Source organism: Bradyrhizobium huanghuaihaiense, assembly GCF_025200885.1.
In the GTDB taxonomy this organism is placed as follows: Bacteria; Pseudomonadota; Alphaproteobacteria; order Rhizobiales; family Xanthobacteraceae; genus Bradyrhizobium; species Bradyrhizobium huanghuaihaiense.
This window is the reverse complement of the sequence record NZ_CP104172.1, coordinates 679,881-734,262: the sequence shown is the minus strand read 5'-3', so window position 1 is coordinate 734,262 and position 54,382 is coordinate 679,881. Positions and strand designations below refer to the sequence as shown.

The 54,382-nt window shown below is 65.1% G+C and carries 59 protein-coding genes and 1 tRNA gene (2 of these 60 only partly in view); 26 read left to right on the top strand and 34 right to left on the bottom strand.

Annotated elements, in window-relative coordinates:
- Together N2603_RS03445 and N2603_RS03440 are read right to left on the bottom strand one after the other, a co-directional pair.
- Positions 1–191 carry the 5' portion of a hypothetical protein gene (locus tag N2603_RS03445; RefSeq protein ID WP_260387698.1) on the bottom strand. 118 nt of this gene lie to the left of the window's left edge, so the window shows 191 of its 309 coding nt (coding positions 1–191); the start codon lies at positions 189–191; the stop codon falls past the left edge of the window.
- A gap of 114 nt (positions 192–305) precedes the next feature.
- Positions 306–683 carry a hypothetical protein gene (locus N2603_RS03440; RefSeq protein ID WP_260387697.1) on the bottom strand — a complete coding sequence of 126 codons (378 nt, stop codon included), beginning with the start codon at positions 681–683 and terminating at the stop codon, positions 306–308.
- Between the two features lie 240 nt (positions 684–923).
- Here N2603_RS03440 and N2603_RS03435 point away from each other — a divergent pair, with 240 nt between their 5' ends.
- Positions 924–2,315, top strand: a complete 1,392-nt coding sequence (locus N2603_RS03435; RefSeq protein ID WP_260387696.1) for a peptidoglycan-binding protein — start codon at positions 924–926, stop codon at positions 2,313–2,315.
- Positions 2,316–2,560: 245 nt separating this feature from the next.
- Here the strand turns inward: N2603_RS03435 and N2603_RS03430 are convergent, their stop codons facing one another.
- From N2603_RS03430 to N2603_RS03410, 5 genes are read right to left on the bottom strand one after another with little or no spacing between them, the layout of a single operon-like run.
- Complete coding sequence (locus N2603_RS03430) at positions 2,561–3,268, bottom strand: protease inhibitor Inh/omp19 family protein (protein WP_260387695.1); 708 nt, start codon at positions 3,266–3,268, stop codon at positions 2,561–2,563.
- Positions 3,268–4,257, bottom strand: coding sequence for a 2-hydroxyacid dehydrogenase (locus N2603_RS03425; RefSeq protein WP_260387694.1), 990 nt, complete (start codon positions 4,255–4,257; stop codon positions 3,268–3,270). The genes N2603_RS03430 and N2603_RS03425 overlap by 1 nt, the downstream gene beginning before the upstream one ends.
- On the bottom strand, positions 4,257–5,075 hold the full coding sequence (locus N2603_RS03420; protein WP_260387693.1) for an ABC transporter permease: 819 nt from the start codon (positions 5,073–5,075) through the stop codon (positions 4,257–4,259). Before N2603_RS03420 ends, N2603_RS03425 begins: the two co-directional genes overlap by 1 nt.
- Positions 5,072–5,887: an ABC transporter ATP-binding protein gene (locus N2603_RS03415; protein ID WP_260387692.1), complete on the bottom strand. Its 816-nt coding sequence runs from the start codon at positions 5,885–5,887 to the stop codon at positions 5,072–5,074. Before N2603_RS03415 ends, N2603_RS03420 begins: the two co-directional genes overlap by 4 nt.
- 10 nt (positions 5,888–5,897) lie before the next feature.
- A complete protein-coding gene (locus N2603_RS03410) occupies positions 5,898–6,920 on the bottom strand; it encodes an ABC transporter substrate-binding protein (protein WP_018644087.1) in 1,023 nt (340 codons plus the stop codon).
- Between the two features lie 137 nt (positions 6,921–7,057).
- Between N2603_RS03410 and N2603_RS03405 the strand changes: the two genes are divergently transcribed.
- The 3 genes from N2603_RS03405 to N2603_RS03395 all read left to right on the top strand — a co-directional run bounded on the left by N2603_RS03405 (position 7,058) and on the right by N2603_RS03395 (position 10,638).
- Positions 7,058–7,864, top strand: coding sequence for a creatininase family protein (locus N2603_RS03405; RefSeq protein ID WP_260387691.1), 807 nt, complete (start codon positions 7,058–7,060; stop codon positions 7,862–7,864).
- A 139-nt stretch (positions 7,865–8,003) separates the two neighbouring features.
- Positions 8,004–8,267 carry a hypothetical protein gene (locus tag N2603_RS03400; RefSeq protein WP_036045494.1) on the top strand — a complete coding sequence of 88 codons (264 nt, stop codon included), beginning with the start codon at positions 8,004–8,006 and terminating at the stop codon, positions 8,265–8,267.
- A gap of 433 nt (positions 8,268–8,700) precedes the next feature.
- Entirely contained in the window at positions 8,701–10,638 is a 1,938-nt protein-coding gene (locus N2603_RS03395; RefSeq protein WP_260387690.1) for a carbohydrate porin, read from the top strand.
- A gap of 8 nt (positions 10,639–10,646) precedes the next feature.
- On the opposite strand, the gene N2603_RS03390 is transcribed toward N2603_RS03395, so the two are convergent.
- Positions 10,647–11,378, bottom strand: coding sequence for a sulfite exporter TauE/SafE family protein (locus N2603_RS03390; protein WP_018644091.1), 732 nt, complete (start codon positions 11,376–11,378; stop codon positions 10,647–10,649).
- Between the two features lie 116 nt (positions 11,379–11,494).
- Entirely contained in the window at positions 11,495–13,570 is a 2,076-nt protein-coding gene (locus N2603_RS03385; protein ID WP_260387689.1) for a methyl-accepting chemotaxis protein, read from the bottom strand.
- A gap of 243 nt (positions 13,571–13,813) precedes the next feature.
- On the opposite strand from N2603_RS03385, the gene N2603_RS03380 reads away from it, so the two are divergent.
- Positions 13,814–15,109: a hemolysin family protein gene (locus N2603_RS03380; protein WP_260387688.1), complete on the top strand. Its 1,296-nt coding sequence runs from the start codon at positions 13,814–13,816 to the stop codon at positions 15,107–15,109.
- A gap of 196 nt (positions 15,110–15,305) precedes the next feature.
- On the opposite strand, the gene N2603_RS03375 is transcribed toward N2603_RS03380, so the two are convergent.
- The 3 genes from N2603_RS03375 to N2603_RS03365 form a co-directional block, all read right to left on the bottom strand.
- Positions 15,306–15,545, bottom strand: coding sequence for a PilZ domain-containing protein (locus tag N2603_RS03375; protein ID WP_018644094.1), 240 nt, complete (start codon positions 15,543–15,545; stop codon positions 15,306–15,308).
- Between the two features lie 61 nt (positions 15,546–15,606).
- Positions 15,607–17,331, bottom strand: coding sequence for an FMN-binding glutamate synthase family protein (locus tag N2603_RS03370; RefSeq protein WP_425248973.1), 1,725 nt, complete (start codon positions 17,329–17,331; stop codon positions 15,607–15,609).
- Positions 17,332–17,711: 380 nt separating this feature from the next.
- On the bottom strand, positions 17,712–18,485 hold the full coding sequence (locus N2603_RS03365) for a ferredoxin--NADP reductase (protein WP_026312162.1): 774 nt from the start codon (positions 18,483–18,485) through the stop codon (positions 17,712–17,714).
- On the opposite strand from N2603_RS03365, the gene N2603_RS03360 reads away from it, so the two are divergent.
- Together N2603_RS03360 and N2603_RS03355 are read left to right on the top strand one after the other, a co-directional pair.
- A complete protein-coding gene (locus N2603_RS03360) occupies positions 18,484–18,636 on the top strand; it encodes a hypothetical protein (RefSeq protein WP_156528319.1) in 153 nt (50 codons plus the stop codon). The two genes, N2603_RS03365 and N2603_RS03360, sit on opposite strands and share 2 nt — an antisense overlap.
- 248 nt (positions 18,637–18,884) lie before the next feature.
- On the top strand, positions 18,885–19,685 hold the full coding sequence (locus N2603_RS03355; protein ID WP_260424442.1) for an ATP-grasp domain-containing protein: 801 nt from the start codon (positions 18,885–18,887) through the stop codon (positions 19,683–19,685).
- A 188-nt stretch (positions 19,686–19,873) separates the two neighbouring features.
- Here N2603_RS03355 and N2603_RS03350 read toward each other — a convergent pair whose 3' ends face one another.
- Positions 19,874–20,794, bottom strand: a complete 921-nt coding sequence (locus N2603_RS03350; protein WP_260387687.1) for an amino acid ABC transporter substrate-binding protein — start codon at positions 20,792–20,794, stop codon at positions 19,874–19,876.
- A gap of 12 nt (positions 20,795–20,806) precedes the next feature.
- Positions 20,807–22,102 (bottom strand): dicarboxylate/amino acid:cation symporter, encoded by a 1,296-nt coding sequence (locus N2603_RS03345; protein WP_018644099.1) that lies wholly within the window; start codon positions 22,100–22,102, stop codon positions 20,807–20,809.
- 213 nt (positions 22,103–22,315) lie between these two features.
- Between N2603_RS03345 and N2603_RS03340 the strand changes: the two genes are divergently transcribed.
- The 5 genes from N2603_RS03340 (at position 22,316) to N2603_RS03320 (ending at position 27,607) form a co-directional block, all read left to right on the top strand.
- Positions 22,316–23,323 carry an NADP-dependent oxidoreductase gene (locus N2603_RS03340; protein WP_260387686.1) on the top strand — a complete coding sequence of 336 codons (1,008 nt, stop codon included), beginning with the start codon at positions 22,316–22,318 and terminating at the stop codon, positions 23,321–23,323.
- 148 nt (positions 23,324–23,471) lie between these two features.
- Positions 23,472–24,296, top strand: coding sequence for a cysteine rich repeat-containing protein (locus tag N2603_RS03335; protein ID WP_260387685.1), 825 nt, complete (start codon positions 23,472–23,474; stop codon positions 24,294–24,296).
- Between the two features lie 129 nt (positions 24,297–24,425).
- Positions 24,426–24,641 carry a hypothetical protein gene (locus N2603_RS03330; protein ID WP_008132706.1) on the top strand — a complete coding sequence of 72 codons (216 nt, stop codon included), beginning with the start codon at positions 24,426–24,428 and terminating at the stop codon, positions 24,639–24,641.
- A 189-nt stretch (positions 24,642–24,830) separates the two neighbouring features.
- Positions 24,831–25,997 (top strand): FAD-dependent monooxygenase, encoded by a 1,167-nt coding sequence (locus N2603_RS03325; protein WP_018644102.1) that lies wholly within the window; start codon positions 24,831–24,833, stop codon positions 25,995–25,997.
- Positions 25,994–27,607, top strand: coding sequence for a benzoate-CoA ligase family protein (locus N2603_RS03320; RefSeq protein WP_260387683.1), 1,614 nt, complete (start codon positions 25,994–25,996; stop codon positions 27,605–27,607). The genes N2603_RS03325 and N2603_RS03320 overlap by 4 nt, the downstream gene beginning before the upstream one ends.
- 193 nt (positions 27,608–27,800) lie before the next feature.
- Here the strand turns inward: N2603_RS03320 and N2603_RS03315 are convergent, their stop codons facing one another.
- Positions 27,801–28,313, bottom strand: coding sequence for a MarR family winged helix-turn-helix transcriptional regulator (locus N2603_RS03315; protein ID WP_260387682.1), 513 nt, complete (start codon positions 28,311–28,313; stop codon positions 27,801–27,803).
- Positions 28,303–28,935, bottom strand: a complete 633-nt coding sequence (gene maiA, locus N2603_RS03310; RefSeq protein WP_260387681.1) for a maleylacetoacetate isomerase — start codon at positions 28,933–28,935, stop codon at positions 28,303–28,305. Before maiA ends, N2603_RS03315 begins: the two co-directional genes overlap by 11 nt.
- A 180-nt stretch (positions 28,936–29,115) precedes the next feature.
- On the opposite strand from maiA, the gene gtdA reads away from it, so the two are divergent.
- Positions 29,116–30,156: a gentisate 1,2-dioxygenase gene (gene gtdA / locus N2603_RS03305; RefSeq protein ID WP_260387680.1), complete on the top strand. Its 1,041-nt coding sequence runs from the start codon at positions 29,116–29,118 to the stop codon at positions 30,154–30,156.
- Between the two features lie 242 nt (positions 30,157–30,398).
- Here the strand turns inward: gtdA and N2603_RS03300 are convergent, their stop codons facing one another.
- The 4 genes from N2603_RS03300 to N2603_RS03285 form a co-directional block, all read right to left on the bottom strand.
- Positions 30,399–31,223, bottom strand: a complete 825-nt coding sequence (locus N2603_RS03300; RefSeq protein WP_260387679.1) for an ABC transporter permease — start codon at positions 31,221–31,223, stop codon at positions 30,399–30,401.
- Positions 31,216–31,989 (bottom strand): ABC transporter ATP-binding protein, encoded by a 774-nt coding sequence (locus tag N2603_RS03295; protein ID WP_260387678.1) that lies wholly within the window; start codon positions 31,987–31,989, stop codon positions 31,216–31,218. The genes N2603_RS03300 and N2603_RS03295 overlap by 8 nt, the downstream gene beginning before the upstream one ends.
- Positions 31,990–32,146: 157 nt before the next feature.
- Positions 32,147–33,151, bottom strand: a complete 1,005-nt coding sequence (locus N2603_RS03290; protein ID WP_260387677.1) for an ABC transporter substrate-binding protein — start codon at positions 33,149–33,151, stop codon at positions 32,147–32,149.
- A gap of 33 nt (positions 33,152–33,184) precedes the next feature.
- Positions 33,185–34,552, bottom strand: a complete 1,368-nt coding sequence (locus N2603_RS03285) for an FAD-dependent oxidoreductase (RefSeq protein ID WP_260387676.1) — start codon at positions 34,550–34,552, stop codon at positions 33,185–33,187.
- A 111-nt stretch (positions 34,553–34,663) separates the two neighbouring features.
- On the opposite strand from N2603_RS03285, the gene N2603_RS03280 reads away from it, so the two are divergent.
- Both N2603_RS03280 and N2603_RS03275 read left to right on the top strand, forming a co-directional pair.
- Positions 34,664–35,548 carry a LysR family transcriptional regulator gene (locus N2603_RS03280; RefSeq protein WP_260387675.1) on the top strand — a complete coding sequence of 295 codons (885 nt, stop codon included), beginning with the start codon at positions 34,664–34,666 and terminating at the stop codon, positions 35,546–35,548.
- 167 nt (positions 35,549–35,715) lie between these two features.
- A complete protein-coding gene (locus N2603_RS03275) occupies positions 35,716–35,988 on the top strand; it encodes a hypothetical protein (RefSeq protein WP_260387674.1) in 273 nt (90 codons plus the stop codon).
- A 3-nt stretch (positions 35,989–35,991) separates the two neighbouring features.
- Here N2603_RS03275 and N2603_RS03270 read toward each other — a convergent pair whose 3' ends face one another.
- Entirely contained in the window at positions 35,992–36,795 is an 804-nt protein-coding gene (locus N2603_RS03270; protein WP_260387673.1) for an enoyl-CoA hydratase-related protein, read from the bottom strand.
- A 151-nt stretch (positions 36,796–36,946) separates the two neighbouring features.
- Between N2603_RS03270 and N2603_RS03265 the strand changes: the two genes are divergently transcribed.
- Entirely contained in the window at positions 36,947–37,921 is a 975-nt protein-coding gene (locus N2603_RS03265; protein WP_260387672.1) for a ketopantoate reductase family protein, read from the top strand.
- Positions 37,922–37,924: 3 nt separating this feature from the next.
- Here the strand turns inward: N2603_RS03265 and N2603_RS03260 are convergent, their stop codons facing one another.
- Positions 37,925–38,602 (bottom strand): alpha/beta hydrolase family protein, encoded by a 678-nt coding sequence (locus tag N2603_RS03260; RefSeq protein ID WP_260387671.1) that lies wholly within the window; start codon positions 38,600–38,602, stop codon positions 37,925–37,927.
- 126 nt (positions 38,603–38,728) lie between these two features.
- On the opposite strand from N2603_RS03260, the gene N2603_RS03255 reads away from it, so the two are divergent.
- Entirely contained in the window at positions 38,729–39,874 is a 1,146-nt protein-coding gene (locus N2603_RS03255) for an acyl-CoA dehydrogenase family protein (protein ID WP_018644116.1), read from the top strand.
- Between the two features lie 113 nt (positions 39,875–39,987).
- On the opposite strand, the gene N2603_RS03250 is transcribed toward N2603_RS03255, so the two are convergent.
- On the bottom strand, positions 39,988–40,962 hold the full coding sequence (locus tag N2603_RS03250; RefSeq protein ID WP_260387670.1) for a helix-turn-helix domain-containing protein: 975 nt from the start codon (positions 40,960–40,962) through the stop codon (positions 39,988–39,990).
- 120 nt (positions 40,963–41,082) lie between these two features.
- On the opposite strand from N2603_RS03250, the gene N2603_RS03245 reads away from it, so the two are divergent.
- Positions 41,083–41,808 carry an alpha/beta hydrolase gene (locus N2603_RS03245; protein WP_260387669.1) on the top strand — a complete coding sequence of 242 codons (726 nt, stop codon included), beginning with the start codon at positions 41,083–41,085 and terminating at the stop codon, positions 41,806–41,808.
- Between the two features lie 38 nt (positions 41,809–41,846).
- Here N2603_RS03245 and N2603_RS03240 read toward each other — a convergent pair whose 3' ends face one another.
- Positions 41,847–42,731 carry a LysR family transcriptional regulator gene (locus N2603_RS03240; RefSeq protein WP_260387668.1) on the bottom strand — a complete coding sequence of 295 codons (885 nt, stop codon included), beginning with the start codon at positions 42,729–42,731 and terminating at the stop codon, positions 41,847–41,849.
- 103 nt (positions 42,732–42,834) lie between these two features.
- Here N2603_RS03240 and N2603_RS03235 point away from each other — a divergent pair, with 103 nt between their 5' ends.
- From N2603_RS03235 to N2603_RS03225, 3 genes are read left to right on the top strand one after another with little or no spacing between them, the layout of a single operon-like run.
- Positions 42,835–43,263 (top strand): DoxX family protein, encoded by a 429-nt coding sequence (locus N2603_RS03235; RefSeq protein WP_260387667.1) that lies wholly within the window; start codon positions 42,835–42,837, stop codon positions 43,261–43,263.
- Positions 43,264–43,283: 20 nt separating this feature from the next.
- Positions 43,284–43,745, top strand: coding sequence for a DsrE family protein (locus N2603_RS03230; RefSeq protein ID WP_260387666.1), 462 nt, complete (start codon positions 43,284–43,286; stop codon positions 43,743–43,745).
- Entirely contained in the window at positions 43,738–44,334 is a 597-nt protein-coding gene (locus N2603_RS03225; protein WP_260387665.1) for a TlpA family protein disulfide reductase, read from the top strand. The genes N2603_RS03230 and N2603_RS03225 overlap by 8 nt, the downstream gene beginning before the upstream one ends.
- A 7-nt stretch (positions 44,335–44,341) precedes the next feature.
- Here N2603_RS03225 and N2603_RS03220 read toward each other — a convergent pair whose 3' ends face one another.
- From N2603_RS03220 to N2603_RS03210, 3 genes are all read right to left on the bottom strand, one after another.
- On the bottom strand, positions 44,342–45,481 hold the full coding sequence (locus N2603_RS03220) for an amidohydrolase/deacetylase family metallohydrolase (protein ID WP_018644123.1): 1,140 nt from the start codon (positions 45,479–45,481) through the stop codon (positions 44,342–44,344).
- A 150-nt stretch (positions 45,482–45,631) separates the two neighbouring features.
- A complete protein-coding gene (locus N2603_RS03215) occupies positions 45,632–46,354 on the bottom strand; it encodes a DUF2569 family protein (RefSeq protein WP_260387664.1) in 723 nt (240 codons plus the stop codon).
- Between the two features lie 118 nt (positions 46,355–46,472).
- Positions 46,473–46,549 (bottom strand) — tRNA-Arg (locus tag N2603_RS03210).
- Positions 46,550–46,692: 143 nt separating this feature from the next.
- Between N2603_RS03210 and N2603_RS03205 the strand changes: the two genes are divergently transcribed.
- Together N2603_RS03205 and N2603_RS03200 are read left to right on the top strand one after the other, a co-directional pair.
- Positions 46,693–47,046 (top strand): VOC family protein, encoded by a 354-nt coding sequence (locus tag N2603_RS03205; RefSeq protein ID WP_260387663.1) that lies wholly within the window; start codon positions 46,693–46,695, stop codon positions 47,044–47,046.
- Positions 47,047–47,152: 106 nt separating this feature from the next.
- Positions 47,153–47,446, top strand: a complete 294-nt coding sequence (locus N2603_RS03200; protein WP_014490344.1) for a GYD domain-containing protein — start codon at positions 47,153–47,155, stop codon at positions 47,444–47,446.
- Between the two features lie 57 nt (positions 47,447–47,503).
- Here the strand turns inward: N2603_RS03200 and N2603_RS03195 are convergent, their stop codons facing one another.
- The 4 genes from N2603_RS03195 to N2603_RS03180 form a co-directional block, all read right to left on the bottom strand.
- A complete protein-coding gene (locus tag N2603_RS03195; RefSeq protein ID WP_260387662.1) occupies positions 47,504–48,460 on the bottom strand; it encodes a tripartite tricarboxylate transporter substrate-binding protein in 957 nt (318 codons plus the stop codon).
- A gap of 49 nt (positions 48,461–48,509) precedes the next feature.
- Positions 48,510–48,881, bottom strand: coding sequence for a dimethylsulfonioproprionate lyase family protein (locus N2603_RS03190; RefSeq protein ID WP_260387661.1), 372 nt, complete (start codon positions 48,879–48,881; stop codon positions 48,510–48,512).
- 27 nt (positions 48,882–48,908) lie between these two features.
- Positions 48,909–49,547: an RraA family protein gene (locus N2603_RS03185; RefSeq protein WP_260387660.1), complete on the bottom strand. Its 639-nt coding sequence runs from the start codon at positions 49,545–49,547 to the stop codon at positions 48,909–48,911.
- A gap of 186 nt (positions 49,548–49,733) precedes the next feature.
- Positions 49,734–50,759 (bottom strand): alpha/beta hydrolase, encoded by a 1,026-nt coding sequence (locus tag N2603_RS03180; RefSeq protein ID WP_260387659.1) that lies wholly within the window; start codon positions 50,757–50,759, stop codon positions 49,734–49,736.
- Positions 50,760–50,968: 209 nt separating this feature from the next.
- On the opposite strand from N2603_RS03180, the gene N2603_RS03175 reads away from it, so the two are divergent.
- Positions 50,969–51,589 carry a hypothetical protein gene (locus N2603_RS03175; protein ID WP_018644130.1) on the top strand — a complete coding sequence of 207 codons (621 nt, stop codon included), beginning with the start codon at positions 50,969–50,971 and terminating at the stop codon, positions 51,587–51,589.
- Between the two features lie 117 nt (positions 51,590–51,706).
- Here the strand turns inward: N2603_RS03175 and N2603_RS03170 are convergent, their stop codons facing one another.
- Both N2603_RS03170 and N2603_RS03165 read right to left on the bottom strand, forming a co-directional pair.
- Entirely contained in the window at positions 51,707–51,916 is a 210-nt protein-coding gene (locus N2603_RS03170) for a hypothetical protein (protein ID WP_260387658.1), read from the bottom strand.
- Positions 51,917–51,933: 17 nt separating this feature from the next.
- On the bottom strand, positions 51,934–52,941 hold the full coding sequence (locus N2603_RS03165) for a 2-dehydropantoate 2-reductase (RefSeq protein ID WP_260387657.1): 1,008 nt from the start codon (positions 52,939–52,941) through the stop codon (positions 51,934–51,936).
- Positions 52,942–53,103: 162 nt separating this feature from the next.
- Between N2603_RS03165 and N2603_RS03160 the strand changes: the two genes are divergently transcribed.
- Both N2603_RS03160 and N2603_RS03155 read left to right on the top strand, forming a co-directional pair.
- Positions 53,104–53,697, top strand: coding sequence for a YidB family protein (locus N2603_RS03160; protein WP_260387656.1), 594 nt, complete (start codon positions 53,104–53,106; stop codon positions 53,695–53,697).
- 100 nt (positions 53,698–53,797) lie between these two features.
- Positions 53,798–54,070, top strand: a complete 273-nt coding sequence (locus N2603_RS03155; protein WP_018644134.1) for a GlsB/YeaQ/YmgE family stress response membrane protein — start codon at positions 53,798–53,800, stop codon at positions 54,068–54,070.
- A gap of 128 nt (positions 54,071–54,198) precedes the next feature.
- Here the strand turns inward: N2603_RS03155 and N2603_RS03150 are convergent, their stop codons facing one another.
- Positions 54,199–54,382 carry the end of an SDR family NAD(P)-dependent oxidoreductase gene (locus tag N2603_RS03150; protein WP_018644135.1) on the bottom strand. 602 nt of this gene lie beyond the right edge of the window, so the window shows 184 of its 786 coding nt (coding positions 603–786); its start codon lies off the right edge, out of view — the gene reads right to left on this strand; its stop codon occupies positions 54,199–54,201.

Sequence of the window (54,382 nt, the reverse complement as noted above, 5' to 3'; positions counted from 1 at the left end):
GGGAATTGAACCGTCACCAACACCAGCCTCCCGTTGTGCCAATTGAAGCCGACCGCCGGCTTGACGCCGGTCGATTGCTCGAGGTCCGTCTCCACGGCTTTCGACTGCTTGAATCCCTCCGTCACCGTGCTGACGGCATCGCAGCCCGCAAGGATCGTTGCGCAGACGAGCAGCAGCAAAAATCTGGACATCGGGATTCCCACCAGTGATGACTGCGAACATGATTGGTCATAAAGCTCGCATCGTCAACGGATGGTTGTGCCGATGAATTGACACTCGCCGCCTTCAAACCGGCCGCGAGCCGGTCATCCTGGTTCGATCCAGCGCTGCACGGCTTCGGCGGTGTCGGCCGGGGTGGAGTTGAAGCAGATCGCAGCCTCCGGCGCGAGGCGGTGGACGAGGTTGAGCACCTTCTCGAACAGCAGCAGGCGTTCCTTGGGCTCGCGCAGACCGGCGCCGATCACGATGCATTCGAAGCGCTCCTCGCGCAGCGCCGCCGCGACGCCGGCTTCGGCGGCCGCGTCGAGATCGATCAGGCAGCTCGTGACCTCGAAGCCGCGATCGCGCAGGCGCAACAGCTGCGCCTCGATATAGTTGCGCACGAGATCCGGCGTGAGCTGCGGGAATGTGCTGTAATCCGCAACGCCGGGTTCGATGCCGATCGCGAGGACACGCTTGGTCATGCAGGCCTCCTTGCCGGATCCTGTCCGATTGCTAACGGGCGGACGGTCCTGCGGGTTCCCGTGGGCCCTCCACACTGTGCCGCCAATTTTCCCGCAAAAGCTGTAACCCAGTTCACATGCGCAAGACCGACAACCTGCCAGATTTGCGGCAATCACGCTGGTCTCACGCGCCGATCACGGCGCCCGGTTCATTTTGTTTGTCCGGAGATTCGTTCATTCATTAATTTGCGGGAGCGGAAAATGGTGTCCTTCGAGAGTTTGAAGAGCGAATACGAGCGCAATTGGGCCAATCTCGAGATCCGGCCCGGACGCCACTCCGACGCGAATGCGGTTGCACGCAAGGCAATCAACGGCAAGGCGACCTATCAGCAGATCGAGCGGCTGACCGGCGTTCCCTGGTATTTCACGGCGCTCTGCCACTACCGCGAATCCAATTTCGATTTCGACACCTATCTCGGCAACGGCGAAACGCTTCATCGCACGACGACCATCGTGCCGAAAGGACGCGGCCCGTTTGCCACCTTCGTGGACGGCGCCGTGGACGCGTTCAGGATCGAGAATTTCATCGGCGCGCAGGACTGGAGCATCGCACGGATGCTGTTCCGGCTCGAGGCGTTCAACGGTTTCGGCTACCACGCCAAGGGCGTGAATTCGCCCTATCTCTACGGCGGCTCGAACCTGTACGGCCCGCCCGAGGCAAGGGCCGGCAAATTCGTCCGCGATCACGTGTTCGACCCGAACCACGTCGATTCCCAGCTCGGCACGGCCGCGATCCTGCATGCGATGCTGGCGCTGGATTCCTCAATCACGCTCGACGGCAGCCCGCAATTCGCAGGCCGCATCGAGCCGGAGGATGATGCGGCTTCGACGGTCGTGCTGATGCAGCAGGCGCTCAACAGGCTCGGCGCCAATCCGCCGCTCGCCGAGGACGGCATCAGCGGGCCCAAGACCAGGGCCGCGGTCTCGCAGTTTCAGCAGCAGAACGGGCTCAGGGATACCGGCCTCCTCGACGGGGCCACGGTCGCCGCCATCACGCGCGCGACGCAGCCGGGAGGGGTCATGCAGGGCGGCGATCTGTCCCAGGTCCTGACGCGGCTGGAAGACCTCGCGCAGGTGCTGCGGCCATCGGCCGGCGGAACGCTTCCGGCACCGACGATGCCAGGCAACACGCTGCCCGCCACCAACGATCCGATCAGCCTGTTCGAACGGCTGTTCTCCCTCATCAACAACAAGACGACGCCGATGCCAGGACCGGTCACGCCGACGAACCCCGCTCCCGTCGATCAGCTGAAGCAGGTCGTCGACCTGCTCAGCACATTGCTCAACAAGAACGGCAAGCCCGTGCTGGGCCAGGTCAATGGCGCGCTGGGCGAGACCATCGGCAAGCTGCTCGACGGCAAGAAGACCGCGCTCGGCATCGGCGGCTCGCTCATCACCGCGCTGCTCTCTTCGGTGACGGCGAGCCCCAGTGCAGGCGGTCTTGCCGGGCTGCTCGGCACGATCGTCTCGGCGGTGCCGGGCCTCGGCCAGTTCGCGATGCCGATCTCGCTCGCGCTCACCGCGTGGGGCGTGCTCGGCAAGCTGGAGAAGTGGGCACAAGGCACCGCGCCGCCGCCGAAGGTGACGGCGTAGTCGCGTTGGATGAAGGCCGAGTGTTTCGCCACAGAACAGGCGCACTCCCTCTCCCGCTTGCGGGAGAGGGTTGGGAAGAGGGTGTCTCGGCAATCGAGAACCCCCACGAGGAGAAAGCCCTCACCCGGCGCTACGCGCCGACCTCTCCCGCAAGCGGGAGAGGTTGCACCGAGCCTGCGGCGCCCCCGATTCAACCAAAGCCATTCTGCTCGAGTGCATGATGACTCGCGCACCTGGCGGCGCGCTTACTGACGCAGCATGATCAGGGGATCGGCGGTGTCGGGGACGCGCCGCCACTGCGCGTTGTCGTCGGCCTCGAACTGCCAGACATCGCCTGATTTCGACATCAGGATGATCTGACCGCGCTCGAGCCGCCATTGCGTCGGGTTGAACTGCGCGATGGCGGGATCGCATTTCGGCTTGAGGAAGACCTGGAAATTGTCCTGGCTTGCTTCGGTGTTGGTCAGCGTCAATCCGCACACCGGCTGGCCGTTGCCGCGCACCATCGACCAGTCGCCGATCATCTGGTCCATCGACTTGGCCATCGAGCGGGCGGCGGCGAGGTCCTGCAGAATGTAGACGCCCTCGCCCTGGCGCAGGCCCTCGAAGATGCCGGCCTCGACCTCGGTGAAGTCGATCACGGCTTCACCGGTCGCATCCTGCAGGCGCACGATGTCGAGGCCCTTCACGCTCCAGGCGACGATGTCCTTGGTGAAGGGCAGCGCGGCCTTGCAGGCCGGCTCCAGCTCCAGCTTGTAGCCGTGACCCGCCGCGTCGGCCTTGAGGGTGACGACGCAGGTCTTGCTGCGCTCGGTGGTCGAGAGCTCCCACTGCCCGGGCATCGTCTTCTTCAGGGTCGTCGCATCCTGCGCACGCGCAGAACTCATCTGAGCAATGCCCATCGCGGCAGCACATGCCGCGATGGCGAATGCGAGGACCCGAAGACCGACCATCAGCGCCCCTTGAACGGCGTTTCCGCAACCGGCGTCAGCGGCGCCTTGCCTGAGAACCAGGACTTGAGGTTGTCGACGACGAGTTGGTCCATCGCGTTGCGCGTCACCACCGAGGCCGAGCCGATGTGCGGCAGCAGCACCACATTCTGCATGGTCTTGAGCTCATCAGGCACGTTCGGCTCGGCCGCGAACACGTCGAGGCCGGCGGCGAGGATGGTGCCGGATTTCAGCGCCTGGACCAGCGCGGGCTCGTCGACCACGGAGCCGCGCGCGACGTTGATCAGCACACCGCGCGGGCCGAGCGCCTTGAGCACCTCGGCGTTGATCATCTTGTTGGTCGAGGCGCCGCCCGGCACGATCACCATGAGCGTGTCCACGGCCTTCGCCATCTCGATCAGATCAGGATAGTGCTTGTAGGAGACGTCCTTGGACGGATTGCGCGAGTGATAGACCACCGGCACCAGCGAGGCGTCGAGCCGGCGCGCGATGGCCTGGCCGATCCGGCCCATGCCGACGATGCCGACCTTGCGATCGCGCAGCGAGCCGACGCTGAGCGGATAGTTCTGCGTCTGCCAGAGCCCGGAGCGGACATAGCGGTCGGCCTTGATGAACTCGCGCAGGGTCGAGATCAGAAGGCCCATCGCGACGTCGGCGACCTCCTCGGTCAGCACGTCGGGCGTGTTGGTGACGATGATGTTGTGCTCGGCGGCGTATTTGGCATCAATGTGGTCGTAGCCGACGCCGAAACTCGCCACCATCTCGATCTTGGGCAGCTGCGACAGCGAATCCTTGTCGGCCCGGACGGTGTGATAGGTCACCGCCACGCCGCGGATTTTTTCGCGGATCGCGGGCGTCAGACGCTCGAGGTCGCCACGCGTCTCGGCCTTGTGCACGACGAAATGATCGGAAAACCCGCTTTCGAGGATCGGCCGCACCGGTCCATAAATCAAAAGATCGATCTTTTCGGACGAAATCGAACCGGTAGACATCAGCTTTCCTTTCCAAGCGCGCTTTCGTGCCAGCGCCGTAAAACGAGGTGGGAAACTAGCGCCAGCACCCCATAGATGACAATCCCGGCCAGCGACAACAAAAGCAGCGCGGCGAACATGCGGGGTATGTTCAAGCGGTAGCCCGACTCGGCGATCCGGTAGGCGAGCCCGGAGCCGGCGCCGGCCGTTCCGGCCGCAATCTCGGCCACGACCGCGCCGATCAGCGACAGGCCGCCGGCGATACGCAATCCGCCGAGGATATAGGGCAGCGCCGCGGGCAGCTTCAGGAAGCGCAGGGTCTGAGGCGGTGAGGCGCCATAAAGCTGGAACAGCCCGGCGAGATTGCGGTCGACCGAGTTCAGCCCCAGCGTGGTGTTCGACAGCACCGGGAAAAAAGCGACGATGAAGGCGCAGACGACGACCGCGGTCTGCTGCTCCAGATAGATCAGGAGCAGCGGTGCGATCGCGATCACGGGCGTCACCTGGAGCACGACGGCGTAAGGGAACAGCGAATATTCGACCCATTTCGACTGGTTGAACAGCAGCGCCAGCGCGATGCCGCCGATGCTGGCGGCGATGAAACCTTCGAGCGTCGTCAGCAGCGTGGTCGCGAGCGATTGTGACAGCACCGCCCAGTCCTTGATCAGTGTCAGGACGATGACGGACGGCGCCGGCAGCACGTAAGGCGGGATGTCCTTGATTCGGACGACGAGTTCCCAGGCGAGGAGCCCGGCCGCGAACACGATGACGGGCAGCACGAAGCGCATCGCGCGTTGCGCGGGTGACGGTTTTGCGATGACGGGGGCTTGCGCGTTCATAGCGTCGATTGCCCCGAATAGGACGGCGCCAGCGCGGCCGACACGCGCCGGCAATAATCGGAATAGGCAGCGGAGGTACGAAACTCCTCGCCGCGCGGTTCGACCGTCTCGATGCGGATGTCGGCCTGGATGCGGCCGGGCCGCGCCGTCATGACCACGACGCGCTGTGACAGATAGACGGACTCGAACACCGAATGCGTGACGAAGATGACGGTCTTGCCAAGGCTGCGCCACAGCGCGAGCAGGTCGTTGTTGAGGCGGAAGCGCGTGATCTCGTCGAGGGCTGCGAACGGCTCGTCCATCAGGAGGATGTCGGGGTCGGTGACGAGCGCGCGCGCCAGCGACACCCGCATCTTCATGCCGCCGGAAAGCTCGCGTGGGAATGCGTCGGCGAAATCGGCGAGCCCGACGCTGGCCAGCGCCTGATCGGCCCGCGCGCGCCCTTCCGCCTTCGGGACGCCGCCAAGCTTCAGCGGCAGCCGCACGTTCTCGCGCACGCTGGTCCAGGGCATCAGGGTCGGCTCCTGGAACACGAAGCCGATGCCATGACCCGGCTGCGCGGGGCCCTCGTGATGCGCCACCCGCACGGTGCCCGACGACGGCGCGCTGAGCCCCGCGATCAGCCGCAGCGCCGTCGACTTGCCGCAGCCGGACGGGCCGAGCAGCGCGATGAACTCGCCCTTGCGCACCGCGAGGTCGAGCGGCCCCAGCGCCATGACGCCGTTGTCGTACGTCTTCGTCACGCCGCGCAGGCTGACGGCGAGAGCCGTCAGGCTGGCCTCGACGGCGGACGAGGTTGGGGCAGCGGACATTGGCCGCGCGTTACGGCTTGTTCGGACGCAGCTCGACGCCGACGCCCTTGTTGACGAAGCGCAGCGTGTAGGATTTGCGGAAGTCGAGATCCGCCTTCACGACGCCCGCCTTCACCATCTTGTTGAAGAAGGAGGTGTAGCGCTCGTCGCTCATCGCGCCGATGCCGTTCTTCAGGCTGTCGCCGGAATCGACGATGCCGTATTCCTTCATCTTGGCGACGGAATAGGCGAGCAGATCGTCGGTCATCTCCGGATTGAGCTTCTTGATCAGGGCATTGCCGGCGGAATTGTCGCGATAGATGTAATTGTACCAGCCGATCATGGAGGCATCGACGAAGCGCTGCACGAGGTCAGGCTTCTTCTCGACGACGTCGCGGCGGGTCTCGATCAGGGTCGAATAGGTGTTGAAGCCGTAATCGGCGAGCAGCAGCACGTTCGGCTTGAAGCCGGCGGCCTTCTCCACCGCGAACGGCTCGGAGGTGACATAGCCCTGCATCGCGCTCTTGGGGTTGGCGATGAAGGGCTGCGGATTGAAATTGTAGGGGCGGACGTTCTTCTCGTTGAAACCATATTCGGACTTCAGCCACTGGAAGTAGCTGGTCATGCCCTCCTTGGAGACGAACAGCGTCAGCGGCTTGAGGTCTTCGATCTTGGCGACCTTGGCATCGGGTTGCGTCAGCATCACCTGCGGATCCTTCTGGAACACCGCGGCGATGGTGACGACCGGGACGTTATTGGCCACCGCGTCGAACGACATCAGCGTGTTCGCGGCCATGAAGAAATCGATCTTGCCGGCGATCAGCAGCATCCGGTTGTTCTCGTTGGGACCGCCGGGGACGATGGTGACGTCGAGCCCGTACTTCTTGTAGGTGCCGTCGGCCACCGCCTGGAAGAAGCCGCCGTGCTCGGCCTCGGCGACCCAGTTGGTGCCGAAGGTGACCTTGTCGAGCGTCTCGGCACGCGCCGGCAGGATCGAGACCAAAGCGGCCATCAGGCCTGCCGTTAACGCTCGCCGCAGATGAGAGGGGCTCATGAGTGCACTCCGTCGATCGCTTCTAGCCGATACCAAGCCAACGCGATAAAACCGCATGACATTGGGGACGCGAGCCGGTCGGGCCCGCGTCCCCTCATAACCCAAATTACGTGACAAATTCGGGCAAAGAAACCTTGATGACGCCATCCCGTGCCTGGACCGAGATCCGCTGGGCCGATGCGCCCCCTGCGGATGTGTCGCGCTGGATCGCGGTGCTGCCGTTGGCGGCGACCGAGCAGCACGGCCCGCATCTGCCGCTCGAGACGGACGTGCTGATCGCGGACGCCTATCTCGCGCGCGTGCGCGAGGTGCTGCCCGAGAACATTCCGGCCAGCTTTCTCCCCGTCGAACCGGTCGGCATTTCCACCGAGCATATCGACTATCCGGGGACGCAGACGTTGCCGACCGACGCGGCGCTGAAGAGGTGGACGGGAATCGGCGAGGACATCGCGCGTCGCGGCGTGAGGAAGCTCGTCATCATCACCAGCCATGGCGGCAACAGCGCGGCGATGATGCTGGTGGCGCAGGATCTGCGCGCGCATCACAAACTCTTTGTGGTGACGACGTCATGGTCGCGGCTCTCGGGTGCGGACAAATTGTTCCCCGCCGATGAAGTGCGCCACGGCATCCACGGCGGCGCGGTCGAGACCTCGATCATGCTGGCGCGCTATCCGGGTCAGGTGCGCAAGGATGCGATCGCGGATTTTCCAGCGAGCAGCGTGGCGCTGGAAAAGCAGTATCGCTGGCTGTCGACGCAGCGCCCCGCGCCATTCGCCTGGCAGGCGCAGGATCTCAACGCCAGCGGCGCCGTCGGCGATGCGACATTGGCCGTCGCCGAGAAGGGCGAGCAGCTGATCGATCAGGGTGCGCGCGCCTTTTGCGAGCTGCTGGCCGAGGTCGATAACTTCGACGTGAACAGGCTCGCCAAGGGACCCCTCGGCTAGCCCATATCCAACTGAAATTATTCGGGAAATGACCGGCTTTCGGAGGCGCCAGGTGCGCTTTCGAACCTGACGCGGCATGCCTCCGTCCAACTGGGCACGCGGACCACAACGGACCGCCTCAACCCGGATGGAGTTTCACATGTCGATCAAGACCAAGATTGCCGCCGCAGCCCTCGCTGCCCTCGCCGTCACCGGCAGCATCGCGTCCACCACCACCTCGGCCGAAGCCAAGCAGCCCGGCTGGGTCTGGGGTGTCGGTGCCGGCATCGCCACCGCCGCCGTCGTCGGCTCCGCGATCGCTGCCAGCAACGATCCCTACTACCACGGCTATCACCGCTGCGGCTGGGTCGCCCAGTACAACGCCTTCGGCCAGTACGTCGGCCGCGTTCGTACCTGCTACTGATCTGAGTACCTGAGGCCGATCTCCCACGTGGATCCTGCGTCCGACACGGGCGCCTCATCCACCCCGTGTCGTGCCCCCGACCCGCCCGGCTGTCCCCCCGGGCGGGTCACCCATTTTTGGGGCCGGTATTTTGTTGCAGTCCTGTCACACAGCGGTGCGAACCATTTTCCGCGGCAACTCGCGCCAGTTGCTATTGCGAATTAATCGCAATAAGGTTCGCAACAGGCGCAGGAACTTGGGACGAAGCCGGATCGAATCGAGGTCATCTCGGCCGATCGCGGCGGCAACCGAAGCCTGATGACAGAGTGGCCGCGAATCGGCAGGGATATCGCGGCGCGTGGGACACATTCGCGTTTGGGGGCGTTTCGTTTTGACGTTGAGAGGTCACCGTTACAGGTACTTGCGGACGGCCGCGGCGATTGCCACGGGCGTGATGGCGTTCCCCGCTGACGGCCGCGCGGCCGATCTGCCGCTGAAGGCCCCGGCGCTGAGAGCGGTCTATGACTGGACCGGTCTCTATATCGGCGCGCATGCGGGCTACAGCCGGGGCTCGTCGCGCTTCGCACTTAACGACGGCACCGCCATCAGCGACAGCGGCGTCTTCAGCGGCACGATCGGCGGCGTGCAGGCGGGCTACAATTACCGGCTCAATTCCGGCTGGCTGGTCGGCGTCGAAGGCGATTTCTCGTTTCCCAACTACATCACCTCGAACTCGATCGTCTCCTTCCTGGCGACACCGGCCAACACCGTCACGCAGCAATGGGACTACACCGCGAGCCTGCGCGGCCGCGTCGGCTACACCAGCGGTCCGTGGCTCGTCTACGCCACCGGCGGCTTTGCGTGGATGGGCGAACGCTATTTCGACGCGCCGGCCTCCGGCGAAGCCGTCCCGAAGATCCTGAACACGCGGCCCGGCTGGATCGCGGGCGCCGGCATCGAATACGGCTTCGCGCCGCATTGGAGCGCGCGGCTCGAATATCTCTACAGCCGCTTCGACAGCGCCAACGTCGCGTTTTCGACGGGCGCGCAATACACCTCTTCCGCGCTCGACTTCCAGACCATCAGGCTCGGCCTCAACCGCAAGGTCGATTGGCCGGGCGTGCCGGGCTACAACCCGAACAGCTCGCTGATCGACACGGAGTCGGATCGCTGGGAGATCCACGGCCAGAGCACCTATCTGCCGCAAGGCTATCCGTCGTTCCCCGCCCTCTACAGCGGACCGAACTCGCTCTCGCCGTCGCGGCAGGCCAAGGCGACGTGGAGCAACAGCCTGTTCCTGAACGCGCGGCTGTGGGATGGCGGCGAGGTCTATTACAATCCCGAGCTGCTCCAGGGTTTTGGACTGAACGACACGGTCGGCGCGGCCGGCTTCCCCAACGGCGAGGCGCAGAAGTCGAACTTCCCCTACCCGCACTACAACACCTCGCGCCTGTTCGTGCGCCAGACCTTCGGCTTCGGCGGCGAGCAGGAAGAGCTCGCGAGCGGCCAGTTGCAGCTCGGACAAAAGGTCGACGTATCTCGTCTCACCGTTCAGGCCGGCAAGTTCGCGGTGGTCGACGTGTTCGACGGCAACGCCTATGCCAAGGACACCCGCAAGGACTTCATGAACTGGTCGATTTGGGCGCCGGGCGCCTTCGACTATTCCGCCGACAAAGTCGGCCTCACCTATGGCGTCACGGCCGAGCTCAACCAGAAGCAATGGGCGCTGCGCGGCGGCTATTTCCTGATGGTCGCGGAGTCCAATTCAAACCATTTCGACACCAGGGTCGGTGAGCGCGGCCAGTATGTGCTCGAGCTCGAGACGCGCTACTCGCTGCTCGGCCTGCCCGGCAAGCTCCGCACCATGGGCTGGGTCGACAGCGCCAACATGGGCAGCTTCCGCGAGACGCTGGACAATCCCGCGCTCAATCTCGACATCGCGCAGACCCGGCGCGGCCGTCTCAAGGTCGGCTATGTCGTCAACCTCGAGCAGGCGATCACCGAGGATCTCGGCCTGTTCGGCCGCTGGAGCTGGAACGACGGCAAGAGCGAAACGCTGGCGTTCACCGACATCAACCGCAGCCTGTCCGGCGGCCTGTCGATCAAGGGCACGAAATGGGGCCGCCCCGACGACGTCGTCGGCATCGGCGGCGCCGTCAACGCGCTGTCGCAGGACTATCGCGACTTCCTCGCCGCCGGCGGCCTCGGCGTTCTCATCGGCGACGGCGCGCTCAACTACCGCAAGGAGCGCATCCTCGAAACCTATTATGCCTATGCGCTGAACAAGAACGTCACGCTCACTGCCGACTACCAGCTCATCGTCAATCCCGCCTACAACGCGGATCGTGGCCCGGTGTCGGTATTCTCGGGGCGGCTGCACGGCGAGTTCTGAGCTGCGGCTCAGAACAGCAGCGCAACACCCGAGACGAACAGCAGCGCCAGCACGATCTTGCGGAACGCGGCCTCGTCGATCCGGCCGAACAGTTTTAGGCCGAGCCAGGTGCCGGCGAACAGGAACGGCAGGCCGAGCGCGAACAGCTTCGCCGTGTCTGATGTGAGCGATCCCTTGGCACCGAGCCACAGCGCCGCCATGGCGAACACCACGACCGCGACCGGCTGAAACGTGGCACGCTGCGCGTCCTTGGGCAGGCCGCGCAGATTGCACCAGATGGTGACGACGATGCCGGCAAGGCCGGTCAGCCCGCCGAGCAGCCCGTTGACGAAGCCGACCGTGATGTCGGCGACCGGCGGTACGTCGGTGGCGAGCTTGAGCTGCGGCCGGAAGAATGCATAGAGGCTGTAGGCGATCAGAATGGCTCCAACCGCGATGCGGACACTCTTCGGATCAGCCCAGGTCAGAAGCGACACCCCGGCCGGCACGCCGATGACTGCACCGACGATGAACGGCCACAGCCGGCGCCAGTCGAGCGCAGCGCGCAGCTTCCAGACCGAGTAACCCTGCACTAGAAGGCCGAAGCCGACGATCAGGCTGGCGCTCTGAATCGGCGTCAGCACGTAGAGCCACAGCGATGCCGCGACGAGGCCGAAGGCGAAGCCGGAGAGGCCGGCGACGAACGCGCCGGCGAAGGTGGCCAACAAAAAAAGCGGAAGCTCGATCGCGATCCCGTCCATTGCTCGCTCCATAGAACAGCGAGCAGCGCTTGCGTGGGATCACCACTTCACGGGGAGGCTGCGACATCCCCGGATTGCAAGTCTAGGTGAAGCCTCTTCCCTGCACAATGACCTTGTTACGCCGCCCGGATCGCGTCCAGGAATTTTCCGACCTCGGTCTTGAGACGGGTGCTCTCGCCGGACAGCGATCTGGCGGCGGTAAGCACGTTGGCGGAGGCCGATCCGGTCTGGCTCGCGCCGTGCTGCACGTCGACGATGCTGGCGGAGACCTGCTGGGTACCGCGCGCCGCCTGCTGCACGTTGCGGGAAATCTCGCGCGTCGCCGCGCCCTGCTCCTCGACCGCCGAGGCGATCGCAGAAGCAATCTCGGACATCCTCGTGATGGTGTCGCCGATCGCCTTGATGGCGCCGACGGAATCCTCGGTCGCGGCCTGGATCCCCGAGATCTGCTGGCTGATCTCGCCGGTCGCCTTGGCGGTCTGCTCGGCCAGCGCCTTGACCTCGGAGGCGACGACCGCGAAGCCGCGCCCGGCCTCGCCGGCCCGCGCCGCCTCGATGGTGGCGTTCAGCGCCAGGAGATTGGTCTGGCCCGCGATCTGGCTGATGAGCTCGACGACGTCGCCGATCCGCCCGGCGGCCTTGGCGAGCTCGCCGACATGATCGTTGGTCCGCTCGGCCTGCTGCACGGCTTCACCGGCAACGCGCGCGGAGTCCTGGACCTGCCGGCTGATCTCATCGACTGATGACGCCATCTCCTCTGCCGCCGCGGCAACGGTCTGCACGTTGGTGGAGGCCTGTTCGGAAGCAGCTGCGACGGTCGCGGTGACCTGCTCGGATTGTTCGGCCGTGCTCGTCAGCGTTCCCGCCGAGACCTCCAGCTCCGAGGATGCCGACGCCACGGTGTTGATGACATCGCCGATCATGGCCTCGAAGTCGCGCGCGATCTGGTCCATGCGCTGGCTGCGCTTGAGCTTGGCCTCGGCCTCGATCGCGGCCGCCTCGTCGGCGGCCTTCTGGGCGAGCAGCGAATCCTTGAAGTGCTGGAGCGAGCCCGCGACCTGGCCGATCTCGTCATTGCGACCCGTTGCCGGAATCTCGACGTCGTGCCGTCCGGCGGCGAGCGTTCCGATCACCTCGGCGAGCCGGCTGAGCGGCGTCACCACGCGGCTGCGCAGCATCATGGTGACGCCAGCGAGCGTACCGAGCAGCGCCAGCACCGCAACACCCGCAAGCGCGAGCATCGCCAGTGCGCCATCGCGCGCAGCCGTGGCGCGCTCGGCGGCTTCCGCCAGCGCAGCGTCGCGCACGCCATAGAACATCTGGATCGCCGGCACGATCACGCTAGCGAGCTCCTCGGCGTTGACGCCGTACTTGCCGTCGCCCCTCGCCGCGGGCATCTCCTTGTCCACGACGGCCGCTGCCTTTCCAAAATAGGATTCGGTCGCCGCCTTCTGCGCCGCGGCGATGCGGGGCGGGCTTCCAAGCTGATCGATGCCGGCCTCGATGCGTTCGCGATCGGCCTCGACACGCCCCTGCATGCGATCCATCAGCGTTATCTCGGCGGCCGTCAGCGGCCGGCGTGCGCTCAGTGCCGGCGACAGCGTGGCGGCGCGGCTGCCGGCCGAGACGCGCAGATCCTGCGCCGTCCGCGCCAGGCTCAGCAGCGCCGCAAGTGAGGAATCGGCGTTGACGACCTGTCCTTCGAGCTGATTCATGATCGGCTCGATGTTGCCGATGACCTCGGCCACGCCGGGCAGGAAGCCCTTGATCACGGCACCGTCGCGCTGCGCCAGGGGAACGCTCATCGCGCGATCTGCCGCCGTGGTGACCTCCTTGAGCCGCCGCGCGGTACGGTCGAGCTTTTCGATCATCGGTCCGGCGTCATTCAGCGCCAGGAAAGTCGGCCTTGCCCGCTCGAATGCCGCATCGGCCGCCTTTGCAGCCTTTGCGGCCCCGTCGATCTGGGCCTGCGTCGCAGCGCCTTCCTGGAAGATCGGTCCGATGTAGGGGGCACGAAGGCCGGCGACCTGCTGGCTGATCATCAGGGTCGCGCCAAAGGCGTCGACCGTCCTGATCGCGTCGGAACGGTTCGTGAAGATGCGCGTCTGCGGTATGAGCACCTCGGCGCCGAGGATGACTGCAAACACCGTCACCGTCAGCATCGACAGCGCGAAAAGCTTCCCGATCCGCATCCCCGGTCCCCCAAATGCATTTACAAATGCGGAGAACCTAGTTGGCGGCCACTAAGACCCCGTTAAGCACATGCCCGTAGTTCCGCGGGTGTCACGTCGTCGCAGACCGCTCGGAACACGGTCCACCGCGCGGTTCCCTCGCGGCGACGGATGCGACAGAATTGCCAGCAATTCCGCTCTGAATACCTATATCAATGCGTGTGCCGGCAGCCGCCTGCCATACTTGCTTACCTCGGAACGTCAATGCTCTCCGTCGAACTCGTCATCGTCGTCGTCCTGATCGTCATCAACGGCCTCTTGTCCATGTCGGAGCTGGCCGTGGTCTCGTCTCGCCCGGCCCGCTTGTCGCTGCTCGCCGCCAAGGGCGTGCGCGGCGCCGAGCGGGCGTTGACGCTGGCGTCCGATCCCGGAAAATTCCTCTCGACGGTGCAGATCGGCATCACGCTGGTCGGCGTGCTCTCGGGCGCGTTCTCCGGCGCGACGCTCGGGCAGCGGCTGACGCAATGGCTGGTCGAGCTCGGCCTGTCCTCTGGCATCGCCGACATCGTCGGCGTCGGCCTCGTCGTCACCCTCATCACCTACGCAACACTGATCGTCGGCGAGCTGGTGCCGAAGCAGGTGGCGCTGCGCGACCCCGAAAGCATCGCGGTCAGGGTCGCGCCCGCGATGCACGTGCTCGCGAAGATATCGCTGCCGCTCGTGTTCCTGCTCGACGTCTCCGGCAAGCTGATCCTCGCGCTGCTCGGTCATGGCGGCAAGTCCGAGGAGAAGGTCTCGGAGGACGAGATCCATCATCTTGTCACCGAGGCCGAAAACGCCGGCGTGCTCGAGCCCGGCGAGAGGGAGATGATCGCCGGCGTGATGCGGCTCGGCGACCGGCCGGTCGGCGCCGTCATGACGCCGCGCACGGAGGTCGACGAGATCGATTTGAACGACGCGCCGGAGGCCATTCAGGAGATCATCAAAAAGAGCCCGCATTCGCGCTTTCCGGCGTCCGACGGCGATCGCGACAAGCCGATCGGCGTGCTCCAGGCCAAGGATCTGCTGGTCGCCTACATGACCGAACGCGCACCCGACCTGCGGGCTCTGGTCCGCGAAGCACCGAGCATTCCGGCGTCAGCGGATGCCCGCGATGTGCTCACGATCCTGAAGGCCGCTCCGGTTCATGTCGGCTTCGTCTACGACGAGTACGGCGCTTTCGAAGGCGTGGTCACCGCCGCCGACATCCTGGAATCGATCGTCGGCGCGTTCCATTCCGAGGAGGGCCCGCCGGAGCCGGCTTACGTCAAGCGCGCGGATGAATCGCTGCTGGTCGCCGGCTGGATGCCGGTTGATGAATTCGGCGAGCTGCTCGGCATCGAGCTGCCGCCGCATCGCTTCAACACGGTGGCGGGCCTCGTGCTGCAGCAATTCAACGTGCTGCCCAATGTCGGCGACGCCTTCGACCTCGGCGGCTGGCATATCGAGGTGGTCGATCTCGACGGCCGGCGGATCGATAAGATCCTGGCGAGCCGGAGAGGGGAGCAAGCGGCGGCGTGAGGTGAGCGCGTGAAACTTTCCACGTGTCGTCCCGGCGAAGGCCGGGACCCATAACCACAGGATTGAGTTTGGCGATGACTGGCAATTTGCACGGTACTGCTACCTGCACATTGCCGATAAATCACGCGGTATGGGTCCCGGCCTTCGCCGGGACGACAGCGGAGATTGCAGCGCCCGCTCAGGCCGAACGCAAAACCTACCCGAACCTCACCCCGATCCGCTTTTCCTTGCGCCAGACCACGGTGCAGGGCAGATGCGTTCCGTCGGCCTGGATGAACAGGGTGAAGTGTTCGGGGATGCCGACCGGGCTGGTGACGTCGAGCGCGGCGCCGGTGTCCGAGAAATTGCGAACGGTGCAGTCGATCGCGCCGCCGCCGAACTCGATCGTTCCGGCCTTCAGCACCCGATGCCTGGCTTTGTTGCGGCGCTCGTCCATCGGGTGAATTTACACCCAAAGTTGAACCAAATGCCAATTGCCAGCCCCGCCCGCGGTGAATTTAAACGAACGGGCCCAACGTGGCCGCGGGCGGAGCGATCAGCGCCGGCTGAAACGTCTCCGCCCGCGCCATCCGCCAGGCGTCGGCGAACCGCGGGTCTTCGGTGCCTTCGAGCAGCTCGCCGGGACGCAGCGCCGGATAGAGCTGTGCAAACGACTTCACCTGGGTCGTCGAGGTCCGCTGGTTGAAATGGATCGGGCGCAGCTGCTGCGGATGCTCGAGGCCGGCCGCGGCGATCAGCTCGGTCAGCGAGTGCAGCGTGGCATGGTGATAGTTGTGCACGCGGTCGATCTTGAGCGGCACGTAGAGCGCGCGCGCCCGGGTCGGATCCTGCGTCGCGACGCCGGTCGGGCAGCGGTCGGTGTGGCAGCTCAGCGACTGGATGCAGCCGAGCGAGAACATGAAGCCGCGCGCCGAATTGCACCAGTCGGCGCCGATCGCCATCGCGCGCGCCATGTCGAAGGCGGTGGCGATCTTGCCGGAGGCGCCGATCTTGATGCGGTCGCGCGCATTGATGCCGACCAGCGCGTTGTGGACGAAATTGACGCCTTCGCGCATCGGCATGCCGAGATGGTCCATGAACTCCAGCGGCGCCGCGCCGGTGCCGCCCTCGTTGCCGTCGACGACGATGAAGTCAGGATAGATGCCGGTTTCCAGCATCGCCTTGCAGATCGCCAAAAACTCCCAGGGATGGCCGATGCACAGCTTGAAGCCGGCCGGCTTGCCGCCGGACAGGCGGCGCATCTCCGCGATGAACTGCATCATGCCAACAGGCGTGGAGAAGGCGCGGTGCGAGGCCGGCGAGATGCAGTCCTCGCCCATGGCGACGCCGCGGATTTTTGAAATCTCCTCCGAGACCTTTGCCGCCGGCAGCACGCCGCCATGGCCGGGCTTGGCGCCCTGGCTGATCTTGAGCTCGACCATCTTGATCTGGTCCTGGCCGGCGACGCGGGCGAACGCTTCGGGGTCGAACGACCCGTCGAGATGGCGGCAGCCGAAATAGCCGGAGCCGATCTCCCAGATGATGTCGCCGCCCATCTCTGCGTGATAAGGGCTGAAGCCGCCCTCGCCGGTGTCGTGCGCGAAGCCGCCCTTCCTGGCGCCGGCATTGAGCGCCCGCACCGCGTTCGGGCTCAGCGCGCCAAAGCTCATCGCGGAGACGTTGAACACCGAAGCCGAATAGGGCTTCTTGCAGTCGGGCCCGCCGATGGTGATGCGGAATTTCTCCTCGGCATGGGTCTTCGGCGAGACCGAGTGATGCATCCACTCATAGCCCTCGCGGTAGACGTCTTCCTGCGTGCCAAACGGACGCTTGTCGAGCTGCATCTTGGCGCGCTGATAGACCAACGACCGGGTGTCGCGCGAGAACGGCATGCCGTCCTTCTCGCTCTCGAAGAAATACTGCCGCATCTCGGGGCGTATCTCTTCGAGCAGGAAGCGCATATGCGCCGAGATCGGGTAGTTGCGCAGCACCGCGTGCCCCTTCTGCAAGAGGTCGCGGACGCCGAGCAGCGTCAGGGCGCCGAAGATCAGGATCGGGATCAGCAGGATGTCCGAGATCTTGCGGTCGGCGATGCCGATGCCGATCAGCAGCGCCGTGACGACCGCACAGATCGTCAGCACGATGAAGCGCGGCGAGAATGGCAGCAGCAGGGTCTCCATGAGCCCCTCCTCCGCCAGTGCCAGACGTTTGGGCGATTCCTGCTTTTTGTTGTCGTCGGCCACGATCCCATCCTCTCGCCGGCATGAGGCGGTACGATACGCCCGCCCCTGTCATACGGATATGACGCGGCCCTTGTTTCAGGCTAGCGAAATCGGCCGCGGCAGATCAATCCGCCGGGAGGATGGGTTTTTGCAGCGCAGCAGAGGGAGTGGGGATGGGACGAGGCCCTAGTCGCTGTCATCCCGGGCAAGCGTAACCGCAGACCCGGGATCCATAACCACAGAATTTCGTGGCTGAGAGAGCTGTCACTCCGAGTCGTCGCATAACCACGGCCTGTGGTTATGGGTCCCGGATCGGCGCGCGCCTTGGGCGCGCTTGTCCGGGACGACGGCGGAGTTCAAAGGCTGGCAGCCCGGCACGACACCGGGGTGACGAGCGCCGCTTAGCGCTCGACGAAGGCCTTCTCGATCACGAAATGGCCAGGCTTGTTGCCGCTGCCTTCGATGAAGTCACGGCTTTCGAACATCACCTTGAGCTCTTCCAGCATCGCCGGGCTGCCGCACATCATGATGCGGTCGGTCGCGATGTCGAGCGGCGACTGCCCGATGTCGTTGAAGATCTGCTCGGAGTTGATGAGGTCGGTGATGCGGCCGCGGTTCTTGAAGGGCTCGCGGGTCACGGTCGGATAGTAGATCAGCTTGTCCGCGAGCAGCTCGCCGAACAGCTCGTCCTCGCGCAGGGTCGCGACCAGCTTCTCGCCATAGGCGAGCTCGGAGACCTGGCGGCAGCCATGCACCAGCACGATGGACTCGAACTGGTCGTAGACCTCGGGGTCCTTGATCAGGCTGGCGAAGGGCGCAAGGCCGGTGCCGGTCGAGAGCAGCATCAGCCGCTTGCCGGGGATGAGGTTATCGGTGATCAGCGTGCCGGTCGCCTTGCGGCCGACCAGGATGGTGTCGCCTTCCTTGATCTTCTGGAGACGCGAGGTAAGCGGGCCGTCCTGCACCTTGATCGAGAAGAACTCGAGCTCTTCCTCGTGGTTGGCGCTCGCCATGCTGTAGGCGCGCAGCAGCGGGCGGCCGTCGACCTCGAGGCCGATCATGGCGAACTGGCCGTTCTGGAACCGGAAGCCGGTATCGCGCGTGGCGCGGAAGCTGAACAGCGTGTCGGTCCAGTGCTGGACGGAAAGAACCTTCTCTCGGTAAAACGCGCTCATGATTTTCGATATTCCGAATATTTGCGGTTTTAGGGCAAAAGCGTTGCCCGGCCCTGAAATCGGGGCGGTCACCATTGCCATGGCGGAGGATTTCGCATGTGTGATCTACGCCATTGAGACCAATAATCAACCTCGTTTCGGATGCAATTGATGCCGATCAAACCGGCATTTGCGGCAGAACTGGCCGCATCATTAATGAATCTGCTGCCGGGCGCGCGAAGTGGGTAATTTCTTTCCCCTTCGAGGCTTGATTGCAGCACTTAATTTCCGGCGCGCTCGCGAGAATTTCATTAAGAATAGCTCTGATTTTCACCCGGCATGGCGCCGTTTCCCGCATTTTTGCGGCTTTTGGCGCCAGGAATGACTGACAAGAACGACCGACACAAGCGACTGAGGCAGATGGCGGGCAGCGAGCGGGTCTTCGTCCAGGCGATCAGGCGCTATTGCGCCCGCCACGGCATCGCGGTCGATGTCCGCGCCGGCGGCTGGCTGATCGCGATGCACCTCGGCGAGACGCGCCGCTTCGCCTTCGGCTACGACATCGGCCTCAACAGCGCGATCGCGCATCGCCTCGCCAACGACAAATCGGCGACTGCCGAGGCGCTGACGCTGGCGCAAGTGCCGTGCATTCCGCATCAGCTCTTCCTCAACCCGAGGCTGGGCGTTCACGTCGCCGGCCCGGGCTGGCATCAAGCGATTCTGGCGCTGCTCGCGCAGAATCCGCAAGGCATCGTGGTGAAGCCGAACGAGGGTACGTCGGGCCGCGCGGTGTTCAAGGTGACGACGGAGGCGGAGCTCGACCACGCGGTTCGCGAAGTCTTTTCGATGAGCACGGGGCTCGTGATCTCGCCCTATGTTGCGATCGAGGAAGAGGTCCGCGTGGTGCTGCTCGATGACGTCCCCTTCGTCGTCTACAGCAAGCACCGTGGCTCGGATTGGCGGCACAATCTCGATGCCGGCGCAAAGCCGGTGCTGCTGGCGGACGGCGAGGTCAGCGCGGCTTGCGTGAAGCTCGCGATCGATGCCGCGCGCGCCATCGGCATCGTCTTCGCGTCCATCGACGTGGTCCGCGTTGACGGTGCCTGGCGCGTACTCGAGATCAACTCCGGCGTGATGATGGAAGCGCTGGCGAAGCTGCATCCGGAGCTGGTGCAGGCGGCGTATGACGCGGCGCTGGACCGGGTGTTTGGGAAGAGATAGCAGCCACAACGCAAGTGCCCACCCTCCCCTGGAGGGGGAGGGTCGGCTCGCAACGCGTCAGCGATGCGAGACGGGGTGGGGTGAAGGTCTCTCCACCGAAGCGGTGCCCGTGCGGAGAGATCACCCCACCCCGCTCGCGCTTCGCGCGATCGACCCTCCCCCTCCAGGGGAGGGTAAGAAAGAAGCCGCTAATTATTCGCGCTGGCGGAATCGTCCATGGCCTTGAAGGCTTCTTCCAGTTGCAATGAGATCGGCACGTTGAGCCGCTCGCCGGTCGGCAGCCGCGACACGAACCATTTGTTGTAGAGCGGGACGAGGTCGCGGTTGGAGCCGAGCTTGCGGAAGGCGCGCTCGACCACGGCGGAGAGCTGCGGCTCACCTTTCTTGAACATGATGCCGTAGGGATCGTAGGACAGATAATCGCCGGTGACGCGGAACTTGTCCTGCGCCTTGTGGCGCGCGATCAGGCCGAACAGCAGGATGTCGTCGGTCGCGAACGCATCGGCCTTGCCGTCGACGAGGATCTGATACGACTGCTCGTGGTCCGGCGAGGTGACGATGTTGAGGCCGAGCGAGAACTTCTTGTCGGCCGCCTGGATCGCCTGCTCGTTGGTGGTGCCTTTCGTCACCACGATGGACTTGCCCTTCAGATCGGTCAGCGACTGGACATTCGACGCTTTCGGCACCATCAGCTTGGTGCCGGCGACGAACATCAGCGGCGAGAAGGCAACGCGCTTGCCACGCTCGGCATTGGCCGTGGTCGAGCCGCATTCCAGGTCGATCTTGTTCTGGAGCACGGCGTCGATGCGGTCGTCCGAGGTGACCTTGACGTAATCGATCCTGAGATTGGGATCGTCGACCTCGACGCCGATCTCCTCGACGATGGCCTCGCACAGCTCGAGGCTGTAGCCGATCGGACGACCCGACTGGTCGAGGAAGGAGAACGGCGGCGAGCTCTCGCGATAGCCCAGTCGCACGGTATGCGCCTTCTTGATCGCCGACAGCGTCGGGCTAAGCCCTTCGCTGCCGCCGGTCTGCGCCGAGGCCCCGGTTGCCAGCAGACACGCTGCCAGCAACAGGCTGCACGATATCGCCAATGAGCGGCGCATGATGCACCTCCGTCAATGACCGGCCATCGCGGGCAATTCGCCAGGCACCATGTCCGGCGTCGCCACCTCGCCCGGTCCGAGCTCGTGCTCGGGCCCGAGTTCGCCTTCCCATTTCGCGACCACGGCGGTCGCGAGCGAGTTGCCGATCACGTTGGTGGCGCTGCGCCCCATGTCGAGGAAGGTGTCGATGCCCATGATCATCAAGAGGCCCGCCTCGGGGATGCCGAACTGCGCCAGCGTCGAGGCGATCACGACGAGCGAAGCGCGCGGCACGCCGGCGACGCCCTTGGAGGTGATCATCAGGGTCGCGAGCATCGCCAGCTGCGTCGCGAGCGACATCTCGATGTGGTAGGTCTGCGCGATGAAGATGCTGGCGAAGGTGCAGTACATCATCGTGCCGTCGAGATTGAAGGAGTAGCCGAGCGGCAGCACGAAGCTCGAGATCCGCGACGAGGCGCCGAACTTGGTCAGTCCTTCCAGCGTCTTCGGATAGGCCGCTTCCGAGCTCGCGGTCGAGAACGCGATCATCAGCGGCTCGCGGATCAGCCTCAGGAGATGGCTGTAGCGCGGCCCGATCACGAGGAAGCCGACGATCATCAGGATGACCCACAGGATCGCAAGCGCGAGATAGAAACCGCCCATGAAGACGACGAGCTTCCAGAGCACGCCGAGGCCGTTCTTGGCGACGGTGGCGGTGATGGCGGCCCACACCGCGAGCGGCGCGAACAGCATCACATAGCTCGTCACCTTGAGCATGATGTGAGCGACGTCGTCGATCATCGCCAGGATCGGCTTCGACCGCTCGGGCATCGAGCCCATGGCCACCGAGAAGAACACGGCGAAGATCACGATCTGGAGGATCTCGTTCTGCGCCATCGCATCCGCGATCGAGGTCGGGATCAGATGGGTCAGGAATTTCTCGATCGAGAAGGCCGAGACCGGCAGGCCGGTCGATTGGCCTGCCTGCGGCAGCGTGCCGGGGAAGTTCGCGCCGGGCTGAAGCAGATTGACCATGACGAGGCCGAGCAGCAGCGAGACGAAGGAGGCGCTGACGAACCAGCCCATGGTCTTGGCGAAGATGCGCCCGAGCCGCGAACCGCTTCCCATATGGGCGATGCCGCCGACTAGAGTCGCGAACACTAACGGCGCGATGATCATCTTGATCAGGCGCAGGAACATCATGGCGATCAGGTTGATGGAGGAGGCCCACTCGGCGCGCGTATCGGGCAGGAAGTTGAAGATCGCCGCCCCCATGACGATGCCCAGCACCATCGCGGCCAGAATGTATTGCGTAAACCTGTTCGACATTGAACGACCCCCACTAACACCGGCCGCTTCATGATGTCGCAGATATGACGATGACGCAACACGCTTGGCGAGCGATCGCGTTGGCCGGATGTTCCCGTTGTGAAACGAGCCTGCGCGATCTAGCCTTCATGCAGCGCACAACAAATGCGGCTTGCACGTTTTCTTTGCGGCCGCTGCACCAATAATCGTCAAACAAAAGAAGAGGGAAACGCCATGAGCGGCAACACCAATCGCCAGATTCTGCTGGTGGAAAAGCCCAGCGGCAAGCTCGGTCCTGAACATTTCAAGATGATCGACGGCGCGATGCCGGAGCCGAAGGACGGCGAGGCTTTGCTGCGCGTGCGATACATCTCGCTCGACGCAGCCAACCGCGCCTGGATGCACGGCGCGACCTATCGTTCGGCCGTCGAGGCCAACAGCGTGATGGCCGGCGGCGCCATCGCCGAAGTCGTCAGCTCAAAGGCGCCAGGGCTTGCGCCCGGTGACATCGTGTTCGGCGACACCGGCTGGCAGGAGTTTGCCGCGGTGCCGGCGAAGCATCTGACCAAGATGCCGAAGCTCGAGCCGATGACGCATCTGCTCAGCGTGTTCGGCATCGCCGGCCTCACCGCCTATTTCGGCCTGCTGGAGGTCGGCAAGCCCAAGGAGGGCGAGACGGTCGTGGTCTCGGCAGCCGCAGGATCGGTCGGCTCGATCGTCGGACAGATCGCCAAGATCAAGGGCTGCCGCGTCATCGGCATCGCCGGCGGCGCCGACAAGTGCCGCTGGCTGACCTCCGAGCTCGGTTTCGATGCCGCCGTCGATTACAAGGACGGCGCGGTGTTCAAGGCGTTGCGCGCGGCTGCGCCCAAAGGCATCGACGTCTATTTCGACAATGTCGGCGGCGACATTCTGGAAGCCTGCCTGCCGCAAATGAACAATTACGGCCGCATCGCCTGCTGCGGTGCGATCTCGCAATATGACGGCGCGCCCGCCGCGCATGGCCCGCGCGGCGTTCCCGGGCTGATCGTGGTGAAGCGGCTCGTGATGCAGGGCTTCATCGTGATGGACTACATGAAGGACAGCCAGCGCGCGCTCGCCGATCTCCAGTCCTGGGTGAAATCCGGCAAGCTCAAAGTGCAGGAGGACATCATCGACGGCCTCGAGAACACGCCGAAAGCGTTGATCGGTTTGCTCGCAGGCGAGAACCGCGGCAAGCGCATGGTGAAATTAGCGACGTAGTTACGTCGCAATTGCGCTGACATTATCTACTTGCGGTAGAGGCCAAAGCGGCCAAAGATGCCGCGCGCGAGGCATCACTCGCGACGATTGCGCTTGCATACTTTTTTGAAAATTGTCGGCATGACCGACTTGGCAGGAATTCACTCAGATGTTCAACACGTTGAAACATGCCTCAACGCGCACCGCGTTGCTTGCCGCAACTCTCTTCGCAACTGCAACAGGCGCATTCGCGCAGGCACCGACGGAGGCCCAGAAGAGCGCGATCCGCTCCGCATGCCGCTCGGACTTCATGGCGCATTGCGCGAGCGTGACGCCCGGCGGCGTCGAAGCGTATCAGTGCCTCGCCAAGAACATGTCCAGCCTGTCGTCGGGTTGCCAGGCCGCGGTTCGCGCGGTCGAGCCGGCGGCCGGGCCGAAGACGGAAGCGGCGCCCGCTAAATCCGAGCCTGCCAAATCCGAGCCTGCCAAGACGGAAGCCGCACCCGCCGCCGAGCCCGCGGCCAAACCGGCAGCGGCAGCCGCCCCGAAGGCGGCAGCGCCAAAGCAGCCGAGCAGCGCGCAGGTTTCCGCGATCAAGAGCGCCTGCCGCGGCGACTATCCCAAGGTCTGCGCCGGCGTGCCGCCGGGCGGCGCGCCCGCGCTCGAATGTCTGGAGAAGAACAAGGCGAAGGTGTCGGCGGGCTGCGCCAAGGCGGTGAATGCGGCTATGGGCGGCGGTGCGGCGGCGGCCGCACCTGCTGCTGGTGCTGCGCCGGCGGCAGCGCCTGCCGCGGCACCGGCCGTCATCGTGCTGCGCCCATTGCGGCCGCGCGAAGAACTGTTCATCGTCCGGTCCGCCTGCGGCGCCGACATCCGCTCGCTTTGCGCCGGCGTCGCGCCCGGCGGCGGTCGCATCATCCAGTGCATCTCCAGCAACGCCGCCTCGCTGTCGCCCGCGTGCAAGGACGTGCTTGCGCCGTTCGCGGCACGATAAGGCAGGCAGGTGCTGCGCCAAGGCGCGTGGCCATGACGAAGCGTCGCGCGAATGAATTTTCGCGCGGCTGCGACGACAACCTTTTGCAAATATCCGATTTCAAACATGACAAGACCGGGAGAAAGAGACATGCGTTCGTTGCTGCTGATCGCTTCCGCGCTCCTCGCCTTTGGGGCAACCATGACGTTCGAGGCCACCGACGCCAACGCGGTGGTGTGCGCCCGCGGCGTCTATCGCGCCGGTTGCGCCGGGCCGAACGCGGCCGTCGTCGTCCGCAAGCCGGTTCCGGTGGTCCGCTGCACCAGGGTGCTGGTGAACGGCGTCTACGTGAAGCGCTGCGTCTGACCCCTGGGTGGCCAACCCGGCCCGGTTTGGCTATGTTTCGTGCCTGAGGATTTTGGACACGCGCAAAACGTGGGTCCGAAAGCGAGCTTCGGCGTGCCGGCCTTGCCGATAATTCCGCTGGCGCCGGACGTCGGAGCACATTAGTCTACCCCTAGATAGTAAGTATACTGTCAATTAGGGAGGCAGACGTTGCGGATCGCCGTGATTGGCGGGGGGCCCGGCGGGCTCTACTTCGCCTATCTCTGGAAGAAGCGTCACCCCGACGATCAAGTCGACCTGTTCGAACAGAACCCGGCCGACGCGACCTGGGGCTTTGGCGTCGTGTTCTCCGACCAGGCCCTGGAGTTCCTGCGTGCCGACGACCCCGAGACGGTCGACGCGATCGCGCCGCACATGGAGAGCTGGGAGAACATCACGCTGAACCTGCAAGGCGACAGCGTCGCCATCGACGGGGTCGGCTTCTCGTCGATCGGGCGGCTCGAGCTTTTGAGGTTCCTGCAGCAGCGCGCGCTCGATGCCGGCGTCACCCCGCGCTTCGACACGCCGATTCACGCGATCGACCAGCTCAATGGTCATGATCTGATCGTCGCCGCCGATGGGCTGAACTCGCTGGTGCGCCGCGCCTATGAGGGCGATTTCGGCACCTCGCTGTCCTATTCCTCCAACAAGTTCGTCTGGTACGGAACGTCAAAGCGCTTCGACACGCTGTCGCAGACCTTCGTGAAGACTGACCGCGGCACCTTCAACGCGCACCACTACCGCTATTCGCCGACCATGAGCACCTTCCTGGTCGAATGCGACCACGCCACCTGGCAGGCCTATGGCTTCGCCTACAAGGACGTCGAGCAGTCCAAGGGCGTCTGCGAGGAGGTGTTTGCCGACACGCTCGGCGGCCATTGCCTCGTCTCCAACAAATCGGTGTGGCGCAATTTCCCCTGGGTCTGGAACGAGCACTGGTCGTTCAAGAACATGGTGCTGCTCGGCGACGCGCTGCACTCGGCGCATTTCTCGATCGGCTCGGGCACGCGGCTCGCGATCGAGGACGCGATCGCGCTGGTCAAGGCGTTGGAATCCGATGCACATCTGACCACCGCGCTGCAGCGCTACCAGGCCGAGCGCAAGCCGGTGGTGCAGAAGCTCGTCAACGCGGCCCGCACCAGCGCCTTCTGGTACGAGCACTTCGCCCAGCACATGCAGCTTGACCTGATGGATTTCGCCTACAGCTACATCACCCGCTCCGGGCGCATCGACGATGCACGCCTGCGCCACATGTCGCCGGCCTTCATGGCGCGTTACGAGGCCGCCAAGAATGGCGCAGGCGACGGCGGGGATGCGGCTGGCGAGGTTACGGCATGAGCAACGAGATTCGCGACCAGGTGCCCGCCGACAGCGAGGGCGCGCGCGAGATCGGCTTTGCCGTTCCGCAAGTCTATAACGCCAGCCGCGTGCTGTTCGACAATCTGGCCCAGGGCCGTGGCGACAAGCTCGCGCTGATCGGACCGGCGGGGACGCGCACTTATGCCGAGCTCGGCGCGGAGGCCTGCCGCTGGGGCAACGGCTTTGCTTCGCTCGGCCTGAAGCGCGGCGACCGCGTGCTGCTGTTCCTCGACGATACGCCGGCCTATCCTGCCGCCTTCTTCGGCGCGGTCCGCGCTGGCTTCGTGCCGCTGCTGATCAACACGCTGACGCCGCCGGACCTGCTGCAATTCTATCTCGCCGATTCCGGCGCTGCCGTTGCAGTGGCGGACGCCGAGTTCTGCGCACGCTTCAATGCGGAGGCGTGCCAGGAGACGAAGCTGAAGACGCTGATCGTCGTCAATGGCGAGGTCGGCGAGCATGCTGCGCCTGCGGCGGTCGCGGCGGCGAGCTGGCTCGCACAATTCCCGACCGAGCTCGCCGAAGCCGCGACCGATCGCAACGAGATGGCGTTCTGGATGTATTCCTCGGGCTCGACGGGCCGGCCCAAGGGCATCGTGCATCTCCAGCACGACATGGCCTACAGCGAAGTCGCCTTTGCGCGGAATGTGCTGAAGCTGACGCCCGATGACATCTGCTTCTCGGTGCCAAAGATCTTCTTCGCCTACGGTTTTGGCAATTCCGTCACCTTCCCGTTCTCGGCGGGAGCGGCGACGCTGCTGCTGCCGGGCCAGCCGAAGCCGGCGGCGATCTTCGCGGCGATCGAGCAGTACAGGCCGACCGTCTTCTTCGGCCTGCCGACGCTCTATACCTCGCTGACCAAGGCCGAGGGCGCGGAGAAGACGAATTTCTCGTCGCTGCGGATGGCGCTCTCCGCCGCCGAAGTGCTCTCGGCAGAGGTCTTCAACGGCTGGAAGACGCTCACGGGCCTCGAGATCGTCGAAGGCCTCGGCTCGACCGAGGTGCTGCACATCTATCTCTCCAACCGCCCCGAGCAGAAGAAGCTCGGCGCCGCGGGCCTGCGCGTCCCCGGCTACGAGGTCGCGCTGCGCGACAAGGACGGACGCGACGTCGGCGACAACGAGGAAGGGATTCTGTGGGTGCGCGGCGATTCCAACACGCCGCTGTACTGGAACCGGCCGGACAAATCCGCCGAGACCATTCGCGAGGGCGGCTGGATCTACACCGGCGACCGCTTCGTGCGCGATGCCGACGGCTTCCACTTCTTCCGCGGCCGCGCCGACGATCTCATCAAGATCTCCGGCCAGTGGGTCTATCCGCTCGAGGTCGAGCTCTGCCTCGCCGACCACCCCGACATCCGCGAATGCGCGGTGTTCGCGGCCGAGCTGCCGGACCGGCGCATGACGCTGAAGGCCGTGGTGGTGATGAACAACCGCGCGGCCGATCAGGTCGAAGCGACGCGGAAGCTGCAGGATTACGTGAAGGGCAAGCTGCTGCCCTACAAATATCCGCGCGAGGTGATTTTCATCGACGAGCTGCCGAAGACGGGCACGGGAAAGATCGATCGGCAGGCGTTGTTGCGGATGTGAGGCCGACGGCGCGACCACGCATTCAGTGTCGTCCCGGCGAAGGCCGGGACCCATACCCACCGAATTTGGTTTGGCGAAGACAGGCAATGACCATCTCGCGCTGCCACCGCTGCTGCGGCGTATGGGTCCCGGCCTTCGCCGGGACGACGGCGGTGGATTAAGGCGCGAGCGGAGACCCGCTCACTCACATCCCTCACCCGCCCTTCCCCAGATGCTCCAGCGCGTCCTCGGCCCGCAGCGGCACGCGCGAGGCTTCGTTGTTGAGGTCGACGAGTTGCACCAGCAGCCCCATCAGGGCCTTGCGATCGGCGGGCTTGAGCGGCTCCAGCATGCGCGCCTGGGCGCGCTCGACGGCGGGGATGATCTCGCGCAGGATCGCTGCACCCGACTTGGTCAGATAGAGCAGCTTGATCCGCTTGTCCTCGGGCGCCGGCTTGCGCTCGATATAGTCCTTGGCCTGAAGACGCTCGATCACGCTGCCGAGGGTGGAGCGGTCGAAGGCGATCACGGCCGAGAGCCGCGTCGCGTCGATGCCGGGATGGGTGTGGATCGCGATCAGCGCGGCATATTGCACCGGCGTGAGGTCGAACGCCTTGCACTCCTCCATGAAGATCGAGACAGCGATCTGCTGCATGCGCCGGAACAGATAGCCCGGTGCGTCATAGACCGCGTCGATCGTGATCGGAGCGGAAGGCTTACTCGGCATCGGGCTGCTTCTCCGGCGCGGCACTGGCGAAGGCCGGCAGCGCCTTCGCGGCGGCCTCCGCCTTGAGCAGGCGCGGATAGGCCGAGACATCGACGCCGAAGCGGCGGGCGTTGGCAAGCTGCGGCACCAGGCAGAGGTCGGCGAGCGTCGGCGCATTGCCGAAGCAGAACGGCCCCGCTTCGCCCACGATCAGGGTCTCGCAGGCCGACAGGCCCTCGCGGTTGACCCAGGCGGCCCAGTCCTGGACCTTCTCCTCGGCGAGGCCAAGCTCGCGCAGTCGCGCCAGCACCTTCAAATTCTGCACCGGATGGGTATCGCAGGCGATCGCCAGCGCGAATGCGCGCACCTTGGCGCGGCGCAGCGGATCCTTCGGCAGCAGCGGCGGATTGGGGTGCGTTTCGTCCAGCCATTCGATGATGGCGACCGATTGGGTCAGCACTGCGCCCGCATCGTTCTCCAGCGCCGGCACCAGGCCCTGCGGATTGATGGCAAGATAAGCGGGCGCGCATTGCTCGCCCTTGCGCAAATGATGCGGCAGATGCTCGGCGCCGAGGCCCTTGAGGTTCAGCGCGATCCGCACCCGATAGGCGGCGCTGGAGCGGAAATAGCCGTGCAGCTTCATCGAGACCCTCCCTCCGATTTTGTCATTCCGGGACGATGCGCCAGCTCGAACCCGGAATCTCGAGGTTCCAGGTTGTCGCTTCGCGTGCCCCGGAACGACACCTTGTACGTCGTCGGCCACATTGACGCTACCCAGATCGTCAGTATACTGTCAATCAACAATACGAACGGGAGCGCCACCATGGAAGCCGTGACCAAGACGCCGGAACGCGAGGCGTTTTACAAGAAGATCGACGGCGAAAATCTCACCGCGCTGTGGACGGTGATGAGCGATTTGATCACACCGGAGCCGAAAAGCGCCTGCCGGCCGCACCTCTGGAAGTTCGAAATCATCCGCGATTACATGACGGAGGCCGGCAAGCTGATCACCGCCAAGGAAGCCGAGCGGCGCGTGCTGGTGCTGGAGAACCCGGGCCTGCGCGGCCAGTCCAAGATCACCACCTCGCTCTATGCCGGCGTGCAGATGGTGGTGCCCGGCGACGTCGCGCCCGCACACCGCCACAGCCAGTCGGCGCTGCGCTTCGTGCTCGAAGGCAAGGGCGCCCACACCGCGGTCGACGGCGAGCGCACCGCAATGGAGCCCGGCGATTTCATCATCACACCGTCGATGACCTGGCACGATCATTCCAACGAGACCGATCAGCCGATGTTCTGGCTCGACGGCCTCGACATTCCCTTGGTGCAGTTCTTCGACTGCTCCTTCGCGGAAGGATCGAAGGAGGACCAGCAGAAAATTACAAAACCCGCCGGCGACAGCTTTGCCCGCTATGGCCACAATCTGCTGCCGGTCGACGTGAAGCGGAGCTCGAAGACTTCGCCGATCTTCAGCTATCCCTATGCCTACACCCGCGAGGCGCTGGAGAAGGCCAGGACGAGCCAGGAGTGGGACGCCTGCCACGGGCTGAAGCTGAAGTTCAGCAACCCCGAGACCGGCGATTTCGCGATGCCGACCATCGGCACCTTCATCCAGCTGCTGCCGAAGGGTTTTAACACCGCGCGTTATCGGTCTACGGACGCAACGGTGTTCTGCCCGATCGAAGGCCGCGGCCGCAGCCGGATCGGCGATGCGGTGTTCGAATGGGGGCCGCGCGATCTGTTCGTGGTACCGAGCTGGCACTGGGTCACGCACGAGGCGGATGAGGATGCCGTGCTGTTCAGCTTCTCGGATCGCCCGGTGCAGCAGAAGCTGGATCTGTTTCGGGAAGATCGCGGGAACGCGTGATGGTCGCACTGCCAACCACATCGTCATTGCGAGCGCAGCGAAGCAATCCAGAATCTTTCCGCGGCGACAGTCTGGATTGCTTCGTCGCAAGAGCTCCTCGCAATGACGGGCTTGGCTACCTCCAGTGCAACAGTCTCGTAGGGTGGGCAAAGGCGCAACGCGCCGTGCCCACGTCCTCGCGACTCATGGAAAATGGTGGGCACGCTTGCGCTTTGCCCACCCTACGGCAGCGGTGAATGCAGCTACCGCCAGTGCAACAGCCGCGTCTCCAGCCAGCCGATCACCTTGCCTACCGCGAGGCCGAACACCGACAGGATGACCACGCCCGCAAGCAGCTGATCGGTCTGCATCAGATTGCCGGCCTGCAGCACGAAGGCGCCGATGCCGTATTGCGCGCCGATCATCTCGGCGCTGACGACGAGCAGCAGCGCGACGGATGCGGTGATGCGGAAGCCGGCGAGGATCGCGGGCAGCGCGCCCGGCCAGATCACCTTGCGGACGATGGTGGCGAAGGGAACGTTGAAGCTCTGCGCCATGCGGATGAGGTTGCGCGGCACCGCATCGACGCCGCTGTAGACCGAGATCGCGGTCGAGAAGAACACCCCTAACGCAATCGTCGCGATCTTCGGCTCTTCGCCGATGCCGAGCCACAGGATCAAGAGCGGCAGCAGCGCGATCTTCGGGATCGGGAACAGCGCCGAGATGAAGGTGATGCCGACGCTGCGCGCCAGCCGCGACAGGCCGATGGCGAAGCCGACGGCGACGCCGGCGGCCGTTCCCAGCACCCAGCCGACACCGATACGCAGGAGCGAAGCGGACAGGTGCTGCCACAGCGCGCCCGAGATCGCGAGCTGGTAGATCGCGCGCGCGATCGCTGATGGCGTCGGCAGGAACAGCGCATTGACGAGGCCGGCGCTGCCGGCGGCCTGCCAGATCGCGATGACGAGGGCGAGCGCGATCCAGCCGCCGAAGCGGCTCGAGGCGGGCACGAAGCCTGCGCCGCGGAAGCGGACGCGGCGCGTTGCTCCGTCCTTCGGGGCCACATCGCTCGCTGCGCGGTCAAGCATGCTGAACCTCGCGCTCGGCATCGATCGCCTCGTTGCGGATCAGCGACCAGATCTGGTTCTGCAGCGCGAGCAGCTTTTCCCGCGCCGCTGCTTCGCCGCGCGCCGCGCGCGTCAGCGGCACGGTGACGACCTCGCGAATGCGGCCGGGCCGCCGCGACAGCACCACGATGCGGTCGGCGAGCCGCGCGGCCTCTTCGAGATTGTGGGTGACGTAGACCGCGCCCATGCCGCCATCGGCGAGCAGGCGGACGAAATCCTCCATCAGGAGCTCGCGCGTCTGCGAGTCCAGCGCCGAGAGCGGCTCGTCCATCAGCAGGATCGCAGGTCTCACCGCCAGCGCACGCGAGATGCCGACGCGCTGGCGCATGCCGCCGGACAGCTGCTTTGGATAGGTCTGGCGAAAATCGGTCAGGCCCGTGCGGCGCAGGGCGTCCTCGACCAGCGCGCGTCGCCCAGCGGCCGAGAGCTGGGTGTGCAGCAGCGGGAATTCGACATTCTCCTCGACCGTCGCCCAGGGCAGCAGCGCAAAATCCTGGAACACGAAGGTCAGCGGATTGAGACTGTCCGCCGGCGGCGCCCCGCGCAGCTCGGGCGCCCCCGAGGTCGGCTGCAAGAGGCCGCCGAGGATCGACAGCAGCGTGCTCTTGCCGCAGCCGGAGGGCCCCACGATCGCGACCACCTCGCCGGCACCGACGGTGAAGGAAACGTCGTCGAGCACGGCGAGATCGCCGAAGCGATGGGTGATGTGGCTGGCGATCAGGTCCATGTCACGACCTATACCGTGATCCGTCACCCTGAGGTGCCGGAGCGAAGCGGAGGCCTCGAAGGGCGACGGCCCCGCTACATCCGGGCCGTGCATCCTTCGAGGCTCGCTTCGCTCGCGCCTCAGGATGACGGGGAGAGAGGGTGGCTCGGAACATCGATCAATCCGCCTTCACATAATCCTTGGCGATGATCGCATCGGCGTCAAATCCCTTGTCGGCAAAACCCTGCTCCTGCAGCCATTTGATCTGGTTGTCGACGTTCTTGACGTCGAGCTTGCCGTCGGGATCGATATAGGCGCAATTGCCGACGACCTGCTCGACCGGCAGGTTGGTGTATTTTGCGATGATCTCCAGCAGCGGCTTTGTCTGCTCGTTGATCGGGGCGACGCCGTCTTTCATCGCGGCGAGGATGACGTCGTGGTATTCGCGGTCGGCTTTCGCGAGCACGCCGAGGAATTTCGTCACCAGCGCCTTGTTGGTCAGCGTTTTCGGCGAGGCGAACACCGCACCCAGCTGCCACGGCGTCTCGTCGCCGACCCAGCCCAGAAACTTCGCCCCGCCCTCGTCCATCAGTTTTCGCGCGGTGGAGATGGGCAGTAACGCCGCATCGACGGTCTCGCCCTTCAGCGCCGCGGCCGCGTTCGACAGCGATTGCAGCGGCACGATCTTCACGTCCGCAAGCTTGAAGCCGTATTTGTCGGCGAGCAGGCCGAGCGAATAGTGAAAGCTCGATCCGACCTGCGTCATCGCCACGCGCTTGCCGGCGAGATCCTTCGGCGTCTTCAGGCCGGCCGCATAGGCGTTGTTGCTGGCGAAATAGCCGATCAGGGGATAGCCTGCTTTCTCGCGGCTCATGCCGCCGATCACCTTCAGCGTACCCTTGCCGGCGAGATTGTAGAGGCCCGCGGTGAAGGCGGTGACGCCGAAATCGACGTCGCCCGAGGTGGTCGCGACCGCGATCGGCTGCGCCGCATCGAAGAACTTCAGCTCGACGTCGAGACCAGCCTCGCGGAAATAGCCCTTGTCCTGCGCGATGAAGACGGGCGCGGATGACGACAGGCGGAGCACGCCGACCTTGGCCTTCAGCGCGTCCTCGGCCCGCGCCGTGCCCATCGCCATGATCGCCATCAGGCCGGCAGCTGCGAGCCTTGCAATTCCGATCATCCCGTTTCCTCCGTCGTCTTCTTTGGCAGCCCGTCACAGACCTTCCGGCACGGGCTGATCCCGCCCGATGAAGGCGCCCTGTTGTTTCAACGTTTCCTGCAATTTTTCAATGGGGATTTCGCGTGGAATCCGGTTTCCGGAGAGCGCCAAGGCGGCGGCGGAACCTGCCGCCTCGCCCATCACGAAACAGGCACCGGAGACCCGCGCCGCCGACTGGCCCTCATGGGTCATCGAGGCGCAACGGCCGGCAACCAGCAGATTGTCGACGCCCTCGGGCACCAGCATCCGGTAGGGCAGCTCGTTGTAGCCCCGCGATTCCGGGATCGGCGGGAAGGTGAAGACGACATCGCCGGGAACATGGGCCTCGATCGGCCAGCCATTGACCCCGATCGAGTCCTCGAACGAGGCGCAGCCGAGCACGTCCTCGCCGCTGAGCTGATAACCGCCGTTGATGCGGCGGGTCTCGCGGATGCCGAGCTGCGGCGGCAGGTCGACGATGTAGGACTTTTCGAAGCCGGGCACGGTGCTACGCAGAAACTCGTACGCGGCAAGCGCCTGCTTGCGGCCCTCGATCTCGCCGCGGGTGAGATCGTCGGGCTCGACGCCGTTGATGGCGTGGCCGTCCTCGCGCGCCACTTGCGTAAAGTTGACCCGCCATTCGATGCCGGACTTTTGCGGCCGTACGATCGCGCTCTTGCGCGGAAATGTGTGGGTGCCGGCGGCAAGGGCCTTTTCCATCAATTGCGGAATGGTGCGCCAGGCCTCGCCCGCCTTCTCGGGATCGATGCCGTTGAGACGGAGCATCATCGATGGATAGAGCGGATGACCGTGCTCGTCGCCGATCTCGAACGGCGCGCCAGCCCAGACCGCAAGATCGCCGTCGCCGGAGCAATCGATGAAGATCTCAGCACGCACCGCCTGCCTGCCGGCCTTGGTTTCGACCAGCAGCGCGTCGATGCGGCGGTCATCGCCCATCACCACGCCGGCGCCGAGGGCATGGAAGAGGATGTGCACCTTGTGGCTTGCGAGCAGCTGATCGGCCGCGATCTTGTAGGCCGCGGTGTCGTAGGCCTGGGCAAACACCTTGCCCAGGATCAGATGCGGCGTGTTGAGGCCATTGAGCAGATCGATGCGCGCCAGCAGCTCGGACGCCATGCCCTGCACCAGCCGGTGCGCCTTGCCGTAGACATTGCCATGCAGGCCGCAGAAGTTGGTGACGCCGGCAGCAGTTCCCATGCCGCCGAGAAAACCGTAACGCTCGATCAGCAGCGTCTTGCGCCCTGCGCGCGCGGCTGACGCTGCCGCCACGATGCCGGCCGGCCCGCCGCCGAGCACCACGACTTCATATTCGCCGTAGAGCGGCACTTTGCGCGCTGGTTCTTCGATCGTCGTGGCCCGCATGGCACGTCCCTTCCCAAAATTCCTTGCTTGCGGGCGACTATGAATTAACGCGGGTCGGGCTACAATCCATCAAAATAGGCGATCAGCTTTCGCGAATCGAGAAAGGTGAAAATGGACATCCTCGTGAACCTCCAGGCCTTCCTCGCCACCGCGGATGCCGCCGGCTTCTCTGCCGCGGCACGCAAGCTCAATGTCTCGACCTCGGTGGTCGCCAAGCGCGTCACGCAACTGGAGGCGCGGATCGGCACGCCGCTGTTTCACCGCTCGACGCGGCAGTTACGGCTCACCGAAGCCGGCCAGCGCTACGTGCATCGCGCGCGCGGCGTCGTTACTGACGCCACCGACCTGCTCTCGCGCATGGGCGAGAAGGGCCATGATCTCGTCGATCATCTCCGCATCAAGGCGCCGACCTCGCTGACGGTGGCGCGTCTCGCCGACGCCTTCAGCGCGTTCCAGACCCAGAACCCGCGATTGAAACTCGAGATCGTGCTGATCGATCGCCCGGTCGATCCCGTCACCGAAGGCTTCGACATCGCCATCGGCGCCTTCCCGCATTCGTTCGGCGGCGTGGTCGACGAGCCATTGTGTCTGCTGAAGCGGCTGCTCTGCGCCTCGCCTGCGTACCTGAAGAAGCACGGCATGCCGAAGCATCCGCGCGACCTCGTCGAGCATCGCTGTCTCAGCTTCCTGCCGACGGGACCGGAATGGGTCTTCGACGGACCGCGCGGCCGCATCAGCATCCAGGTCAGCCCGCTGCTCTCTTCCAACGAAGGCCACGTGCTGGCGCGCAGCGCGATCGCCGGCAACGGCATCGCGCTGATGTCGCATTACCTCGTCGCGGATGCCTTGCGCGAGGGTACGCTCAAGCCGGTGCTGCGTGACTTTCCGATTCCGGAATTGTGGGTCAAGGCCGCAATTCCCGAGCGGCGGCGCAATGCAGCCGCGGTGCAGGCGCTGCTGACTTTGCTCAAGACGTCACTCGCACCGTCGCTGTAGGCCGTGTCAAGGTGGCCGTAGCCCGCATGAGCGAAGCGATATCCGGGACTTTTCGCGACATTCCCGGATGTCGCTTCGCTCATCCGGGCTACGGGAGCGCGCCGCGCCGCGCACCCGTCACAACATCGCAGTTGCTCTCGCGTGACAGACCTGAGAGAAGGGCCGCCATGGATTCGACATTCGTGAAATACGCATTCGCCGCCCTGACCGCTCTCGCGATCTCAACCACCGCCGCCTCGGCCCTGGAGCAGAACTGCCGCTTCATCCAGGCCAAGCCCGATCGCGAAGCCTGCTACAAGCGGCAGGAAGAAGAGCTCGCGGCCAAGCGCAAGCCCGCCGCGCCGGCTGGTGAGAGCAAAACGCTCGAAACGCTGCGCCAGATGCGGCAGGACGACGACGCCGTCTACCGCAGCATCAACAACATCTGCCGCGGCTGCTGACGCTCAAGCCTTCCCGCCACCCCACCTCGCCGCCCGCTTCTCCGCGAACGAGGCCAGGCCCTCCGCGGCTTCCGCGCTCTGGCGCTTGAGCGAATGCAGCTGCACGAGCCGCTTGTAGGCGGCATCGTCCACCGCCATGCCGCCGAACGAGCTTTCCAGCGCGAGGCGCTTGGTCTCGGCCATCGCCTCGGGGCCGTTGGCGAGCAGTTGCTCGACCACCTTGCTGCCTGCGGCCTCGAGATCGGCGAGCGGCACCACGTCGTGGACGAGGCCGATGCGGCGGGCGTCCTCGGCGCCGAAGCGCTCGCCGGTGAGCGCGTAGCGGCGGACTTGCCGTACACTAATGGCGTCGCAGAGCTGCGGGATGATGATCGCGGCGGTCAGGCCCCAGCGCACCTCGGTGATGGAGAACAGGGCGTTGTCGGCGGCGATCACGACATCGCAGGCTGCGATCACGCCGGTGCCGCCGCCGAAGCAGCCGCCCTGCACCAGCGCGACCGTCGGGATCGGCAGCGTATTGAGCCGCTGCACGGCTTCGAAGGTCGCGCGCGAGGCCGCCTCGTTGGCCTCGGCCGATTGCGGCCGCACGCCATTGATCCATTTGAGGTCGGCGCCGGCCTGGAAATGCTTGCCGTTGCCCTTGAGCACGACGACGCGCAAGGCCGGTTTCTTAGCCAGCTCGTCCATGGCCGCCAGCACGCCTGATATCAGCGCGCCGTCATAGGCGTTGTTGACCTCCGGCCGATTCAACGTGACGGTCGCAACCCCACGCTCATCAAGGCTCCACAGGACGGGGCTGGCAGTCATCGGCGTTCCCTCCGGTTGTTTGCCGCGCACTATGGCCGAGGCCGCGCGCCTTGATCCATATCTTTCCGGCGTAGGGCAGCCGCGTCCATCGCATGGCGGCTTGTGTCATGCTGCCGCCTGATGGCACCAAGGGATCAGGGACAGGATCAACATGCGCATCTGCATTTTCGGCGCGGGCGCCGTCGGCAGCCACATTGCGGTACGGCTGGCGCGCGCCGGCCATGAGGTCTCTTGCGTGATGCGCGGCGCGCATCTCGAGGCGGTGCGCGCGAACGGCCTCAAGCTGCGGGTCGGCGATTCCGAGGTTTCCGCCAAGGTGAACGCATCAGGGGATCCGGCCCAGCTCGGCCCGCAGGACGTCGTGATCTCCACGCTGAAAGCGACCGCACTGACCGGACTGGTCTCCAGCATCAAGCCGCTGCTCCAGGACGACACCGCGATCGTGTTCGCGCAGAACGGCATTCCCTGGTGGTACGGTATTGGCCTGCCGCCGCGGCATCCGACACCGCCGGACATTTCCTTCCTGGACCCCGGCGGCCGCCTGCGCGCCTGCATCCCGAAGGAGCGGATCATCGGCGGCGTCATCTTCTCCTCCAACGAGGTGACTGCGCCCGGCGTGGTGCAGAACCTCACCCCGGACCGCAACCGCCTGCTGATTGGGGAATGCGACGACCGCAATTGCGAGCGGATCACGAAACTTCGCAACGTCTTCAACGATGCCCGGCTGGAATCGCCGCCGGTGGCCGAAATCCGCGAGGCGATCTGGTCAAAGCTGCTGACCAACATGTCGCTGTCGGTGCTGTGCCTGCTCACCGGTCAGACCGCGCGCGGCGTGCGCGACGACCCCGCTTTCGCCGAGGTCATCCCGCGCATGCTGAACGAGGCCAACGACATCGCGCAGCACTTCATCCCCGAGGTCAAGCGCGTCACACGCAGCGGCCCCGCCCCCAATCACAAGCCGTCGCTGCTGCAAGATTACGAGCTCGGCCGCGCCATGGAGATCGACGTGCTGGTGAAGGCGCCGGCCGCCTTCGCGCGCACCGCCGGCCTGTCGACGCCGACGCTCGATCTCATCGCCGCGCTGGCGATCCAGAAGGCGCGCGACAAGGGGCTCTATTCGGCCTGAGCCTCAGGCGAGCCCGTCGATCCAGGCTTCGAGCACGTCCAGCACCTCCGTGAGCGCCTCGTCATTGCTGCGGCCGGATTTCTTCAGCACCGCGAAGGAGTGATCGCCGCCTTCGACCTGATGCAGTGTCGCCTTCGGGCCGAGCTTCTCGACGACAGGCTTGAGATAGCTCAGATCGGCAAGCTCATCGCGGGTGCCTTGCAGGAACAGCATGGGGATCGCGATGCCGGAGAGGTGCTCGGCGCGCTCGGACGACGGCTTCTTGGCGGCGTGCAGGGGAAAACCGAGGAAGGCGAGCCCCTTCACACCTGGCAGTGGCGCCTTCGACTGCGCCTGCGAGGTCATGCGACCGCCGAACGATTTACCGCCGGCAACGAGCTTGAGACCGGGGCAGAGCCGTGCTGCCTCCGCGACCGCGGCGCGGATGGCTGCGTGCGCCACCGCCGGCTGGTCCGGGCGCCCGTGTTTCTTTTCCATGTAGAGAAAATTGAAGCGGAACGTCGCGATACCGCGCTCCGCGAGTCCTTCTGCGGTCTTTTCCATGAACGAATGCCGCATGTCCGCACCCGCGCCGTGCGCCAGCACGTAGCAGGCGCGCGCGCGGTCCGGCAGCGTCAGGATCGCCGAGACCGTGCCGGTGCGTTCGATGTCGAGCTTGAGCTCTTGAGTTTTGGTCGCCACAATCAGACATCCCGACAGACGCTGTTACGGCCGCCTTGGTAGCGTCACCGGCGCAGCCTGAAAACACAATAATTGCCGCCGCGGCCTGGCTTACCAAGCCGGAACTGCGCATCAACTGAGGTAACCATGTCCTACCGCTCCTCCTGGATGACCGAAGAGCTCGACGTCTTCCGCGACCAGTTCCGGAAATATCTCGCCAAGGACCTGGCCCCGCATGCGGAAAAATGGCGCGAGCAGAAGATGGTCGACCGCTTCGCCTGGCGCGGCCTCGGCGAGATGGGCGCGCTGCTGGCGAGCGTGCCGGAGGAATATGGCGGCCTGGGTGCCACCTTCGCCTATGACGCCGCGGTGCTCGACGATCTCGAAAGCACCGTGCCGGAGTTGACGACAGGCGTCTCCGTGCACAGCGCCATCGTCGCCCACTACATCCTCAATTACGGCTCGGAGGAGCAGAAGAAGCGCTGGCTGCCGAAGATGGCGAGCGGAGAGATGGTCGGCGCCATCGCCATGACCGAGCCCGGCACCGGCTCGGACCTCCAGGCCGTCAAGACCACCGCGAAGAAGCAGGGCAATTCCTACGTCATCAACGGCCAGAAGACGTTCATCACCAACGGCCAGGCCGCCGATCTCGTCATCGTGGTCGCGCGCACCGGCGAGGCCGGCGCCAAGGGCATCTCGCTGATCGCGGTCGAGACCGAGGGCGCGGACGGCTACAAGCGCGGGCGCAACCTCGACAAGATCGGGCTGCACGCCTCCGACACGTCGGAACTGTTCTTCGACAACGTCACGGTGCCGCCGGAAAACCTGCTCGGCAAGGAGGAAGGCCAGGGCTTTGTCCAGCTGATGCAGCAATTGCCGCAGGAGCGCCTTGCGCTCGCGGTCGGCGCCGTCGCCGCGATGGAGCGCGCGGTCAAGCTCACCGTCGATTACACCAAGGAGCGGAAAGCGTTCGGCAAGCCGCTGATGGATTTCCAGAACACCGCCTTCACCCTCGCCGAGCGCAAGACCGAGGCGATGATCGCCCGCGTCTTCGTCGACTGGTGCATCGAGCGCCTGGTCGCAAAGGACCTCGACACCGTGACGGCGTCGATGGCGAAATACTGGTGCTCGGACAAGCAGGTCCAGACCGCCGACGAGTGCCTCCAGCTGTTCGGCGGCTACGGCTACATGCAGGAATACCCGATCTCGCGCATCTTCATCGATTCCCGCATCCAGAAGATCTATGGCGGCACCAACGAGATCATGAAGTTGCTGATCGCAAGGTCGTTGTAGCTGCGCTCTTGCTTCCGGCAAAAGACGCTTGAGGCAACACGGCCTCCATAAGATTAGCTGTCGTCCCGGCCTAGTGCGCAATTGCGCACGGGGGCCGGGACGACATGCCCGTTTCACCGCGTACGCCAGTCCCGCGGCCGGCAACCAAAACGCTGCTTGAAGCGCCGCGTGAAGTGGGAGAGGTCCGAAAAACCCCAGTCGAACGCGATGGCGCCGATCGCCCGATCTGCCATTGCGGGATCCCTGAGATTCCTGGCCGCACCGTCGAGCCGACGCTCGATGACGTATTCGGTGAAGCTGGAGCCAGATCTGGCCAGCAGTTTATGGACGTAGCGCTCGCTGATGCCCACGGCACCCGCGACATCGGCAACCGCAAGGCCGGGCTCGCGGAGCCGCCGGTGAATGGCGCGTTTCAACGCCAGCGTGGTCGTCTCAGCGAGGCTCTCCGATTCCGCGGCACCTGCCCGGCTGCGCCGCGACAGGCTGACGGCAACCAGCTCGATCAGCGCCCGAAACAGCCGCACGCCCTCCTCCTCGGTCATGCGCAGCGCGCCGTCGCTCAGCGCACGCGCCGTCTCCACGATGAGGTGGCCGACGAAGGGATCGTCTGAGACGCGGCAAGCGGTGATGTCGAACGACGCCGGCAACCGCTCGCGCAGCGCGCCTGCCGGCACCCAGAACGAGGCGACCTGCAATTGCGGACCGCGATCGTGCAGGAGGGCGAATTGCCGGTCGCTGTCGAAGATTCCGACCTGCCCGGGCGAGAGGCTGACCTCATGGCCGTCCTGCTGGATGCGGCAGCGCCCGGCCAGCTTCAGGTTGAGGTAGAAGCAGCTGCGGTCGGACGCCGCGATGTCGGCGGCGGAGCGGCGGACCACATGCTCTGGAAAGCTGACGCGGTTGATCGCGGCATCGCCGAGCCGAACGTGCTCGACGCTGGCGGGAAAGCCGGCCGCGGCCGCGGGCTCCGGCGTCAGGTTCATGAACGCCTGGCAGATCGCCTCTCGGTAATAGGCGAATTGCTCGTTCGGCCGCACGCCCGCGGTATTCCAGGCCGATTGGCGTGACGGAACGGGGATCTGCTGCATCGGTTCACTCCGAGACCAATCCGGTTCACTTCCAGCCAAGCAACAAATCCGTCGCCGGTCCACATTTGCCGCGCGGCGACGCTGCGCCGATCTAACCACACCCGCGGGAGGAGCCACAACATGTCGACCTACGTTCTCGTTCACGGCGCCTGGCACACCGGTGCAGAGTTCGAGCCCGTGGCAGCCCCGATCCGCGCCCATGGCCATCAGGTCCACACGCCGACGATCAAGGGCAATCGCCCGGGGGACGCCAAGACGACCGGGCTGAAGGAAGCGATCGAGTCGATCGCCGACTACCTCGCCGAGAACAATCTCACGGACGTCATCCTGCTCGGCCATTCCTATGGCGGCATGGTCATCACCGGTGTCGCCGACCTCGCGCCCGAGCGTATCCGCCGCCTCGTCTACTGGAACGCCTTCGTGCCCAACAACGGCGAGTGCCTCAACGACATGGTGCCGCCGCACTATGTCGGGCTGTTCGACGCGATCGCGGCCGAACGCGGCGACGGCTCCGTGGTGCTGCCATTCCCGGTCTGGCGCGAAGCCTTCATCAACGATGCCGATATCGAGCTGGCGCAGAAGGCCTATGACGTTCTCAATCCGCATCCGCTCGCGACCTTCAGCGACAAGATTGCGCTGAAGAGCAATCCGGCCGAGATGCCGCTGGCGAAATCCTACATCAACTGCACCGAGGACACCGCGCTGCCGCACAGCTATGGCTGGCATCCGCGTCTCTCGGAGAAGCTCGGCCTGTTTCGCCTGGTGCAGGTGCCGGGAAGCCACGAGCTGTGCTTCTCCGATCCGGCACGCCTCGCCAAGGCGATCATGGAGGCCGGACGCGACTGAAAGCTCCTACGCCGCTGATCTCGCGGTGCCGTAAGGCGCTACCTCATCCGCTTGTCGGCGGCGACGAAGTCGATGAAGGTCCGCACCTTCGCGGAGAGATATTTGCGGCTCGGATAGACCGCGAGCAGGCGGCCCTCGAAGATGACCACGTCGGGCAGGATGTGGAGGAGACGTCCGGCGGCGATGTCGTCGGTGACCAGCCATTTCGGCAGGAAGGCGAAGCCCATGCCTTCCAGCGCGGCCAAGTGCAGCAGCGTCTCGTTGCCGCTGCGCAAGACCGGGTTGAGCTTGACGGTCTCGACCGTGCCGTTCGTGTTCAGCGAGAAGCTCTCGCCCGGATAAAGCGCGTAGTGCAACAGGGGCTGGCCGGAGAGATCGGCAAAAGCCTTCGGGCGGCCCGCGCGTTTGAGGAAGGCGGGTGTGGCCACCAGGTGGAACGGGACGCTGGTGATGGGGCGCGCGATCAGCGCCTCCTCCGGCGCGGTCGTTGCGCGCAGGGCGAGATCAAAACCCTCCTCGACCAGATTGACGAGGCGCCCGCTGAGATCGACGTCGAGGCGCACCTCGGGATAGCGGGCCTGATAGTCCGCCAGCACGCCCGCGAAGATCGCATTCGCCATCCACACCGGCGCGGTCAGCCGCAGCGTGCCGCGCGGAACGACGGTCGCGTTGCTGACGGCGGCTTCGACCTCGTCGAGTGAGTCCAGCATCTGCCGCGCCTGCTCGAAATAGAGCGCGCCGCTCTCGCTCAGGCTGACGCGACGGCTGGTCCGGTTGAGCAGCCGCGTGCCCAGCCGCTTCTCGAGCTGCATCACATGCTTGCTCGCCATGGCGGGGGAGATGCGCAGGCGCTGCGCCGCGGTGGCAAAGCTCTTCAGCTCCGCGACCAGGCAAAACACCCTCATGCTGACCAGCGTATCCATCAGATTATCAACATCCAGGAAATGAACCTATCCCGGAACATATAATGATCAAAAATGGAGAAACCATCAAATGGTGGCGACCCTCACATTCCGGAGAACCAGCATGTCCACCACCACTCTTGAGACCGTCGCCCCCGGCCGCGCCCTTCGCATCGGCCTCTGGGCTGCGCAGGTCGTCCTCGCCTTCGTCTTCATCGCGGCGGGGTTCGTGAAGCTGACGACGCCGATTCCCCAACTGGCCGCGATGATGCCGTGGGCGGGCCAGTATTCCGAGACGTTCGTCCAATCCATCGCACTGGTCGATCTCGCCGGCGGCATCGGCATCCTGCTGCCGGCGCTGACGCGGATCCTGCCGCGGCTGACGGTGCTCGCTGCGCTTGGCTGCTCGGTGCTGCAGGTGATTGCGCTTCTCTTCCACCTCTCGCGCGGCGAGGCCGCGGTGGCGCCGCTCAATGTCGTCCTGCTCGCACTCGCCCTGTTCGTGCTGTGGGGACGCAACAACAAGGCCCCGATCGCGCCGCGGCAGTTCTGACCGGCAGGAGCGCCGTCGCCATGATCTCCGCCAACGGATGGTCCCGCAGGGGCCTGCTCGCCGGCACCGCGATCCTCACGGCCGGCGGCCCCACCGCCGCCAAGGAAGATCGCCTCACTGAGGGCGTCGTCATTCTGATCGACAACAACGAGCCCTATGTCATGGGGCACGCGATCAGCTACTCGGCCAACCTCTCCAAGCATTTTGCGGACAGGGGCGCGCGGCTGCTGATCGAGGTCGTGGCCAACGGCAAGGGCATCGACGTCTTTCGCGCCGACAAGACGCCGCTGGTCGAACCGCTCGCGACGCTGCGGCAGTCGGTGCCCAATCTCAGCTACAGCATGTGCGCTTCGTCAAAGGCGATCGCGGAAGCCAAGGAGCAGATCTCCATCCCGCTGATCCCGGGCGCGAGCCTCGTGCCGTTCGGGATCGGGCGCGTCGTCGATCTGCAACTGAAGGGTTTTGCCTATATCCATGCGTAAGAAGCCTCGTGCGAGCGGCACGGCGTTGTCGCGGCGATCGATCCTGCTGGCTGCGGCAGCCTCTCTCGCCGTCCCACGCGCAAGCGGCGCGCAGGACAGCTGGCCGCCGGTGTTCGAAGCGGGCCGCAGCCAGTTCACACTGGTGCGGCCGCGCGCATCGATGCCGCAGCTCAGGCTTCAGGACCTGCACGGCCGCGATGCGGTCGTGACGGCAAAGCCGGGCCGCATCACATTGGTGAACTTCTGGGCGACCTGGTGCGCGGCCTGCAAGCTCGACTTGCCGATGCTCGCGAGCCTTGCGGGATCGCGGCCCGAGCGGCTCGACATCGTCGCGATCTGCACGGATACGAAAGACCTGCGCAAAATCCGCTCGTTTCTCAGCGGCCTCGCCGTGCAGAACCTTGCCTGCTATGTCGATGCCTACGGCGCGGCGGCCGAAGCATCGGCCGCGATGTTCTCGCTCGTCGGCATGCCCATCACCTATCTGGTCGGGACCAGCAGCCGTGTCGAAGGCTACATCACTGGGGCGCCCGACTGGCTCTCGCCAGCGGGCGCGCGGCTCCTGCAGTTCTATCGCGAGCAGGACTAGTGCGGCGTCAGTTCGGATGCCACCAGCGGCCGCCGATGACGACGCCCTCCGAGACGATCTTGCGATCGCCGATCAGGTGCTCGCCGACAACGTCCTCATAATCGAACTGGCCCTGCTTCACCGAAATCAGCGTGGCGTCGCCGACGCTGCCGGGCTTGAGGCTGCCGAGCTCGGGGCGGCGCAGCGCCATCGCCGCGTTCACCGTCGAGGCCGCGACCACGTCGGACAGCTCCATGCCCATGCAGAGGAATTTCGACATGGTCGTCACCTGGTCGAAGGCGGGGCCGTCGATGCAGAGCTGGTGGATGTCGGAGGAGATGGTGTCGGGATAGAAGCCGTTGGCGAGCATCGCGCGCGCGGTCTTGAACGCGAACGAGCCCTTGCCGTGGCCGATGTCGAACAGCACGCCGCGCTCGCGCGCCTCCAGCACCACCTTCTTCACCGTGCCCTGCGCGGTCGCCGGCGTATTGGGGAAGGGACGGAACGCATGGGTCAGCACGTCGCCGGGGCGCAGGCGGGCCAGCACCTCCTCATAGCTCGGCGGCGGATGGTCGATATGCGCCATCAGGGGCATGCCGACCTCGTTGGCGACCTCGAGCGCGATGTCGAGCGGCACCAGCCCGGAAGTGCCCGAAGAATGCAGGCCCACGCGCACCTTGATGCCGACGATCAGGTCGCGGTTGGCATCGGCCACCTTGGCCGCCTCGATCGGATTCATCAGCCGCAGCTCCTCGCTCTCGCCGACCATGATCCGGTGCGAGAAGCCGAAAATGCCGGCATGCGAGACATGCAGGTAAGCGAGGATGCGGACCTGGCTCGGCTCGATCACATGCTTGCGGAAGCCGGCAAAATTGCCGGGCCCGGCGCTGCCGGTGTCCACCGCCGTGGTGACGCCGGAGAGACGGCAGAATTCCTCGGCATCGATGCCGAGCGAGGTACCGCCCCAATAGACATGGGTGTGGAGATCGATCAGCCCCGGCGTCACGATGTATTTCGAAACGTCGCGCACATCCGTGCCCGGATCCGCCTTGAGCCCAGTGCCGATCGCGGCGACCTTGCCGCCCGAAAATGCGACATCCGTCACGGCATCGAGCTTCTGAGAGGGGTCAACGACCCTTCCGCCGCGCAGGATCAAGTCAAAAGGCATTCTGGTCTCCGGATGTAGCAAAGGACAGGCATGGGCCGGGCTGGAAAGCGCCCCTTCCAGCCCGGCCGCTTCTGTTAGCAATTTTCGCACCAGCCGCGCAAATCAGCGGGCATCCTGTCCGGCTTGCGGGCCGACGGAATGTATGACGGCCTACTCCGTGAACGTATTGGCGACCCTACGGGAGCGCAGCACGTACGGTATCCAAACCGCAGCGCTAATGACGCCGACAATCATTCGGCCAACCTCTGCTGGACCTACCGCGAGGAAATCGGTGAACGGACGATTGAGGGCAACGGAAAAGATCGACGCGATCCACACGCGATCGATCACCGGTATCAGCAGCGCACAGATCATTTGCGCGATGAAGAAAGCTGGAAATCTGCGTGACTGTATGAACAGGAGCACCGTCGTCCAGATTGCAAGGCAGATCAGCGCGCCGTTCAGCGCTATTTCACCCCAAATTTCTATTGAGAATACCGCCCAGACGTCGTCGCTGATCGACTGCACATACTGCGCGATACTGACGACCAGGCGCATGGTACCGATCACCTGGCCGAAGGCCAAAAGCCCGAGCCAGCCGCTGATGCCGGTCGGTTCGGGCTGGACGTTCTTGAACGCGGCAGCGTCTTCTGCGGGAATGGCAGGCTCTCGAATGACCTCAACCGGCGGGGATGCCGGGTCTGGCGGCGGCGATTGAAGAAGCTGCTGTGCGATCTCGTGCACCTCCCCAGCCGGCGTCCAATTCTCGACGCCGTGCCGCCGGACCAGCACACGCCGGGGATCGGCGATACGCAAGAGGAGCGTAACGAGTTCCGAAATCGGCATTGGGCCGCGCCGCTGCCCGCCATCCGCGTAGAACCATAGATCCGCCATGCAACGCCCCTCTGCACCCCGCCATATTCTAGCCGGTTGCCGGCACACGTGACGATAGAAAAGCGCCTGGAGGGATACCGGCACTGCACGCTCGCGGCGTCGCGCAAATGCTCGGAAATGGCGATCCCGGGAAGACTCGAACTTCCGACCTACGGTTTAGGAAACCGTCGCTCTATCCGGCTGAGCTACGGGACCGCGGAACCCGCAGGTTGCGGGTTCGATCCCGTCATAGCAGAGCAGAATGCGGTTCGCCAGCCGCCAGGCGGGCCAGACCATCGTCAACCTGAACGGGGCGGCTATACAATCGCTTCCAGGCCCCTCTCGGCGGAGCAGCTCACATGATCGAAAGCATCAGCGCCATCACGCTCGGCACGCATGACATGGGGCTCGCCGTGCATTTCTACCGCTCGCTCGGGTTCGAGCTCTTGTATGGCGGCGAAGCCGCCGCATTCACGAGCTTTCGCGCCGGCAGCGGCTATCTCAACCTGACTGCGCAGCCGGACGACAAGCGCTGGTCCTGGTGGGGCCGCGTCATCTTCTACGTGGCCGATGTCGACGAGACCTACGCGCAGGCGCGCGCCGCCGGATGGCAGCCATCGACCACGCCGCGCGATGCCGAATGGGGTGAGCGCTACTTCCATCTCACCGACCCCGACGGCCATGAGCTCAGTTTCGCACGGCCGTTGTCCTGACCGAATAAGTCGCATCTGCTGACGTTCCAACGCGCAAGTAGCGCTGTCTCAGCCGACGTGGCAATCTCGGCGCGGTTTCCTCAAGTTCTGACCAGGGAGGACGACCATGGTAACCTATGTCGTGCTGGGAAACTTCACTGATCAGGGAGTCCGCAACGTCAAGGACTCGCCGAAGCGGGCCGAAGCCTTCAAGGAGATGGCCAAAACGTTCGGAGTGACCGTGAAAGAGATCGTCTGGACGCAGGGACGATATGACGTTGTGACCGTTCTCGAGGCTCCAGATGAGGCTGCCGCGATGTCGCTCAGCCTTAGTCTCAGCGCACTCGGCAATGTCCGCACCGAAACGCTGCGCGCGTTTTCGGCAGCGGATATGACGAAAATCGTCGGCAAGATGCTCTGACGCTCAAACCCGCGCAAGCGCATTGGACCCGGGATGACAATCCCGGAAATAGGCGTCTCACGCCCTGATATTGTTGTCCTTCACCACCTTGCCCCAATAGGCGACCTGCTTGTCGAAGAAGGTCTTGAAGGCGGGGCCGTCCTGGAGCAGCAGCGTCATGTGCTGGGTCTCCTTGAGCTGGGTGGCAGTGGCGGGCTCGCTCAGGATCTCCCTGGACGCGGTCGCCATGGCCGAGACGATATCGGGCGGCGTCCCCGCGGGCGCGAAAATGCCCCACCAGGCCAGCGTCTCGAAATCCGGAAAGCCGGCCTCGATCGCGGTCGGCGTGTCCGGCAGCGCCTGCAGCCGCTCGCGGCCGAGCTGCAGGATCGGACGCAGCATGTTGGTGCCGAGCTGGGCGGCGACCAGCGCCGCCGATCCCGCGATCAGATCGACATGCCCACCGAGCACGTCGTTCATCGCGGGGCCGCCGCCGCGATAGGGCACATGCATGATCTCGACGCCGGCCTTGTTGCCGAGCACGGTCATGGCGAGATGGCCGAGCGTGCCGATGCCGACGGAGGCGTATTTCACCGCGCCGGGCGTCGCCTTGCAGGCGGCGACGACCTCGGCAAAGCTCTTATAGGGACGGCCGGCGCCGGCCGCGATCACATAGGGCGCAGTGCCGATCAGCAGCACCGGCATCAGCTCGCGCTCAACATCGACCGGCGGCTTGTCGAGGATGGACGGGATCACGGCGTGGGAATCGAACGTCACCAGGAACGTCGCGCCGTCGGCCGGGCTCTTGGCGACCTGCGCCGCGCCGAGCGCGCCGGCGGCGCCCGACTTGTTTTCGACCACGACGATGCGGTTGAGCTTTGTCTGCAGGTTGCTCTGAAGCAGCCGCGCCATCGCGTCGGTCGAGCCGCCCGGCGGGAACGGCACGACCAGCGTGATTTTCGAGGCTTGCGCGCTTGCCGGTGCCATCGCGAGGATGGCGGGCGCGGCGAGCAGCGCCCGTCGTGTGATCGTCATGGTCCCCTCCCTTTTGTTTTTCGCGCTTTGCTTTTTTGCTTTTGAGCGCTCAGGTCGTGCCGAAACCGGATCCCGGTTTTCTGTATTCTGGCCGAGGCGGACTGAAAATGTCCAGCACACGGGCGCCATCGGGGCCGGCGCGCATGGTGTGCGGCACGTTGCCGGGCGTGCGCCAGAAGTCGCCCTTCTTCACCGGGATTTCCTCATCGCCCTGGACCCGGATCGCGGAGCCGTCGAGCAGCACACCCCATTGCTCCTCGGGATGATGATGCAGCGAACCTTGCGCATGCGGAGCCAGCGTCACCACCGACAGCATTGCCTGCTCGCCGGAGAAGATGCGCGTCGTCACCCCCGCGGCGAGCTCGCGGAACAGCCCGTCGTCGGGATTGTCGATATTGTGGAATTCGTCCTTCTGGCTCACGCCGCTCTCCCCTTCGTTCTTCGCTGGTCAGGCTTTGCCGTATGAGCCCTGGTAGCGGCCCTCGCGGATCGCCTTCATGGTCTCTTCCTCGCGCGCGACCTGGGCACGCACGGCCTCGAGCAGCGCGGCGGCACCAGTGGCCGGAAACGACACCACGCCGTCCTCGTCGCCGACGACGATATCGCCGGGCGCGATCACGGTGCCGCCGATCGTAACAGGCACATTGATCTCGCCGGGACCGTTCTTGTAGGGACCGCGATGGATCACCGCGCGGGCGTAGCAGGGGAAGTCGTCGGCCGCGAAGGCCGCGACGTCGCGGATCGCGCCGTCGATCACATAGCCTTCGGCTTTGCGCCACTGCGCGATGTTCTTCATGATCTCGCCGACCAGCGCGCGCGTCTCGTCGCCGCCGCCATCGACCACGATGACGTCGCCGGGCCCGACCAGATCCAGCGCGCGGTGGATGGCGAGATTGTCGCCGGGCCGGGTGCGCACGGTGAAGGCCGTCCCCACCAGCTTGCCGCCGCGATGATAGGGCTTGAGCCCCACCGCGCCGGGCAGCCGGGCGAGATTGTCCGAGATGACCGAGGTCGGCGCACCGCGAAAGCCCGCGATGATCTCGGCGGGCGGCTTCGGCACGCTGTTGGCGGCGATCGTGATCGTCATGTCAAAGAGTCCTTTCGTGAATTTTCTTATTCAGCATGCGCCGGCGCCTTCGCCGGCAAAATCCGGAAGGCGCGCCCTTCCTTCATCCACGCCGCGCGCTCGTCGCGCAACAGGCTTCTTGGCGGCACCTCGGGGTGAGGCACTCGCGGGACGAAGTGTAACAGCGACAGCTGCGCCTTCAAGACATCAGCGCTCGGCGCCGCAGCCCGGACTATCGAACAGCGCCGCGAGCCCGCATTTCGAGGTCAGCATCTTGTCGCCGTCATGGCCGACGCCGGCGATATCCCAGACCCGGTGATTGGGCGTGCCATGGTCGCGCTTGGCCATCGCATCGGCATAGGCGTGACCGCGGGCGTAGCGCGTCGGCCCCTGCGCCTCCGCCATGCAGCTCTTATCGAGCGCGGACTGTTTTGGATTGGTGTCGAGCGTGCCCAGCAGGTAGATCACCTCGCGCTCGACATAGCGCTGCTCGAGTGCCGCAGGTGTCGCGTCCGCGAGATAGGGCGGACGGTCGCCCATACCGTATTTCCAATTGTCGTAGCCGGGACAGGATGCGGCAACCTTCGGCAGCGGCCGCTCAGCGCTGAAATAGGCATAGGACGAGGGATTGGCGACGACGTAGCGAATGTCGATATGCTGGCGCAGCAGCGGCGCCTCGCCCTTGCCCGCGATCGCATAGCGCTGCACCACCTGCCCGCCGCCGGAATGCCCGGCGATCACGACCTGCTTCAGGTTCGGAAAGACGCGCCGGTCCGAGAGTTTTGCCAGGATCGCATCGAGCGCCTCGAACGACGACACCGGATTCGGCGCGAGCGCGGCATCGCCGCCCTCCCAGCCCTCGAGCGACCAGCGCAGCGTGTCCGCGGGCAGCCTGTGCGCCTCGATATCGATCTCCGCCAGGAATTGCGGAACGATCATCAGCGCGCTCTTGCCGTCGTCGCCCGCTGCGGCCTGCGCGTTGTTGGCCGATATGTAATATTCGTCGGCATTTCGTAGGCGTCCATGCAGCACGATGACCGCGCGCGAGACTGCCGGCAGCGGCATCGACCAGTCGCGCGAGAGGTAAAGCGGCAGCATTCCCCGCCCGCCGACCGAGAGCCTGGCATCGCCGATGGCCTTCACCGGCTTGCGGTTGGGTGCATCCTCTGCTGCGAAGGCATGGCCGCACGTCAGCATCAGGGCGAGTGCGGCAAGTCGGGCCAGCGCTCTCATCACGGAGATTCCCCCTCGGATTCAAATCGATAAAAGTCTAAGCGCATCACGTGCCGCGCGGCTGTGACTCCCGCGCCACGTCAAGCAAAAAATGTCAGCATCGCAGCCATGAAATTCCCGGGTTCCATGGGTGACAAGCCGGCGATAAAGGGGCAAAAATCTGGCCCGACTCGGTTCGGGTTGAGTCGTGTAAGGAATGCCCTCGTAAAATGTCGCTTGTCGTTGCATCGCGTCGTGCGGCGCTTCTCGTTGCCGCAGCAGGATTTTTTCTGCTGACGCAGTCGCATGCCCAGGCGCAATGGTGGAAACGCGCGCCCGTCGACTTCGAGGAATGCGCCGATGCCGCCGAGAAGGCCGCAACCAAGGCCGAGAAGACAGCCGCGCTCGCCGATTGCAACGCCAAGTTCGCCGGCCGTCGCAAGCCGGGTGGCGGCTACACCTATTACGACTTCCTCCAGGACCGCACCTTCGACATCGCCGGCCCCAACCCGACTCCGGAGGAGCAGAGGAAGATCGACGAAACCTATACCGCCTACCTCGCCAATCAGCGCCGCAGCAATGAAGCGGCCCAGGCCACCGCGCGCCAGCAGCGCGAGCAGCAGGAGCAACAGGTCCAGCAGCTTCAGCAGATCGCCCTGCGAACCGAGGCCGAGCGCGTGCCGGTGCCGGTCGAGCGGCCGAAGGTGCAGCAGACCGCCGGCCAGCGCCCGAAGGGCGCGGCCTGCACCAAGGGCTCGTTCTCCTGCGAATGGCCGCGGCTGTCGGAAAGCTTGAACGACCTCAAGAAGCTGTTCAGCCCGACGCCGAGCAAGCCGGCGAAGAAGGGGTAGCCAGCCACAGCCGTCATTGCGAGCGCAGCGAAGCAATCCAGAGTCTTTCCGCGGAGGGATTCTGGATTGCTTCGCTGCGCTCGCAATGACGAATGGATAGAGATTCCCGCCCCATCCTCAATTCGCGTGCTTCTTCTTTGTCCGCTTCGGCTTTGTCACTGGCGCATCCACCGTCGCCGCCGGTGAACCACCCAACTGCGACCTGCTCTCCTGCAATCGCCTGTCATAGCCGGGCGAGGTCATGACCGTCGGCGGCCTCGCAAGGGCGAGCGTCGATCCGCCGCAGAGCGCGGTCAGCGCGAACCCGATCATCAAACAACGCCTCATCGCGTTCCTCCCTGCGCTCAGGCCGTCCCGCGAATCTGCTGCGGCGACAGCCCGGGCGGGCCGTTGCCGGCAACTTCCGCCTCCTTCACCAGCGCAACAATGCGGCGCATCAGCGGCACGGCGACATTGTTCTGCTCGGCAAGCGCGATGACCTCGCCCTGGAGATAGTCGATCTCGGTCTTGCGACCCTGCTTCAGATCCTGCCACATCGAGGAGCGCGCCTCGGGATCGATCTTCATGGTCCGCCCGAGGATCGCTTTGAAGATCATGTCGGGCAGCCGCAGCAATGTCGGAGACCAGTTCATCGGGATCGGCGTTGACGACACCGGCGCGATGCCGGCGGCGTGCAGCGCGGCCAGCCCCTCCGCCATCTGGTCGGCAAACAATCTTCGCCAGTCGCGGCTCGCCAGTTGCGCGGCGAGCGGCATGTCGGACAGCGCGCTGAGCGCGTTGTTCAGATTGATGATCAGCTTGCCCCATTGCACGCCGGTCATGTCATCGCTCGCGCGCACGTTAAGGCCGGGCACCGAAATCGCCCCGGCGGTGTTTGCCTCGTCTTCTCCGACATGGATGTCACCGGAGCTCGAGCGGTGGAAGCGCCCCTCGCCCATCGCGACCACGTTGAACGGCACCATGCCCGCCAGCACGCGCCGGCCGCCGAGACGCTCGCGCAGCACCGCGACATTGCCGATCCCGTTCTGAAGCGAGACGATCACGGCATCCTGCGGCGCGTGCTGCGCGATCTGGTCCGCGACATCGGCGGTGTCGGCGCTCTTCACCGTGACAAGCACAACTCCGGCGCTGTGGAAGATCGCAGGGTCTTCCGAGAGCGCGAGCTGGCCGGCACCGAGCTTCTTCTCGGCCCCGTCGAAATCGGTGAGAAGCAGGCCGAACCGCTCGATCTCGGTCTTCACCCGCGGCCGCACCAGGAGCGCGACGCGGCGGCCGGCCGCTGCCAGCATGCCGCCGACGAAACAGCCGATGGCGCCCGCCCCGGCCACCACGATGGGTCGATCCGCAACCACCTCGTTCTCCTTAACGTCCCGCTTCGATAGCAGAGGCAGCGCCGCCTGCCCATTGGTTGCGGCGCATCCGCCTTGTAACCGTCATGAGAGCCCCATATGTTTTCGCCCCGGGGGGCAGTCAGCGGCGAGCGCTCGCCGAACGAGACGCCAAAGGAGAGTACCATGGGTCTACTCGATGTCCTCAACGGCATGCAGAACGGCCCCCGCGGCCCGAGCACGCCAAGCTCAGAGCAATCCTCCGGCGGCATGTCGCCGATGACCATGGCGCTGCTAGGCCTGATCGCCTGGAAGGCCTTCAAGCATCTGACGGCGGGCCAGCCCGACGCGGCGCCTGCCCCGCAGCAGCGCTCACCGCTGCCGCCTCCGACGCCAGTCAACACCGGCAATGCCGCGCTTCCCGGCGACAGCGGCGGCCTCAGCGATCTGCTCAAGGGCGGCCTCGGCGGCCTGCTCGCCGGTGGCGCGGCCGGCACCGTGCTGAGCGGCGGGCTCGGCGATCTCCTCAAGCAGCTCCAGCAGGGCGGCCAGGGCGAGACCGCGAATTCCTGGGTTGGCAAGGGCGAGAACAAGCCGATTGCGCCAGGCGATCTGGCCAATGCGCTCGGTGCCGACCAGATCCAGAGCCTGTCCGCCCAGAGCGGCCTGTCGCGCGAGGAGCTGCTCTCCGGTCTCAGCCAGTATCTGCCGCAGGTGGTCGATCATCTGACGCCGGACGGACGGCTGCCGACCGAGAATGAAATCTCGGGCAGGATTTAGGAGAAGTCTTCAGTTCAGTTTGAGCGTGATCCGCTCGGAAAACCGCGGCGCACTTTTCCGGATCACGCTCTGCGAATTCAGGAAGGGGAGGAGCACTGTCATGAGTTTCGGCGGCCTGTTGTGGATCATCATCGTCGGCTTCATCGCCGGCCTCATCGCGCGCTGGCTCGCGCCGGGGCCGAACAATCCGAGCGGCTTCATCCTCACCACCATCCTCGGCATTGCGGGTGCGTTTCTGGCGACCTTCATCGGTCAGGCCATCGGTCATTACAGCCCCGACCAGGGCGCCGGCTTCATCATGGCCACAGTCGGCGCGGTGGTGGTGCTGTTCATCTGGCACCGCCTGGTGGCCAGCGGGGTGATAAAAGGGTAGCGCGCTAAGGCGTCGGTGGAAGGCACACTGCCTCCACATCGTCATTGCGAGGAGCTCTTGCGACGAAGCAATCCAGACTGTCACCGCGGACACGTTCTGGATTGCTTCGCTTCGCTCGCAATGACGAGTTAGGTAATCAAATGCATCCCCGCATCCATGCGCACGACCTCGCCGGTCATGTTGCTGGAGGCCGGCATCGCCAGGAAGCAGACGAGCTGCGCGATGTCGTCGGCGGATGATGCGACCTTCAGCGGCACCTTCGCCACCACGCTGTCGCGCACCTGCTTGGCACCCGCCTCGCCGCGGCCCTTG

Coding starts and splice junctions, on each gene's coding strand:
- N2603_RS03215 (WP_260387664.1), bottom strand. CDS start 46,354: ATGGCGGATCTATGGTTCTACGCGGATGGCGGGCAGCGGCGCGGCCCA.
- maiA (WP_260387681.1), bottom strand. CDS start 28,935: ATGAAGCTGCACGGCTATTTCCGCTCCAGCGCCGCCTATCGGGTGCGG.
- N2603_RS03270 (WP_260387673.1), bottom strand. CDS start 36,795: ATGACTGCCAGCCCCGTCCTGTGGAGCCTTGATGAGCGTGGGGTTGCG.
- N2603_RS03385 (WP_260387689.1), bottom strand. CDS start 13,570: ATGCGGATCGGGAAGCTTTTCGCGCTGTCGATGCTGACGGTGACGGTG.
- N2603_RS03340 (WP_260387686.1), top strand. CDS start 22,316: ATGAGCGGCAACACCAATCGCCAGATTCTGCTGGTGGAAAAGCCCAGC.
- N2603_RS03315 (WP_260387682.1), bottom strand. CDS start 28,313: ATGCCGAGTAAGCCTTCCGCTCCGATCACGATCGACGCGGTCTATGAC.
- N2603_RS03275 (WP_260387674.1), top strand. CDS start 35,716: ATGGATTCGACATTCGTGAAATACGCATTCGCCGCCCTGACCGCTCTC.
- N2603_RS03355 (WP_260424442.1), top strand. CDS start 18,885: ATGGCGGGCAGCGAGCGGGTCTTCGTCCAGGCGATCAGGCGCTATTGC.
- N2603_RS03220 (WP_018644123.1), bottom strand. CDS start 45,481: ATGCCTTTTGACTTGATCCTGCGCGGCGGAAGGGTCGTTGACCCCTCT.
- N2603_RS03335 (WP_260387685.1), top strand. CDS start 23,472: ATGTTCAACACGTTGAAACATGCCTCAACGCGCACCGCGTTGCTTGCC.
- N2603_RS03330 (WP_008132706.1), top strand. CDS start 24,426: ATGCGTTCGTTGCTGCTGATCGCTTCCGCGCTCCTCGCCTTTGGGGCA.
- N2603_RS03435 (WP_260387696.1), top strand. CDS start 924: ATGGTGTCCTTCGAGAGTTTGAAGAGCGAATACGAGCGCAATTGGGCC.
- N2603_RS03320 (WP_260387683.1), top strand. CDS start 25,994: ATGAGCAACGAGATTCGCGACCAGGTGCCCGCCGACAGCGAGGGCGCG.
- N2603_RS03410 (WP_018644087.1), bottom strand. CDS start 6,920: ATGAGCCCCTCTCATCTGCGGCGAGCGTTAACGGCAGGCCTGATGGCC.
- N2603_RS03425 (WP_260387694.1), bottom strand. CDS start 4,257: ATGTCTACCGGTTCGATTTCGTCCGAAAAGATCGATCTTTTGATTTAT.
- N2603_RS03290 (WP_260387677.1), bottom strand. CDS start 33,151: ATGATCGGAATTGCAAGGCTCGCAGCTGCCGGCCTGATGGCGATCATG.
- N2603_RS03285 (WP_260387676.1), bottom strand. CDS start 34,552: ATGCGGGCCACGACGATCGAAGAACCAGCGCGCAAAGTGCCGCTCTAC.
- N2603_RS03280 (WP_260387675.1), top strand. CDS start 34,664: ATGGACATCCTCGTGAACCTCCAGGCCTTCCTCGCCACCGCGGATGCC.
- N2603_RS03420 (WP_260387693.1), bottom strand. CDS start 5,075: ATGAACGCGCAAGCCCCCGTCATCGCAAAACCGTCACCCGCGCAACGC.
- N2603_RS03225 (WP_260387665.1), top strand. CDS start 43,738: ATGCGTAAGAAGCCTCGTGCGAGCGGCACGGCGTTGTCGCGGCGATCG.
- N2603_RS03255 (WP_018644116.1), top strand. CDS start 38,729: ATGTCCTACCGCTCCTCCTGGATGACCGAAGAGCTCGACGTCTTCCGC.
- N2603_RS03300 (WP_260387679.1), bottom strand. CDS start 31,223: ATGCTTGACCGCGCAGCGAGCGATGTGGCCCCGAAGGACGGAGCAACG.
- N2603_RS03345 (WP_018644099.1), bottom strand. CDS start 22,102: ATGTCGAACAGGTTTACGCAATACATTCTGGCCGCGATGGTGCTGGGC.
- N2603_RS03375 (WP_018644094.1), bottom strand. CDS start 15,545: ATGGACGAGCGCCGCAACAAAGCCAGGCATCGGGTGCTGAAGGCCGGA.
- N2603_RS03175 (WP_018644130.1), top strand. CDS start 50,969: ATGTCGCTTGTCGTTGCATCGCGTCGTGCGGCGCTTCTCGTTGCCGCA.
- N2603_RS03430 (WP_260387695.1), bottom strand. CDS start 3,268: ATGGTCGGTCTTCGGGTCCTCGCATTCGCCATCGCGGCATGTGCTGCC.
- N2603_RS03250 (WP_260387670.1), bottom strand. CDS start 40,962: ATGCAGCAGATCCCCGTTCCGTCACGCCAATCGGCCTGGAATACCGCG.
- N2603_RS03350 (WP_260387687.1), bottom strand. CDS start 20,794: ATGCGCCGCTCATTGGCGATATCGTGCAGCCTGTTGCTGGCAGCGTGT.
- N2603_RS03295 (WP_260387678.1), bottom strand. CDS start 31,989: ATGGACCTGATCGCCAGCCACATCACCCATCGCTTCGGCGATCTCGCC.
- N2603_RS03245 (WP_260387669.1), top strand. CDS start 41,083: ATGTCGACCTACGTTCTCGTTCACGGCGCCTGGCACACCGGTGCAGAG.
- N2603_RS03400 (WP_036045494.1), top strand. CDS start 8,004: ATGTCGATCAAGACCAAGATTGCCGCCGCAGCCCTCGCTGCCCTCGCC.
- N2603_RS03360 (WP_156528319.1), top strand. CDS start 18,484: ATGATTTTCGATATTCCGAATATTTGCGGTTTTAGGGCAAAAGCGTTG.
- N2603_RS03415 (WP_260387692.1), bottom strand. CDS start 5,887: ATGTCCGCTGCCCCAACCTCGTCCGCCGTCGAGGCCAGCCTGACGGCT.
- N2603_RS03170 (WP_260387658.1), bottom strand. CDS start 51,916: ATGAGGCGTTGTTTGATGATCGGGTTCGCGCTGACCGCGCTCTGCGGC.
- N2603_RS03380 (WP_260387688.1), top strand. CDS start 13,814: ATGCTCTCCGTCGAACTCGTCATCGTCGTCGTCCTGATCGTCATCAAC.
- N2603_RS03365 (WP_026312162.1), bottom strand. CDS start 18,485: ATGAGCGCGTTTTACCGAGAGAAGGTTCTTTCCGTCCAGCACTGGACC.
- N2603_RS03155 (WP_018644134.1), top strand. CDS start 53,798: ATGAGTTTCGGCGGCCTGTTGTGGATCATCATCGTCGGCTTCATCGCC.
- N2603_RS03200 (WP_014490344.1), top strand. CDS start 47,153: ATGGTAACCTATGTCGTGCTGGGAAACTTCACTGATCAGGGAGTCCGC.
- N2603_RS03235 (WP_260387667.1), top strand. CDS start 42,835: ATGTCCACCACCACTCTTGAGACCGTCGCCCCCGGCCGCGCCCTTCGC.
- N2603_RS03205 (WP_260387663.1), top strand. CDS start 46,693: ATGATCGAAAGCATCAGCGCCATCACGCTCGGCACGCATGACATGGGG.
- N2603_RS03195 (WP_260387662.1), bottom strand. CDS start 48,460: ATGACGATCACACGACGGGCGCTGCTCGCCGCGCCCGCCATCCTCGCG.
- N2603_RS03230 (WP_260387666.1), top strand. CDS start 43,284: ATGATCTCCGCCAACGGATGGTCCCGCAGGGGCCTGCTCGCCGGCACC.
- N2603_RS03405 (WP_260387691.1), top strand. CDS start 7,058: ATGACGCCATCCCGTGCCTGGACCGAGATCCGCTGGGCCGATGCGCCC.
- N2603_RS03185 (WP_260387660.1), bottom strand. CDS start 49,547: ATGACGATCACGATCGCCGCCAACAGCGTGCCGAAGCCGCCCGCCGAG.
- N2603_RS03395 (WP_260387690.1), top strand. CDS start 8,701: ATGGCGTTCCCCGCTGACGGCCGCGCGGCCGATCTGCCGCTGAAGGCC.
- N2603_RS03440 (WP_260387697.1), bottom strand. CDS start 683: ATGACCAAGCGTGTCCTCGCGATCGGCATCGAACCCGGCGTTGCGGAT.
- N2603_RS03390 (WP_018644091.1), bottom strand. CDS start 11,378: ATGGACGGGATCGCGATCGAGCTTCCGCTTTTTTTGTTGGCCACCTTC.
- N2603_RS03160 (WP_260387656.1), top strand. CDS start 53,104: ATGGGTCTACTCGATGTCCTCAACGGCATGCAGAACGGCCCCCGCGGC.
- gtdA (WP_260387680.1), top strand. CDS start 29,116: ATGGAAGCCGTGACCAAGACGCCGGAACGCGAGGCGTTTTACAAGAAG.
- N2603_RS03240 (WP_260387668.1), bottom strand. CDS start 42,731: ATGGATACGCTGGTCAGCATGAGGGTGTTTTGCCTGGTCGCGGAGCTG.
- N2603_RS03265 (WP_260387672.1), top strand. CDS start 36,947: ATGCGCATCTGCATTTTCGGCGCGGGCGCCGTCGGCAGCCACATTGCG.
- N2603_RS03180 (WP_260387659.1), bottom strand. CDS start 50,759: ATGAGAGCGCTGGCCCGACTTGCCGCACTCGCCCTGATGCTGACGTGC.